The sequence below is a fragment of the Lactobacillus xujianguonis genome (assembly GCF_004009905.1).
GTDB lineage: Bacteria > Bacillota > Bacilli > Lactobacillales > Lactobacillaceae > Lactobacillus > Lactobacillus xujianguonis.
The window spans coordinates 1-57,671 of sequence record NZ_ML136881.1 but is presented as its reverse complement, the minus strand read 5'-3'; the positions used below and the strand labels follow the sequence as shown (position 1 = coordinate 57,671).

Below are 57,671 nucleotides of genomic sequence, written 5' to 3'. Positions count from 1 at the left end.
AAGACATTAGACAAATATGCTCGGTAAGCATAAGTGGCTAAGAAATGGAAAACTTTCAAACTGGTTTGGGAGTTCTTTTTAACTTGATGTAAGCAAATGGCGGAAACAAGTGCAATCACAGCTAAACAATACAAAGTCATCGAAGGCTTGTAATATGGTGTATTGTTAAAGTTAACAGGATGACCGAATTGTTGCAGTTCGTAGTTTGTCCATATAAAGCAAGCCACAAAAGCAATGCCAATCAACCACCATAATTTGCTGACAATTTTATTGTAGTATCCCCGCAATTGCCAAGCTAAGACCCCATAAACACCGTAAATGAAGAAGGAGATAAAGACTCGGTCAAGTAAATACCAGTCATGTTCATGGATACCATGGAAAACATAATAGTCATAGAACCCAAGCCAAGTAAAGTAGAACACGAAGGTAATGACGGCTACCCAAATTCCACGTGTCAGGTTATTACCAACAAAGCGGCTAATGGCCCAGAAAATAGGCATCAAGATGATAAACTGGAGCATCATGGTGTTATACCACAGGTGCGGTGCCGCATTACCATTGATAAAATGCCAACAGAAAGAGCCAAAGTTGTGATATTGATTGACTTGTTGCAGCCAAGGCATACCAAGCAAGTAAATTAGCGTCCACCAGATTGTTGGCACGAACAAATTCGACCAATTAGCACGCATATGCTTTCGATAAGAAAAACTTCCTTGTTCGTCATTGGTGCGAATCGTAGTATACAAAATCCCAAAAATGAAGGCTGGGGCTGTATATTTGACCAGATTATAGAAGACGCCAAAGATATCTTGCACATTTGTCGGTTGCTGGACTCCCATGATCAGTGACATGATGGGCTGCGACATTACCGCGGTACAAGCAAAAACCTTTAAATAGTCTCCAATATCAGCAGTTTGATAGCTTTTAAATTGATATTGTTTCATTGAAACTCAACTCTTTTCTTTTGAATGGTGAGATCCAAAAAGAGTTCAATTTTAATTTAGCTGAATTACGACGAAAACGCAAACATAATTTTCAGCCTTGCACCTTTTCCCGCTCTTCAACAAAGACCTTGGCAATTTCATTACTAAATAAGCGCTGTTCATCGCTCAAGATTTTTTGTGGCGAGTTTAAATAAATCGTCCGCTGAGGCGTTGTCGGCAACAGGTGAGCTGTAACAATATCTTGTGCTTCAAAACTGTGCCAGCTGATTGCAGGAACAAAGCCCATGCCCAGTCCGCTAGTAATTAATTGTCTAACGGTTGCTGGCTCATCAGATTGGTACTGATAATTCAGTTTGGTGTTTTCTTTCAATAAAAACTGATCAATCGTCTGCTGCAATTCTGTATCTTGATCTAAACCAATGAACGGATAATTCTTCAGACTTTTGATTTCGATGAAATCTTGATTAGGCAGAATCCCTTTTTTAGCAGCAATCATAATTTCCTCAGTAATTAAGGGAATACTAGTAAAGTTAGGGATCGGCTTTGTGGAAATAATGAAATCAAATTGTTCTAAGTCCTTGGCAAAAGCATTCTTTTGATGAATGTTCAAACTCACATGGGGCAGCACTTCCTGCATGCGAGTAATGATTTTGGCAATCAAAGGCGAAGCCACCGTAAACAATACATTTAACGGCTTTTGATTAATATTTTTCGATCCTTGGACGGCCTTGATGCCGCGATCGAGCAGGTTAAGACTGTCAGAAACATAAGAATAAAAGAGCTTGCCTTGTTGATTCAACTTGATCGTGCGACCTTCACGGTCAAATAATTGCACCCCAATTTCATCTTCGAGCTGCTTAATCATCTTACTAACCGCGGATTGGCTGACATAGGCTTCTTTAGCAGCCTCAGTAATTGAACCCAGCCCGGCGACCGCGATAAAATATTTGAGGTTAGTCAGATTCATTTAGGTCCTTCTTTCATAACCACATGGTTAAGTATCTTTCTTTTTATCTATTATAAAAAATCATAAGAAGGATTTAAACTAGTTAGTGTGAGATCCAAAGAGGTGATTCAATGCGCAGTTTATGGTTAATGCCTGGTCAAGGTGGGCAAAAAGCGAGGATGCTGGCTGAAGTGGATCCAGAATTAAAAGCCCAAGTTGAAACTTGGACTGGAGTTAAGTTGCTTGATACGGAAGAAGGCTATCAAGATTCGCAACAAATTCAGTTAAGCATCTTGCTTTTACAAGTTGAACAAATTGATCAATTGCAACAGCTAGGTTGGCAGCCTGATCTAGTGGCTGGTCATTCGTTGGGCGTTTTTGGCGCCGCTTATGCGGCTAAAGTCATTGGCAAGGAAGATGTGTTTAAACTGGTGGCGTTAAGGGCAAAGCTGATGCAAGACTCTTGTCCTGCAGGTTATGGCATGGGAGTCATCGTGGGACTCAGTCGACCAGCAGTTAAAAAGTTGGTTGAGCAAGTTCACGCAGATGACAATCCAGTTTATCTTTCAAACCAAAATGCCGAAATGCAAAACACGATTTCTGGCAAGATTACGGCAATTCAGTCCGTCCTTGAGCTAGCTAAAGAAAATGGAGCAGCGAAAGCTAAACTCTTAAAGGTACCCAATCCTTCACACTCGCCCCTCATGGCGGCAGCTGCTAAGAAGTTGCAAGAGTTTTTACAGACTTTAACTTTGCAGGCACCTGAGTGTATTTACTTGACCAATTTTAATGGTCACGCCACCCGCAAGCTGCAAGATGTGGCTTATGATCTAGGCAACAACTTGATTCATCCAGTTTATTGGGAAACGATGATGCAAGTCGCGCTGGAATATGAGCCAACAGTTTCGTGTGAATTTTCACCTGGAACGGCTTTTACTAGGTTGTTGAAAGCTAAAATGGATCAACTGCAGACTGTGACGCTAGAGACCATGTCGATTGATGATGCAGACTTTTTATTTAATAAATGGGAGAAAAAATAATGACAGAAGAAAGAAATTGGCATACGCATCGAGATGCAAAGAATGCCCGTTTAGCAAGTGCCAGTTCATTATTGAATGGTAAATTTGCTAAAACCGAAGACGTTGTTAAAGTTTTGAATACTTTAATCAAACCGGGCGATAAGGTGGTACTAGAAGGAGATAACCAAAAGCAAGCTTCATTCTTATCAGAAGCTTTAACCAAGGTTGATCCAGATCAAGTCCATGACTTACATATGATTATGTCCAGTATTTCTCGTCCTGAACACCTTGATATTTTTGACTTAGGAATTGCTTCTAAGATGGACTTCTCCTTTGCGGGTCCACAAAGTACCCGTGTCTCACAAATGATTGCCGATGGGACAATGACGGTTGGTGATATTCATACTTACCTGGAATTGTTTGGTCGTTTATTCATTGACTTAATTCCAAATGTAGTGTTAGTTGCTGCTGATAAGGTTGACCGCGAAGGTAATCTTTACACCGGCTTTAATACTGAAGAAACACCAACCATTGTGGAAGCTGCGGCATTCCACGATGGAATTGTAATTGTGCAAGCTAACGAAGTGGTCGATAAATTACCACGAGTTGATATTCCTGCGGATTGGGTGGATGTAGTCATTCCAGCTGACAAGCCATATCAACTTGAACCATTATTTACTCGTGACCCACAAGCTATTACTGAATTACAAATCTTGATGGGCATGATGGCTATTAAGGGGATCTATGCTAAACACAAGGTCCAAACTTTGAACCATGGGGTTGGTTTTAATACTTCTGCGATTGAACTTCTTTTGCCAACTTACGGTGAACAGTTAGGACTTAAAGGTAAAATCTGCCGCAACTGGGAATTAAACCCAACGCCAACTTTGATTCCAGCGATTGAAAGCGGCTGGGTAGAATCCATTCACTCCTTTGGTGGGGAAGTCGGGATGGAAAAATACATTGCGGCTCGTCCTGATATTTTCTTCGTCGGTAAAGATGGTACCATGCGTTCTAACCGGGCCTTAGGTCAAGTTGCCGGTCAATATGCCCTTGATATGTTCGTTGGTTCAACGTTGCAAATCGACCAATGGGGTAACTCTTCAACCGTTACTAATGGTCGTTTGTCCGGCTTTGGTGGGGCACCTAACATGGGTTCTAACCCAACTGGTCGCCGCCACTCAACTCCTGCTTGGCAAAGTTTGAAACCAGATGATGATCCATTAGCCAAGGGTCAAAAGTTAGTTGTCCAAATGGTCGAAACCTTTGGTGCTAACAAGAAACCGGTCTTTGTTGATCACTTGGATGCTGAAGAAGTGAGAAAAGAAGCTAAGTTGGCTAATGTGCCAATCATGATTTATTCAGAAGACACCACTCACATTGTCACTGAAGAAGGAATTGCTTACCTTTACAAGACTGACAGTATGGAAGAAAGAAAAGCTGCCATTGAAGCCATTGCCGGTGTAACTCCAGTTGGTTTGCGGTCAGACCCTAAAGAAGTTAAGAAGTTGCGAGAGGCCGGGATCGTTGCTCTGCCAGAAGACCTAGGCGTTCGTCGTGAAGATGCCAAGCGGTCATTACTTGCTGCCCAAACCATGGATGATTTGGTTGAATGGTCACATGGCTTGTACAATCCACCTGCAAAATTCAGATCTTGGTCATAATTTAAGGAGGTCAAAAGAATGGAAAAGTTACATTTTGAATATCAAAATTCAGAACCAGTTGAAAAGTTCGCCCATGTTGGGGCTGTTGCCTCCGGTGACCTTGAAATTTTGGTTTACCCAGCAGATGGAGAAAAGACAACTTTGGATATTACTACTGGTAGTGATGGCTTCGGTAAAGTTTGGCAAAACGTTTTGGACCGTTTCTTTGCCCGCTACCCATTAAACGGCAAGTTTATTGTGCACGACTTTGGTGCAACTCCTGGTGTGGTAAACTTGCGCTTGACTCAAGCAATGGAGGTCCTTAAAGATGAAAAATAGTTTTGTTGAATTAAATGGCCGTCAGCGTGCCTTTGCCTTAGTTGATGAAAATTCTGGTCGTGAATTAGTCGGTCCAGAATATGATATGATTTCACCTCACCTTGAGCCACAAAATATCGTACCTGAAAGTGATGACGGGGTTATTTTAGTTAAAGGTAAGCTTAACGGTAAAGACGTTGTTGTCATTTCTATTGAAGGTAAATTCCAAGGTGGTGGGATCGGTGAAGTATCCGGTGCCAAGATCGTTGCCGCTTTGGAAGAAGCCTTAGATGATAATAAGAACGGTAAGACTATTTATCCCATCATCATTTTGGATACGGGTGGTGTCCGTTTACAAGAAGCAAACTACGGCCTATTATCAATCTCTGAAATTCAAAACGCGGTAATTGCCTTGAAGAAGTATGTGCCGGTCATTGGTTTAGTTCCAGGTCGAGTTGGTAGTTTTGGTGGGATGTCAATTACTAGTGCCGTTTTGTCATACCTGATTACCACGCAAAAGGCCAGAATTGCCTTGAACGGTCCAGAAGTTATCGAACAAGAAGCTGGCGTGCGTGAATTTGATTCTAGTGATAAAGACTTGATCTGGGATACCTTAGGTACGCGTCAAAGAGTGAAGACGGGGATTGCTGACGAATTAGTTGAAGATGATGTGGAAACGATTAGAACTGCAATTTCAGCAGCTATCGATCAAAAGAAGGATGCTCATCGAACTGACCAAGCTGACTTCTACTTGACTTTGCTAGACAAGATCGATTTTTCTAAGCCTTTGACTACTGATGAATATCGTAAGATTTTTAGTGAAACAAAGGCTGAAAAGCATGAAATTCCGGTGACTGTGGCTAGTGATACCCCAGGGGACAAGAGTCGTGGCCGCTTATGGTTTGAAAAATTAACTGGCATTAAGAATGCTAAGTCAGAATATCCAACGGTTTTAGCAGCTGAAGTTGATGGTAAAGAATATATTGCCATCGTGCCTGACAAGCATAACCGTTTCCCACGGGTACGCAATGGTGAAGTTGGTTTGCAAGAAGGCTTTGTCATTTCTAAGATCGTGAACAAGATCGTTGATGAAGACAAGGATAAAGAAGTTAAACGACCAATTATTTTAATCGTTGATGTACCAAGTCAAGCTTACGGCTACAAGGAAGAATTAATTGGAATTCACATCAGTTTGGCTTCGAGTGCTGCTGCCTATGCTAAGGCTCGTCAAGCAGGGCACCCAGTGATTGACTTTATTCCTGGGGATGCTGTTTCAGGTGGTTTCTTAGCTCACGGTTTGCAATCTAACAGAATGATTGCCTTGGCTGATAAATCAATTACTATCCAAGCCATGTCTAAGGCCTCAGCTGCTCGGATTACTCAAAGAACGATTGCGGAACTGGAAGAAGCTACTAAGCATGTACCTGCGATGGCCTATGATATCTTCAATTATGAAAAATTAGGGGCTTTATACAAGTTGGTGCATGATGTTTCATCTTGGGATGCAAACGACGATGCCGTCAAGGAAGTTCATGATTTAATTGATGAGGCAATTGCCAGCACCAAGGATCAACCAACTGACTTGCATTTCCGTTATGAAACGCCAATTGCCATGGCAAGTGGACGTAAAGCTACCATTAAAATGAGAGAAATGGTTGATGATCAATGGGACAAGTAACTAATATTTGGCCACATGACTTGTTAACCTTTGCCAGCAATGATGACCTCATATTAGAAAAGAATCCTTTACCTGAATGGGCAAAGGATTCTTTGTCTAAGGCCAAAATTGTGGTGGTCAGACGTGGCTTGATTAAAGATGATTTAATTCCAGTGGGCTTGCGTGGTTATGAACGCAATCAACGACTGGCAGGATTTTTACCAAAAGCTAAAATCGTGCAGCAGTATCATCCTGATTACTTTATTAAACATCAATCCTGGCAAAAACTGCCAGCTGACCGACAAGCTTTAACGCCGTTTAAAGCTTTGGCTGTATTGTCTGATTCTTTAAAGAATTATCATTGGGGCATTAGCGGCTCGCTTGCTTATGAAATGGCCACCCACGTCAAGATGGTCAAAGAGTTGCCAGAACATGTTAGTGATTTAGATTTGATTATGCCAAATTTACCTAAGATGACGGTGCAAGCGGCCGGCGATTTTTTACATGATTTGAACCAGTTCGGAGTGCACGCGGATATGCAAATCGTGCATGAACAACGCGGCTTTTCTTTAGAAGAATATGCTTTAAATCCTGGTAGAAAGATCTTACTTAAAACGGCAACTGGTCCAATCTTGGTCAAAGATCCTTTTGTAGCAATTAACGAGGAATAAGATGTATTTTTTAACAAGTGATGGTGTAAAGTTAAACTATGAGCTTACCGGCAAAGGCAAGCCGTTGGTTTTTGTGACAGGTTTTGGTGGCTACCAAGAAGTTTGGAGTGCGCAAGTAGAATATTTTGCGCAGATGGGCTATCAAGTGTTGACCTATGATCATCGCAATTTTGGGCGCAGTCAGCGCACGGAAAAAGGCCACAGCTTGCAGCAGTTAACGGATGATCTAATTGAATTGCTTTCTTTTTTAAAGATTAAGCAGGCCGCTTTTGTCGGGCATTCAATGGGTGGCAGTTTGCTGTATGATTTAATTCAAACCAAGCCAGAAGTGGTGGCTTTGGCCGTGATCGTCGATCAGACGCCCTTCATGTTAAATACGAGTGATTGGCCTTACGGCTTTATGAATTACACGGCTGATAATTATGCAGTTGCAGCTGCTAAGCCGCCAGCAGTACATGAAACTTTACACGGATTGGCCCCGGAAGTGGCGCTGGAGCTAAACAATGCCTGGGTGGCGCATCCGTTTAGCCGGTCGGATAATTTTGATTTACTAAAAGAGCATATTGTCCATGATTGGCGACCGGTGGTGAAAAATTGTCCCGTTCCTTTGGGCGTGATCGCTGCCAAGCAAAGTCCTTATTATGATACGGAATTTACTGAGTGGATGAAGCAAGTAAATCCAGCAGTGTTAACTTCAGTGGTCGATAATTGTGGTCATGATGTGATGGCCGAAGTTCCAGACCAGTTTAATCAGATTTTACGCCACTTTTTGCTGAAAAATCGTTATTTGTACAATTAGGAGAAAATAGATGGAAGATGAAAAAATTACCCAAAATGCGTTAAAGGCGCTGCTTTACGAAGTAGTAACCAATCCCAAGCCAGGCCTGGTAGATCCCGCTGATGTAGGGTCTCATCCAGATATGGATGTTTATCTTTTCATTGATAGCAGCTTGAGTATAGAAAATTACTTTAGTCAAGCAGTTAAAATCGGGTCGAGATTCGACGGTGGCGACTTGCGAGAAATGTTTGCGCAATTACGCCAGGCCGGGATTGATGCGGAAAAAGCCATGTTTAAGGCGACTAACAATGTTAATACGCATAAAGGGGCAGTTTTTTCACTTGGTTTGTTTGTCTGTGCGGCAGCTTATTGTCGAGGTCATGAAAATGACGATGAATTTGCGGTGATCCAGCAGATGACCGCTGGCTTAGTTAAACATGATTTAGGGCAGAAGCATGAGACGGCTGGTGAGCAGCAGTTTTTGAAATACGGCAAAGGCGGCGTTCGTGCGGAAGCCGAGGCTGGTTATCCATTGGTGAGGGATGTGGCATTACCATTTTTAGCACAAACCTCTGGTGACTTAAATAGTCGTTTGCTGGATACCTTGATGAAAATTGTCAGTCAAATTGAAGATTCGAATTTGATTAAGCGGGCCGGCAATCTTGAGGTCATTCCATGGGCGCATGAACAAGCGGAAAAGTATTTGTGTCTTGGTGGTTATCAAACTGAGGCAGGCAAAGAGCTTTTATTGGAATTAAATCGAATTTTTAAAGAGAAGAACTACAGCTTAGGTGGTAGCGCTGATCTGTTGATTTTGACGATCTTTATGGGATTTGAACGGGGAATAATTTAATTGTTTAGAATTGCTTAGTTGAAAATGACTAGGCAATTTTTTTGATATGAGATTTAAAAAGGTTTAAAAGGATTTAAAACAAAAATACAGATTTAAAAAGATTTAAAAGTATATAATTTTAGCTAAAAAAGAAGTAGAGCTTAATGAAAAGTTCTACTTCTTTTTTGTATGTATTAGCAAATGTCGTTTAAAAAATTAAAAATCATTTTAAGTAAATCATCGAGCATCATGTATTAATCTGCTGTTTACTAGTCACCGACAAATTTATCGTCTGCCAAAAGTAATAAAGAAAAATCATGAAGCCATTCATTGAAAAGGTTGCACCTGACTAAACAAGCTATACTTGAATTCTTCAGAAACACTAGTCTCAATAAACAAAATGAATTTTAGCTATGATTTTAATTGAGAATTGCAATCAAGCAGATGTCCGATAGATTTACTAATCAGAAGAGGTGTGATTCACAACTGTTCAGCTCATATTGTAGCATACAAACAAAATGATTTGTAGGGTGCAAATGAACTTTTTTGAAAAAATCTGCTGCATTAATCGGTTTTGTTCAATTCACTTCTTTGCTGGTCAACTTTGGTCTGTTGGATGTATTGGTCAGTGGCAGAAATACCGGTATGACCGAGTTGCGTGGCAACGACCATCACATCTTTAGTTTCATCATAAAGTTCAGTCCCTAGCGAGTGGCGCAGTTTGTGCGGGGTAGTGCGGTTGCCGTTAGGAAAGGCTTCTGAGTATTTGCTGACAAAGCGTTCGATCGTGTTTGAGGCAATTCGTCTTGCTTGTCCTGCATAACGAGTTAAAAAGAAGGCCTGCTCGCTCTTTTGTGGTTGGTAACGCCGCTCTCTAATTTCTAAATAAGCGTTAATGTACGGCATTGCCCAATCAGCAATTAGTGGAGCGTCTTTTTTGTTACCTTTACGCACGACTAAGATGCTGCGGTCGCGTTTATTTAAATCTTTTAAGTTAAGACGAGTTAATTCAGACACCCGAATGCCGGAGGCAAGCAGCAAGGCAATAATGGCGATGTCACGTTCTTTATTGAATTTAAAAGAAGAACGAGCGCGGTTGCTCAGAGTGTTTTCATATTGATTTTCCAAAAAATCGATCCAGTCATGCTTCTTTTGACCCATATATAGCATGGGCGAGAACTTGGCATTCCGGTAAGCAATTGATTCTTTGCTGCCTTTAACTAGTGGCACTTTCAACATTACGTTGCGATAGAAGTAGGGCTCACCATCTTTGAGATCAGCGGTGACGGTAAGGTAATGAAAAAGTGAACGCAAAGCATTAATAGTCCGGTTGATCGTCTTTTTGCTATCGCGGGTTGATTGTTTATTTTCGCGAATGCTTAATTCTTTGAGAAAACTTTGGACTTGCGCAGCCTGCAAGTGTTCCAAAGTTGATAGCTCAATCTCACGATTGCTCTTGGCCTGGCTGATAGCACCTTGGTCGGGATGCTCAACATCAGCTGGTGCCTCTCTTAACCAATCGAAAAAGCGGCGAAATTCCGTCAAATATTGATAGACCGTGGTCACGGCTAGATTTGGCTGCTGAGAATAGTAAAAGACGTAACTCGGCATGTTTTGTAATTCTTTATCAATTAAACGTGAATACTGTTTCGCTTCCATAAAATTCATCCCTTACTAGAGTTTTGTATAATACATATTATAGCGAACATTTGATCAGATGTAAAAAGGAAGTTCATTAAAATGTATGTTTTAAGAAAAAAGATAGATAGATTAATCTGTTTTTATATTTATCCGTATAAATAATCAAATTTGTGATTAATTTGTATTGAATTAATTTGAATTCTAAGCTAAGATAAAAAGTGAATGAATGCGACTACATTAAAAGAAAATCTATAGCTTAGAAAGGATAAATTATGAATATTTCGGAGGCTGCAAAGCAAATAAAAAGTGGTCAGACAACGCTTGGTATTGAACTCGGTTCTACTAGAATCAAAGCTGTCTTAATTAATGATCAATACGAAGTTCTTTCTTCTAGTAGTTATACCTGGGAGAACCAATTAAAAGATGGTATTTGGACTTATCCAATTGATCAAGTTTGGGAAGGCATACAAACTGCCTATCGTGAGTTAAGTGCAAATGTAAGTGGTACTTACCACACTTCTTTGACTAAACTTGGTTCGTTAGGAATTAGTGCGATGATGCACGGATACTTGGCTTTTGATAAGAACAACAAGTTATTAGTTCCATTTAGAACTTGGCGGAATAATATTACTGAAGAAGCTGCAGATAAATTAACTGAATTATTTGGTTTTAATATTCCACAACGTTGGACAATTGCTCATATTTATCAATCAATTTTGAATAAAGAAGAACATGTTAATCAACTCGACTTTGTGACAACTTTAGATAGTTATGTGACTTGGAAATTATCAGGTCAAAAGGTTACAGGAATTGGGGATGCTTCTGGGATTTTCCCAATTGATAGTGAGAAACACACCTACCGTCAAGATTTCTTAGAGAAGTTTGCTGCATTGCCAGAAGTGAAGCAATATTCATGGCATATTGAAAAAATTTTGCCAAAGGTTTTAGTTGCCGGTGATCAAGCAGGAACCTTAACTGAAGAGGGAGCCAAACTGCTTGATCCATCTGGTAAATTGCAAGCTGGTAGTATTATCGCTCCACCAGAAGGTGATGCTGGTACTGGTATGGTGGCTACGAATAGTGTTCGTGAAAGAACCGGTAATATTTCTGTCGGTACTTCTGCCTTTTCAATGAATGTTTTGGACAAGCCATTAAAGAAGTTACACAGAGATATTGATATGGTAACCACTCCAAGTGGTGAACCTGTCGCAATGGTGCATATTAATAACTGTTCATCTGACATTAATGCCTGGGTTGGCTTGTTTAAAGAATTTGCTCAAGCAATTGGAGTCAAAATTAGTACTAATGATCTTTACGGTACCTTATTTGATCGAGCAGCCCGTTCAGATCCTGATGCTGGCGGCTTAATTAACTATAGTTATTTGTCTGGTGAAAACATTACTAAGATTAAAGCTGGTCGTCCATTATTTGTTAGAACCCAAAATAGCAAGATGAACTTGGCTAACTTCTTCTTAACGCAACTTTATGCTGCCTTTGCCCCATTAAAGATTGGTATGGATATTTTGCTTAAGGAAGAACATGTCCAAACTGATGTCATGATTGCTCAAGGTGGTTTATTCGGTACTCCCGTTATTGGTCAACAAGTTTTGGCTAACGCTTTGAATATTCCAATTACTATCATGAGTACTGCCAGCGAAGGTGGACCATGGGGAATGGCTGTTTTGGCTAAATATGCTGAAACAAAGGGTCAAAAGAGTTTAGCTGATTTCTTGGATGAAGACGTCTTTAAGAAACCAGAAACCATGACTTTGACGCCTGAACCAGATGGAGTTAAGGGTTACGAAGAATTTATTAAACGCTATAAGGCTGGTCTTCCAGTAGAAGCTTTAGCAGGTGAAGATGTAGAAGAAAGGAACTAATGAATAATGTTAGAAGATCTTAAAAAAGAAGTTTATGAAGCTAATATGCAATTGCCTAAGTTAGGCTTAGTTACTTTTACTTGGGGTAATGTGTCAGGAATTGATCGTGAAAAAGGCTTATTCGTAATTAAGCCTTCTGGTGTACCTTATGAAGAATTAACACCAGATGATATGGTAGTTGTTAACTTAAAAGGTGAAGTAGTTGAAGGAACGAGAAATCCATCCTCAGATACACCTACTCATACTTATCTGTATAATCACTTCCCAAAGATTGGTGGGATTGTTCATACCCACTCACCATGGGCTGTTTCCTTTGCCGCAGCCAAGATGGACATCCCAGCTTTGAATACTACTCACGCTGATACTTTCTACACTGACGTGCCAGCTGCAGATGCTTTAACTAAAGAACAAATTGAAGAAGACTATGAAGGTAACACTGGGGTAACCATTGTTAAGACTTTTAAAGAACGTGGCTTAGATTATGAAGCAACACCAGGTGCATTAGTTTCACAACACGGTCCATTTACTTGGGGTGAAACGCCTGCTAAGGCCGTTTACAATGCCAAGGTGCTTGAAGTAGTTGCAGAAGAAGACTACCACGCTTTACAACTGACTCGTGCAGATAGTCATTTACCACAATACTTATTAGATAAGCACTATTACCGTAAGCATGGTAAAAACGCCTACTATGGTCAAAATAATGCACACTCCAAAGATCATGCGAAGCATGCTTAACTAAATAGATGCTTGAAAGCTTGGGAGCTTTTCCCAGGCTTTTTTCGGTATAGCTTATTGACATATCGGTTGATTTATTTACCAATGCGTATTATATTAGAAAAATATAATAAATGTTATACTTGATTTGTACGCAGATACAACATATTAAGCTATATCACTAAGGACGGATTATTATGTCAGAAATTAAATATGATAGAGTTAAAAAAAAATTAAAGTCTCTGATTGAGAATGGCGAATATGCAGCTGGTGATAAGTTGCCAACTGAATCAGAACTGATGAAAAAGTTCGATGTTAGTCGCTACACTATTCGCCGCGCTGCTGGAGAACTTGAAAATGAGCATTATATCTACCGCATTCAAGGTGGCGGAATGTATGTTGATGAATGGCAAAAACAGCGCAAAGTGGGTAATAATACCAAAATGATCGGTATTATTACTACTCATTTAGCAGATTACATTTTCCCACGAATTATTAGTGGAACTGACCGGATCTTATCAGGGAATGGCTATTCTTTAATATTGAGTAATACACATAATGATCGTGAAAATGAAAATCGTGCTATTCAGCGAATGATTGGCAACCAAGTAGATGGTATTATCATTGAACCAAGTCAAAGTGCGTTGCCTTATCGAAATATGGAATATTATCAAAAAATAAAAGATGCTAATATTCCAGCTTTGTTTATCAATGCGCATTATCCTGAACTTGATTTTCCATATTTGGAAGTTAATGATTTGCAAGCCGAGCAAGAAATGACAGATCATTTAATTGAAATGGGTCATAAACGAATTTTGGGAATGTTTCAGGTAGATGACATGCAAGGTGCAAATCGATTAAGAGGATTCTTAGATGCATACTTAGCTCATCCGGAAATTTCATATATGAGTCAAACAATTATGTATCAATCGACGCAAGACATGAACCCAATTTTTAAACGGGCAGTCAGTGCTTTGCAAAGTAATGAACCGCCAACTGCAGTTATCTGTTATAACGATGAATTGGCGATTCAAATGATGAACGTTATTAAGTCACTTGATTTGAAAATTCCTGATGATGTTTCAATTGTTGGCTTTGACGATTTCATTATGGGACATTATGTGATTCCGAAGTTAACGACGGTTCAACACCCAAAGGAAAAAATGGGTGTTGATGCTGCAAAGATGATTATCGATATGATCAATGGTAAGAAAGTTGAATCTAAGAAATATAAGTTAAACTTGATTTATAATGATTCAATTAAAAAGACTGATGAAGATCGCAAGAAAAAGTAGCAGATTAAAAAAGATCAATAAATCTTAAATAGATTTATTGATCTTTTTTGTTAGTGAAGTTTATTATAACTTTTGAATCTTATTGGAAGTTCGAATATCTAATATATTTATTGTGTCCAATTCTGTAATACAGGTGTTTTCCAATCCTTATTGGAGACCCGTAAGTTAACTTTTTAGTGCCTTTCTTAAAGATGATCTTTTTAACTCTCTTGCCATGATTATTGTAAAGATATGCGTTGTGACTAAGTATACGCTTCTTACCACTAACGTTTCCTACTGCAATGTAATGACCTTTATTATTGGCTAATTGATAAAACTTTCTTCCGTTTATTGTTACAGCAGGTGTTATTACAGTAAAGTGTTTATAAGCCTTAAGTTTAGGAATATTTTTAATTCTTTCTCCTTTTTCATTATAAATAAATGCCGCATGTATCAATTTTATATTTTGTTGTGTTGCCGAAACAACTTTTTTGTCAGGTACTTCGTTAGCAGAGTTGTTAGTGAGATTTGAATCAACTTTAGAAGAAACATTTGAATTTGGAGTTATAGGGGTATTAATACTTTGAGTTGTTTGAGTATTAATACTACTGTCAACTTCATCTGAAGCAAAACCAGTATGAGATGGAATTTCTGAATCTGAACTTGATGTACCGCTTTGTGAATCAGTAGGCTCTTGTGTATCGTTATCTTTATTTTCTGACTTGTGTTGTTCTTGATAAGACTTTACGCCCCACAAAACTTCATTGTTGCCTTCAGCCGCAAAGACAAGAACTGGAACATGTTTTTTAGATTCATCTTGTTGTAATTTAAATTCACCAATATATTCAGAACCATCTTTTGCTTTGAGTGTTAGATAAATATGATTATCTTTAACATTTGTTGACCAAGTACCACTAAAATCACCAGTAATCTGATGGTTGTCCCTTAGGGTTATATTTGCTTTAGGAATAGGTTTTCCGCTAGTATTTCTGCCATTATTAACAAATTCATAGTTACCACTTATTTGTTTTAAAACATTTAATACATTATTAGAATCAATTTTTTGTTCATGTCCGGTATATTCGAATGGAAGTGGTATTGGCCAACCATTATTTGTCATAATCATTGGCTTTACTCTAACCTCGTGATATTCAGTTCCATGATTGAAACGAGTGTGGTTTATTAAGAACCAATTACCATCTTTATCAATATAAGCTGAATTGTGTCCAGGTGACATGTAAGTATAAGGCAAGCATGTAAAATCATAGTTGCCTTCTAGCTTCAGACCATATTTCTGGTTCTCTTGTTTAGTGGAATCGTTCGTCTTCCATTCAGTGTATACGGGATGTTGTCCCAAAGCATCGACATATTTCCCATTGATTTCTTTGGATCTGAAAATCCGCATATTGTAGCCACCTTCACGGGTAAGACCACCATAAGTTGTAAATAGGTAGTAATAACCTGTGTTTTTATCATATTTGATATAAGGAGCTTCACCAGATTCGTGGAAACCACCGATTAAATGTGTTCCAAAATAACGGTCAACTCTTTGACCATATTTATTTGTACTATCCTTTCCGGGATATATCGGTAATCCGGTTTCTTTATTAAGCGGTAAGAGATAAATACCGCCTGACCAAGAACCATATGACATCCAAAGATTATTATCTTTATCAGTTACAATGTTGACATCGATTGCATTTGGGGCATAGTCATTGTTGTAAGTACCGTCTGGACGAACCCACTTACTACTGAAACCATCAACTTTGCCACTATCAATTAAGTTCTTTAGATTAGTATTTGTGTATATGTCGTTCTTTTTACTTGAATCACCGTTGTGTTCCTTGTCCTTTGTAAATCCAGAATAAATTACTGTATCAACAAATTTATACGGTCCATGAACTGTTTTAGAAATTGCAAATCCAATTGCTGAATGTATCCAGCTGTCAGAGGTGGAGAAATAATACATGTATGCACCTTTGCTACCGTCAGCCCATTTGTAATCGGAGTTATAAATTTCATCAGGTGCCCAAATTGCATATCCGTTGGGATTATCACCATCATGGCTTCCAGCCCATTTAAAAATTTGCTTTAAATCTTTGTCATAATTATTGAAAATATATGACGGCTGCTCGTATTCTTTTTTGAATAAAGGCTTCCAACTGTATAGATCATCAGATTCTGCTTCAGCTTGATGAGAACCAAATATGTAATATTTCCCAGTTTTTGGATCCTTAAAGATTGATGGATCATGAACAGAAACCCGTTCTGGTTGCTCAACATTTACAGACTTTTTGCTTGTTTCAACTTTATTGTTAGTAGTTGCTTTTGATAGTTGATTGTTTTTAGTAGGTCTAACATTTGTAGTCAACTTTTCTGTTTTCGTGTTGTTGGTATCTACATTATCCAAATTTTTTTGATTATAAGCACTAACTTTCTCTGAGGTCTTACTTGTTTCGGTTTCTTGACTATCTATTTCATTTGTTTGATTGGAATTGGTAGTGGTTTCAGTTTCAATCTCCGTATTCTCATCCGTTTTATCTATTTGGTTATCAGTATTTTGAATAGATGAGATATTTTCTACACTGGCATCAACAGCATGGTTGCTGAATGAGAGAAAAGTGACTCCCAATAAAACTGATGCTACGCCAACACTTAGTTTTCTAAGTGAGAAACGTTGTTTTTCAGTATTGAAAAACCGAAGATTATGTTTATTTGTCATAATTCGACTCCTGAAGATAAATCTCTTAAACACTTTGTTGATTTTATGAAACCGATTTCAAATCCATATTATAAAATCAAAAAAATAAAAAATCAATATGTTATTTAAATCGTATGCAATTTATAGACTACTCGCTGTAGGCATCTAAAAAGCGTAGAAAGAATTTTCTCAGAAAAGAAAAATATATTGTCTAAGATAGTAATAAAGTTTTATAAATTATTCAAATAAATAATTTATGATTCAGCACTAATAATCAGACAAATTTATGCAATTTGTATTGATTTATCCGTATAAATATTCTAAAATACAATATGAAAGCGATTAAATAGAACGAAATAAAAAAGGAGAAATCAAAAATGCGTAAAATGCCAGATTACAAATTTTGGTTTGTCGTAGGGAGCCAACCTCTTTACGGTGAAGAAACTTTACGAGAAGTAAAAGACGATGCAGAAAAAATTGTTAAGGGCTTAAATGATAGTGGTAACTTGCCTTATCCAGTTGAATTTAAGTTGGTAGCAACCACTGCAGAAAGTATTACTAAGTTTATGAAGGAAGCTAACTATCGTGATGAAGTAGCTGGTGTCATTACTTGGATGCATACTTTCTCACCTGCTAAGAACTGGATCCGTGGTACTCAATTATTGCAAAAGCCATTACTTCACTTGGCTACCCAATTCTTGAACTACATCCCATTCGACACTATTGACATGGATTACATGAACTTGCACCAAAGTGCACACGGTGATCGTGAATATGAATACATCAATCAACGTTTACACGTTCCAGACACCATTGTTTACGGTTTCTGGAAGGATGAAGATGTTCAAAAGCAAATTGCTGATTGGCAACATGTTGCAGTAGCCTACAACGAAAGCTTCCACATCAGAATTGTTCGTTTCGGTGACACGATGCGTGATGTAGCTGTTACTGAAGGTGACAAGGTAGCTGCCCAAATCAAACTTGGTTGGACTGTAGACTACTGGCCAGTATCAGAATTGGTTAAATACGTAAATGCCGTTTCTGAAAGTGATATTGATAAAGAGTACAAGAAACTTGAAGAAAAGTATGACATGGTTGAAGGCGACAATAGTCATGAAGATTATGTTCACGCTGTTCGTTACCAATTACGTGAATACCTTGCTATGAAGAAGTTCATGGACGAACATGATTACAATGTTGTTTGTGATAACTTCCAAGACCTTGAAGGTTTGGAACAATTACCTGGTTTGTCAGCTCAAATGCTTGAAGCTGAAGGTTATGGCTTTGGTCCAGAAGGTGACTTCAAGACTGCTGGTTTAAGTCGTTTGATGAAGATCTTAGCATCTAACAAGAAGACTGGTTTGATGGAAGACTATACTTTAGACTTACGTCATGGTCATGAAACCATCATGGGCTCTCATATGCTTGAAGTTGACCCAACTTTGGCATCAGATAAGCCACGGGTTGAAGTTCACCCATTAGGTATTGGTGGTAAGGCTGACCCAGCTAGATTAGTATTTACTGGTTCAGAAGGCGACGCAATTTGTCTTACCTTGTCATACTTTGAGAATGGCTATAAGATTGTTTCTTACCCAGTTGAAGGTAAGTTACCTGAAAAGCCAATGCCTAAACTTCCAACTGCTAAGCAATTATGGACACCTAAAGCTGGCTTAGCAGAAGGTGCTAAAGGCTGGATGTATGCCGGTGGTGGTCACCACTCAGTTATCTCATTCAACGCAAGTGAAGAACAATTGAGAGAATTGACCCGCTTATTCGGTGTTGATTTTGTTGATGTTGAAAAGTAATTTCGATTAAATTTCATATATCCCTTTTCTAAATAATCAAAATAAAACTATCCCTAATTAAATAAACTAAACAAACTAACAAATCCCTCTTAAATAAATCAATAGTTTTTAAGTCATGAATAAATTGTTCATGGCTTTTCTTGTACTCAAATTAATTTAGGAAGCATAACTAAAAGAGCTGATATATCAACGCTTGTTGCATATCAGCTCTTTTGATTATGTTGTTCAGTTCATTCTAGAAGGTCCTTATTTTAAATCCTTAAAGCACCAGATAGTTTCATTGTTATTACCAATTGCAGAGAAGACAACTTTCCAACCAGCAGGCTTTTCTTCTTTATCGTATTGAGTAGTAGCAACACCTTCGTAGTTAGTCTTGCCTGATTTGATTGATAGGTAATAGCTAGTAGAGTTCTTCTTACTCAATTTCCAAGTTCCCGTCATGCCACCGGTAATCTTGTGGTTAGAAGTAAGGGTAACTTCTTTTCTAGGGACGTTAGCAGCCGATGTCTTGGTTCCTAAGTTATAGAAGGTGTATTTACCAGGAATCTTACTTTCAGCCAAAGCAGACGGCTTTTTAGCGGTGTAAGCAAATGGCAAGTTAACTGGCCAAGCATCTTTGTTCATCATCATTTCATGAACTCGAAGTTGGTAATTGTTGTCGTAAGAAAATCTGGTGTGATATACCAAGAAATACTTGCCGTCATTGTTCTTCATAAATGAGTTGTGACCGCCGGATTTGTATGAAGTATCCATTCCTGGCAATTTATAGTTCCCACTGATTTTAATACCGTATTTAGTGTTGGCCTTATCGTCAGAATTTTCAGTATAACTTGGTGCATCTTGGCCTTTGGCATCAACGTATGGACCTTCAGGAGATTTACTACGCCACATTCTCATGTTGTAACCACCTTGGTAGTCTAAACCACCATAGGTCACAAAGAGATAGTAGTACTTAGTGGCTTTATCATACATAATGTATGGACCTTCACCAGATTGGTGATAACCACCGAGTAACTTAATTCCGAAGTAGCGATCAATAATTCGACCGTCTTTAGTTTTACCATCTTTCTTTGGATAGATAGCCGTACCAGTCTTAGGATTTATCTTTAATAGGAAAATCCCGCCTGACCATGAACCGTAGACCATCCACATTTTGCCGTGTGCATCATTGAAGACACATGGATCAATTGCATTAGGAGCATATAAGTGGTTCCATTCTGTTCCTGTAGCATTATTCCATTTATTACTCCAACCGCTAACTTTACCTTCTTTAATCAGTTTAGGCAGGTTAGTCTTAGTGTATTTAATATTGCGGTCACTACCGTCAGTAGCGTCATTTTTAGTAAAACCTGAGTAAACAATTGGTTTGACGTTAGTGTAAGGACCCTTAATCGATTTAGAGGCAGCAACTGAAGTTACTGATCTGCGCCAAGTTGATGAGTTAGCAAAGTAGTACAAGTAAGCACCTTTGCTACCGTCTGACCATTCATAATCAGGATCATAGTGAACATCTGGGGCCCAAATTGCGTAACCACCAGCTGAATCAGCATCATTGTGTCCAGCCCATTTGAATGGCACTTTCAAATTCTTAGCAAAATTCCCCAAGATAATATTGTTCTTGGGATTGTCATAAGTTGATTTAAAGGGTACGTTCCAATGAACTAGGTCGTCAGACTCGGCTTCAGTAACGTGAGTACCGAAGACATAATAATGCGCTTTGCCATTTTTGCCTTTAACCATTACAACTGAGGGATCATGAATTGCTGGATGATCTTCTTCGGTAGTCTTCCATTTTGAAGGCTTAAATTGAGCTTGTTTACTACATGCGGATAAACCAAAAGTTAATAAAGCAGCTGCTAGGACGCTACCGCCAATTAAAATTTGGTGTTTTCTTTTTTTAGATAGATGCATAGTTTCTATATCCTCCCATCTTAGAAAACGCTATCATTACCTTAACAATATTATATTTATTCGGATAAATCAATCTCAAAAAGGAAAATATATCATACAAATATCATGAATAAGATTTTTTATTATTATTTATATGGTATAATTCATCTTGAAATCGTTTACAATGATGTAGATTGGGGGGAAAGATGGTAGAAAATTTTAAAATTCGACAACTTAAAATTACTTCACCTTTTTGGCAACGATATCAAAAAATGGTCGCCCAGAAGGCAATTCCATTCCAATGGAAAATGATCTCAGATCAAGAAAAACCAGAAGTAACAAGTACGACAGTTGCCGGTGGTGCTTCTGATACAAGTAGTGCAATTAATAATTTGAAGATTGCTGCTGGGAAATTGAAGGGACACCATCATGGAATGATCTTTCAAGATACAGATGTTTATAAGTGGCTAGAAACAGTTGCTTATAGCTTGAAAAATTATCCTGATGAAAAATTAAAGCAACTTGCTGATCAAGTTGTTGACTTAATCGCGGATGCTCAAGCTCCAGATGGCTATTTATCAACTAGATATCAGATAGATACGCCTAACCTAAAATTTCAGCAACTGCAGCAATCTCATGAGCTTTACTCGATGGGACACTATATTGAAGCTGGGGTAGCTTATTACCAAAGTACAGGCAATAAAGCCGCGTTAACAATCGCTGAAAAAATGGCGGATTGTATTGCAAACAATTTTGGTCAAGAGAATGGGAAAATTCATGGCTATGATGGTCACCCAGAAATCGAGATGGCTTTAGCTAAACTTTACGATTGCACGCAAAATAAGAAATATTTAACTTTAGCTGACTATTTTGTCAAAATTCGTGGGACAGAACCTGATTTCTTCAGTCAACAAAATGCTAAAAATGATCTTAAGGACGATCCGTTCCCTGATATGCGACAAGCTAAAGATAATTATTTCTTTGATGACCGTCCATTAAAAGATGAAAAAATGGCGCAGGGACACGCAGTACGAGTTCTTTATTATTTAACTGGTGCAGCTCATGTAGCGCGTTTGACTAATGATAAAGAATTATTAGCTGCTACTAAACGCTTGTGGCAAGATATTACGCAAAGGCAAATGTATGTCACGGGCAATGTAGGTCAAACTGCTGTTGGAGAAGCATTTACATGTGACTATGATTTACCAAATCGAACTGATTATGGTGAAACCTGTGCCTCAGTAGCTATGACAATGTTTGCCAAGCAAATGTTAGCTAGTGATTTGTCTGGACAATATGGGGATGTAATTGAAAGAGAACTTTATAATGGCGCTTTAGCTGGAATTTCATTGGACGGAGAGCATTATTTCTATGCTAATCCACTAGAAATTGATGAAAACTCCCAATTTAATCCAGCTAGTTCGCACTTATCAATGCGGCGTTTGTCATGGTTCTCCTGTGCTTGTTGCCCAGCTAATATCACCCGTTTAATTGCCAGTTTGTCAAAGTATATTTATGATTATAATGATAAAGATAAATATATTTTACTAGATCAATTAATTTCTAACCAAGTTGAATTAGGTAATGGCATCAAAGTTGAGGTAAAAAGCGACTTGCCGTGGCAGGGAACAGTTAAGATCCACTTTTCAATTCCTGCAGGTGAAGAACTTAACTTTAAAGTGCGCATCCCTTCATGGAGTGAGCAAACAAGTTTTAAGTTAAATAACCATGAAATTAAGATGGCGATTACTGACGGGATCGCTTCTTGCACAATTGCAGAAGATGCCGAGTTAGAAATGAATTTGGATTTAAGCGTGCGTCAAATCACTGCTAATCCATTGGTGGTTGCGGATCAAGGCAAAGTTGCCTTCAGTCGTGGACCGATCATTTATTGTGCTGAAGAAGTCGATAATCCAGGTAATTATGCGGCTTACAGTATTTCAAACAACTCTAAGCTAAGTTCAGAATTTGAAAGCAATTTACTTGGTGGAGTTACTACCTTGCAAGTTGATAATGCACAATATTCTGAAATGGATAAGCTGTACAGTAAGCAAGCCGATGTCAAAAAGCAAAAAACAACAATGAAGTTAATACCTTATTATGCTTGGGCTAACCGTGAGAAAGGTTCAATGCATGTTTGGATCAGACAAAGTGAGGATTAAGAAAATGACAAAGATAATTGATATTCAAGATAAAAAGGCAGGTACTAAGTTGTCCAAATACTTACAAGGACAATTTAGTGAACACTTAGGAACTGGAATCTATGGTGGTATTTGGGTAGGCAAAGATAGCGAGATTGAAAATGTCCGCGGCATTCGTAAGGACGTTGTTGATGCCCTTAAAGAAATTAAGGTACCTGTTTTACGCTGGCCAGGTGGTTGGTTCTCAGATATCTATCACTGGAAAGACGGAATTGGTGAAAACCGCCGTCCATTGTTTAATACCAGTTGGGGTGGCTCTTTAGAGAGTAATGAATTTGGTACGAATGAATACTTTGATTTGTGCGAACAAATTGGAGCTGAATCATACTTGAACGTTAATATGTCTAGTGGAACCATTCATGAGATGACTGATTGGCTTGAATATATTACTGCTCCTGTTGGTCCAATGGCTGAATTAAGAGCCAAGAATGGGCATGAAAAGCCATGGAAATTGCGCTTTGTTGGTGTAGGTAACGAAGAGTGGGGTGAAGACGGTCAAATGACGCCGGAATTCTACTCTGACTTGTATCGATTATGGCAATGTTTCGTTCGTCAGTACGATGCTGATCAAAAGCCTTTATTTAAAGTTGGGTGTGGACCAAACATTGATGACTTTAATTGGACTAATGTTGTCATGGAAAAGGCCAGTCAATTTATGGATGGCCTTAGCTTACACCATTATGGTTTAACAGATCTTTGGGACAAGAAGGGCTATGCTACTGGCTTTGAACCAAAAGAATGGGATTCACTTCTTTACAGTATCCGGAAGATGGATTACTTCATCCATGAACACGGCTTAAGAATGGCTCACTGGGATCCTGATCATCGCGTTAAATTAATTGTTGATGAGTGGGGAGACTGGCTTCACAATGATCCAGGTACTAACCCAGCTCACTTACGTCAGCAAAATACGATTAGGGATGCTGTCATGGCAGCTACTACGCTGAATATCTTTGCCAAACATGCTGATTTGGTAGGGATGGCTAATATTGCTCAAACAGTTAATGTTTTGCAATCAATGATCTTAACTGATGGTAAGCATATGATTTTAACACCAACTTACTATGTCTTTGATATGTATAAGTATCACCAAGATGCTGATTTGATTGAGGCTTATAGTGATAATGGCGATCCAATTAACTACACCATCTCAGAAAAAGATGGCAATTATATTGTTTCAGTCTGCAACACTGATAAAGAACAAAGTAACAATGTAACTATTAAGTTTGCTGGCAAGGTTAATAAGCCGAGCTACAGCAAAGTTTTGCATGCAGATGAAATAGATGCCTGCAACACCTTTGATGATCCAGAGCATGTTAAATTGGCTGAATATCAAGATTATCAAATCAAGGACAATTCATTGGAAGCTGCTTTAAAGGATAAGAGCATCGTAACTATGATTATTCCTAAGTAAAGTTAAGAAGAGCAAATAAAAAGGCCCAAGTAAGAACTTATCTCTCACTTGGGCCTTTTTGCTATTGTAAATTATTCAATAATTTAATAGCTTCTTTTGCGTGTTCGCCTTTTGTTGGCAAACACAAGATATCATCATTTGCGTTAATAGTTTTCTTAAAGACTGGTACCAATCTAGCTTTGATGGCAACTGGTTTTTGACCGTTATAAATTAGATCTTTTTTACTATAATGACGGACAAATTTATTAGGTAAGGCGTTAAAGCCTTTCTTTTGCTTATTTAGTTGTTTGAATTGCTTTAGATTAGTTACTAATACATCTACTTGGCCAGCAGACAAAACACTTTGTAATTTCATCTCATCAGCAATCTTTTTAGTTGAACCACTCATTATTTGTACTGATTCGCGCTTATTGAAGTGGTTAACACCTAAGATTTGATTTAACTTGTTCTGAATTGGCTCGTTTGGTCCAGAAGTTATTGTTTTTTCAGTTGTAAAAACAGCAACGTTAAGAACTGGTTTGGTTCTGGAAAGAATTGAACCACCAAAGAAGGCGATACATGCAATACAAAAGATTGTAATGATAATTCCTGCTTTATAGGCGTAGAGTAGGTATTTAATCTTATCAATTAGCTTGGTTCTTTTAGCTAATTCATCATGAACGGCAGTTTTCATAAAAGTCATCCCTTAATTTGTTTAATTGTTATGTTCAGTTTATAACAATTTAGCATGCCTTACAATACGACTTTAGCAAGTAATCAGACAATTTGTGAACAAATTTGAAATAACTTGCCAAAATTTATTGACAAATTTAAAAAGACTGCTAGTATTATAAGTGTAATCACTGAAAGCGCTTTAAATCTTTAAAACGTGTATAAGTTGTAGGAGGATTTAATAATGAATAGTAAATGGAGAAAAGTAGCTCTTGTTGGAGCCTCATTACTTGCAGCCTTTTCTTTAAGTGCTTGTGGTAATAAGAGTAATTCTGAGCCAACTAAGACTAAAGATGGTAAAACTATCGTTACGTATTGGACTTTCACCCAAGTGCACACCAAGTACTGGCAGCAAGCCGCTAAGCTTTGGAACAAGGAACACCCAAAGCAACAAATTAAGTTAAAGACGACTGTATTACCATTCGCACAAGAAAACGAAAAGTTAACTACTGCCTTACAAGGTGGTAGTGGTGCACCAGATATCGTTGATATCGAATTAGGTCAAGCTGCTATTCAATTAAAGAACAAGAAGCCACCTTACTTACCATTAAACAAGGAATTAGCTCCTTATAAGGACAAGTTGATTCAATCAAGATTGGACAACTATAAGAAAGATGGTAAATACTACGGACTTGACTACCACGTAGGTACGGTTGTAACTTACTACAACACTGATTTGCTTAAGAAGGCCGGTGTAAACTACAAGAACATTAAGACCTGGAAGCAATATACTGATGCTGGTAAGCAAGTTAAGGCTAAGACTGGCAAGTACATGACTTGGTATTCACCAAATGCTAACTTCCAATGGTACGCACAAATTTCACAACAACATGCTGATATGTTCAACAAGTCATTCACAAAGCCAAATGTTAACAACCCAGCTGCTGTAAGAGCATTGCAAATGGGTCAAGACTGGATCTACAAGGACAAGATTGCTAGAAAGAGTCCAGGTGGTAACATCGATAACGACCAAGCTTATGCACAATTTAACAAGGGTAATGTTGCTTCAGTAACTATGCCAGCATGGTACATGAGCCGGATGGTAAGCTTCATGCCTAAGTTAAAGGGCAAGATTGCTATTGCTCCAATGCCTGTCTTTGAAAAGGGTAACCGTACTTCAGCCGATGGTGGTGGTACTGCTACTATGGTAACTAACCAAACCCCTAAGGCTTCACAAAGCCTTGTTAAGAAGTTTGTTGTCTTCGGTAAAGCTAACAAGACAATGGCAGGTAAGCAATGGAGTTTGCTTGGATTTGACCCAATCCGTAAGGATGTTTGGACTTCACCAGTTGTTAAGGAAGACAACCAATACACAAGATACTTTGGTAAAGGAATCTTTGATGTCTTAGTTAAATTACAAGATCAAACTGGCCACGTAACTACTACTAATAAGAGATCACCAGCTTTGAACGATTACTTGTTAAGATACACCTTGCCTAACGTAATTGGTAAAGGTAAACCAACTGCTAAAGTTGCCTTGAATCAAGCTCAAAAGGCTTTAACTAAGCAATTTAAGACTCAAAATTAGGTTTAAGGAAGTAATGGAACTCGCTAATCGTTAATAAAGATGGAGTTCCATTATTTTTTAGAAAATAAAAGGAGCGAGAAAAAATGAATGATTCAGTAGCTGGAAGCGTTCCTCGCAAAAAGACTATCAACTGGCAAAAAGTTGCTCCATATTTATTTGTTCTACCATTCATCATTTCGTTCTTACTCTTCTCGGTATACCCATTCTTCTCGGCTATCAAGATGAGTTTTGAACAAGTTAATGGTGTTGCCAATTCAACTTGGATTGGTATGACTAACTATAAGCAATTGTTTGCAATGACAGAATTCAAAGCAGCTTTGTGGAACGTCTTACGTTATACAATTTGGACATTAGTAATTTTGATTCCATTACCAATGTTTGTTGCTTTCATTATTAACCGTAAAGGTACACCTCTGACAGGCTTCTTCAAGTCAGTTTACTTCGCACCAGTTTTAACTTCAACAGTTATCGCTGGTTTGATCTTCAGATATGCTTTCAGTTCAGACAAGACCGGTGTATTTAACCAATGGTTAGCAGCAATTCACCTTGGACCACTTGATTGGTTGGAAGAAGCACATACTGCTATGTTCGCTTTGGTTATCATTTGTGTATGGCGTTGGATTGGTGTTAATGCGATTTACTTCCTTTCAGGTTTGCAAGGCATTTCACCTGACTTGTACGAAGCTGCCGACATGGATGGTGCCAACGGTTGGCAAAAATTCTGGTATATTACCATTCCAATGTTGAAACCAATTACTATTTATGTTTTGACTATTTCAATTCAAGCTGGTTTCTCACTATTCAATGAATCATACGTATACTGGGGTTCCGAATCACCAAACAACATTGGTACTACTTTAGTAACCTTAATTTATAAGACGGCCTTCACTGATGGTAACTTTGGTTTATCATGTGCCGTCGGGGTAATGCTATTTATCATTGTAACTGTGGTAAATGCTATTCAAACTAAGTTAATGGGATTGTACGATAAAGATTAGAGAGGAGAATAATTATGCACAGCATAAAAAAGCAAAACATTATCAATAATACGTTAGCTTTTATTTTCTTAGCAATAATTGCTATCGCAGTCCTAATTCCGTTCTACTTTATGATTATTTCTTCATTTAAGAATGTACAAGATATCTTCTCCAATGGGTTGAACGTAAATCTTGACTTTTCTAAGATGAATCTTAATAACTATAAATCATTATGGACTAACAGAAATGGGATTTACTGGTTATGGTATCGTAACTCATTAGTAATTACGATTGTGCAAACTGTTTTAGTTTTAATTTTCACTTCAATGGTTGGATATGGCTTAGCCATGTATAACTTTAAAGGTCGTAATGTGATCTTCGTCATCGTCTTAGTAATGATGATGTTCCCAGGTGATGTTTTAACTATTCCTATGTATGAATTAATTACTAGATTAGGTTTATTGAACACTTACGCTGGTGTTATCTTACCAGGGATTGTCCCGGCCGGAACGATCTTCTTCTTTAGACAGTTCTGTATGGGACTTGCACCAGACTATGCTGAATCTGCACGACTTGATGGTTGTGGTGAATTCAGAATTTTCTGGCAAATCTATTTACCATTGATGAAACCAGCCTTTGGTGCGATGACAATTTTGACAACGATGGGTGCTTGGAATGCATTCTTATGGCCTTTGATTGTTATGAAGTCAGATACAAACTTCGTTATTCCAGCAGGTTTGATGTCAGCCATGACACCTTACGGTAACAACTACCAATTATTGTTCGCTGGTTCAGTAATGTCTGTTTTACCAATTATGCTTGTCTTCATCTTCAACCAAAAGGCCTTCCAAGACGGCTTCGTTGTTGGTGGTGTGAAGGGATAATCTATTATGAATCAACATCGAAAGAATTTTATCTATACTGGTATCCAAATTGCATGGCGCTTAATTTTAGGAAATATCTTTTTCCTAATTAGTAATTTAGTATTATTAATCTTAAGCTTCAGTGTTAAGTTTACCTTAATGACGACAATCTTCTATTTAGTTGCTTCCATTACGGTATTCCCCTCTCTAGTTGCTTTAGTTAGTTATTTACGTAATGACGAAGTTGAAGACAAAATAGGATTAGGTGCTAAAGTTTATTTCAATAGTTTTAAAGACGCTTTTAAGACAGGTTGGCAAAGTGGACTAATTTATGAAGTTGTAATTATCTTCTTGTTGGTTGATATTGCCTCTGCTAATAAGTTAATGAAGAATGGTCAATTCTTCTTACCATTATTAATGTTGTTAGTTGTTCTAACTCTTATTCATGCGATGTGGAACCTATTAGTTCAAAATTACTTTTATGTTGATTTAAAAGAAGGATTTACCTTTGCAACAAAATTATTAATGAAAAAACCACTTGTTTCATTGATGATGATACTTTTGATTTTTGGGGATTACATTTCTTTTAAGATGTTTCCGCAATACGCAGTTTTATTCATCATTCCTTTGACTGCTTATGTTCTTTGGAAAATGACTTTGAAAGATTTTACATTGCTCAAACAAGAAGTAGTTATTAAAAAGTAAAACGCGAGATTTTTATAACGGTGAAAATTTGAGTAATTCAGGTTTTCGCCGTTTATTTTTAGGAGGATTTTATTAAATGAATACGCCATTAGTAGAAAAAAGAGCGGATCCATGGGTATATTTACACACAGATGGTTACTACTATTTCTGTGGTTCTGTACCAGGTTATCAAGTAATTGAACTTCGTCGGGCTAAGAAGTTAACCGATTTGAAGAACGCAGAAACTGTTAACATTTGGCATGCACATGATGAAGGCCCAATGAGCAAATTAATTTGGGCACCGGAGTTACACTACTGGCAAGGAAAGTGGTGTATCTACTTCGCTGCTTCAGATGATGAAAATGTCAGAGATGCTAAGCATCACCACAACATTTTTGTTTTAGAAGGTGAAGGGGATAACCCATTAACGGCTAAATGGACTGAAAAGGGGCAAGTTAAAACCCACCAAGATAGCTTTTCACTTGATGCGACTGTCTTTGAACATAATGGTGATCTCTATATGTGCTGGGCTCAACTTGAACCAGCAATTCATAATAATTCTAACTTGTTTCTAGCTAAGATGAAGAATCCTTGGACGATTGAAGGAAAGGAATTATTATTATCAATTCCAGAATATCCGTGGGAACAAGTTGGCTTCAAAGTTAATGAAGGTCCTGCAGAAATCACTCATGGGAATAAGGTAATTATTACTTATTCTGCTAGTGCTACTGATGAAAACTATGTAATGGGCATGCTTTGGGCTGATAAAGATGCTGACTTATTGGATGGCTATTCATGGCATAAGTCAACCGAACCAGTCTTTAAGAGTGCTGCCGAAAACAAACTATGGGGACCAGGACATAACAGTTTTACCAAGTTAAATGGTAAAGATGTTTTGATTTATCATGCTCGTCCATATACGCAAATTGATGGTGATCCGCTGGATAATCCAGACCGCCATGCATATGCCAAGTACTTCACTTGGACTGACGAAGGTTTACCAGACTTTGGTAAGCCAGGGGATGAAAATCAAATTCAATAAATAGAGGAAGAAAACAATGAAAGCAAAACTTACTTTAGATAAATATGCACCAATTAGTAAAGTTGATCCACGTGTGTACGGTTCATTCATTGAACATTTAGGTCGTGCAGTTTACGACGGTTTGTATAATCCTGAGGCAAAAACGGCTGACAAAGATGGTTTCAATCAAGAAGTCATCGACTTAGTAAAAAAGTTAAATGTCCCAATTATTCGTTATCCTGGTGGTAACTTTGTTTCAGGTTTTAATTGGGAAGACTCAGTTGGTCCTAAAGAAGACAGACCACGTCGTCTTGACTTAGCTTGGCGCAGTATTGAGACTAATCAATTTGGTTTACACGAATTTGAAAAATGGGCCAAAAAGGTTAACTCAAGTACGATGATGGCTGTTAATATGGGAACCCGTGGAATTGATGCGGCCCGCCATTTAGTTGAATACTGCAATTTTCCTAAAGGTACCGCTTATAGTGATTGGCGGCGCAAAAATGGTGCCGAAGAACCATTCAACATCAAGACTTGGTGCGTGGGTAACGAAATGGATGGTCCATGGCAAATTGGTCACAAGACAGCCACTGAATATGGTCGCGCTGTTAACGAAACTTCTAAGGCCATGAAGCTGGTTGATGATAGTATTGAAACCATTGCTTGTGGTAGTTCAGCTTTGGATATGCCAACTTTTGGTAGTTGGGAAAGTACTGTCCTTGATGAAAGTTATGATAATATTGATTACCTTTCATTACACCGTTACTACGGAAATCAAGAAAATGATACGCCAAATTATTTAGCTAAAGGTTTAGACTTAGATGAATTTATTTCTGGCGTGGTTGCAATTTGTGATTCCATTAAGGCAAGAAAGCATAGTAAGAAGTCAATTAACTTGTCACTGGATGAATGGAATGTTTGGTACCACTCTAATGAACAAGATGCTAATAATAAGCCATGGCAAGTTGCACCACACTTATTGGAAGATATTTATAACTTTGAAGATGCCTTGTTAGTTGGTTCATTATTGATTACCATTTTGAAGCATGCAGACAGAGTGAAGATTGCCTGCTTAGCACAATTGGTTAATGTGATTGCGCCAATTATGACAGATGAAAAAGGTCATGCTTGGGCTCAATCGATTTTCTACCCATTCATGCAAGTTTCTAACTATGGTCGCGGAACTGTTTTAACTCCAATTCAAAGTTCTACGACTTATTCTTCAAAAGACTTTGAAAATGTGCCATATCTTGATAGTATTGCAGTAGTAGATGATTCTGAAAGCGCTATAACTGTCTTTGCTTTAAACCGTTCTTTAGATGAGGGAATGGACTTACATCTTAATGCTGGTGACTATGAATTTGCCGGTTTAAAGGAAGCCACGCAATTTGCTGGTTATGATATGAAGCAAACTAACGAAGATGGTGCTATGAAGATCGTTGCTAATGACAATGTTTCAGTAACAAGTTCCGGTGCAGATGTTAAATTAGCTCCTGCTTCTTGGAACATGATTCGCATTAATTTGAAGTAGAAGAAGGTAAGTAGTAATGAAAACAATGATTCGCAAATATGGCATGATGGGGACCAAAGATCTCTGTGAAATCACTTTAATCAATGATAATGATGTTCATGCTACTATTTTGAATTATGGGGCAACACTAGAAAGATTTGAAATTCCCACCCCAACAGGTCGAGAAAATATCATCATGTCTTTGGAAACGCCTGAAAACTACAGCAAGGAAAGAAACTACTTAGGTGGTACAGTTGGCCGAGTAGCTGGACGAATTCGCCGCGGGCTATGGCATCATGATCACACCTTTACTAAGTTACCAATCAACGAAGGAGAAAACTCACTTCACGGTGGTGGTGATCATGGTTTAGATAATCGACCATGGGATTTTAGAACTGCATGTGATGACCACAGCGCTAAAGCAATTTTTACTTTGTATGATCCTGATGGTTCCAACAATTATCCAGGCAATATGAAAATTATGGTTACCTATGAATTAGATAACGATAATAATTTGCACTATAACATCACTGCCTATACTGATAAAACAACTTTATTCAATCCAACTAATCACACTTACTTCAGATTGGATGGGCCACACGCAAATGTTGAAGATTTAAAGATGCAAATTAATGCTGACTACTATGTACCAGTAGATGACACAACAATGCCAGTTGAAGGAATAAGAAAAGTTGACAATAGTGTCTTTGACTTCAGAAAAGCTAAGCGTTTGGGTGATGTAATTAATGATAAGAAAGAGCATCAAATTGCTGTTCGTGGCGGTTTAGATCATCCATTTATTTTAAATGGTAATGGTCCAGCTGCTGTCATTGAATCAGCTAAATCAAAACGAAAGTTGACTATGACAACCGATGCACCATCAGTTGTTGTCTTTACTGCTAACGGCTTTAATCACCAAGGTGCGATGCGGAATTTGGGTAATCACGATGGTGTTACTCTTGAAGCTCAAGTTGCTCCGGAAATGGGAGCGGATTTAGATGCTTTTGTTTTAGTACCAGGTGAAAAATTCGAGCGTAATGTTAATTGGCATATTGATTATTAATTAGATGGAAAAGGCCCGAGGGAAACCTTGGGCCTTTTTTAAAAGGTGAAATTATGAAATATCGAAATGTGGGAAAATCAGGTTTAAAGATTAGTGAGATTGCTCTTGGGAGTTGGATGACCGATTTAAGTGGTACTGCCCAAGAAGAAACAGCAAAAGAGATTGTTGATTTGGCCTATGAAAATGGCGTAAATTTCTTTGACTGTGCTGATGCTTATAGTGCTGGTGGTGCTGAGAAATTTTTAGGTAAGGTTTTGAAACAATATCCCCGGCGAGAATTGGTCATTTCTAGTAAAGTCTTTTACCCAACAGGTAATGGCATTAATGATCGCGGACTTTCGCGCAAGCATATTTTTGACAGTATCGATCGTAGTTTAACTAATCTTCAGACTGAGTATTTAGATATGTACTTCTGCCATCGTTATGATGAATCTACTCCAATGGAAGAGACGCTCAGAGCAATGAGTGATTTGGTTGATCAAGGCAAAGTGTTGTATTACGGCGTCAGCGAAGAGTGGGGTAGTGCTCGGATTGAAAAGGCTGAACGAATTATTCGTGAGGAGCATTTGCATCCCTTAACCGTGGTGCAACCACAATACAACATGATGGATCGTTATATTGAAAACTCAATTATTGCTACTTGTCGTGATTATGGTATTGGCTTAACGACCTTTTCTCCTTTATCACAAGGTTTGCTAACCGGTAAATATAAAAAAGGACAACCGTTGCCTAAGGGTTCACGGGCTACTCATCAAGCAGATCATCAGATTAATAAAATGTTAACGGATGAGAATTTAGATAAAGTGGCTAAACTAAGTAAAATGGCTGAAGAATTAGGCACCAATATGCCAATTATGGCTATGGCTTGGATTCTGCAACGTCCTGAAATTAGTTGTGTCATTGCCGGTGCTTCCAAGCCAAGTCAATTGCAAAATAACTTAAAGGCATCAGGCTTTGTAATCCCTAAAGATGCCATGAAAGAAATTGATCAAATTTTGGACTTTCATCGCTTTGAACGTCATGTTGGATAAAGAAAATGAAAACTGGAAAATCGTTAACAGTTAATGCGCTGTTAAATGGCTTAAGAAGTATCATTAACCTCTTATTTCCACTAATTACTTTACCGTATGTTCTAAGAGTTTTATCTGTTGATGGGATTGGGATTTATAATTTTTCAAATACCTACGTTAATTATTTTTTGCTGTTAGCAGGACTTGGAGTAGCTACTTATGCTGTCCGTGAAGGGGCCAAATACCGTGATGATCAGGCCAAGATAGGTGAATTTGCCAGTCAGGTTTTTACGATCAATATGATTGCCACTCTTGGTGCATATTTACTCTTAATTTTGAGTTTGCTGATCTTTGGTAATCTTCATAATTACGTTTCTTGTATTTTGATTTTCAGTTTACAGTTGTTCTTTACGACTTTAGGAACTGATATGAGGATTTCTCCTACATCACGGTTAGAAGTATTGCCTTTCAGGTTCTATCGATGATTCTGTTGTTTGTGATTGTGAAGAAACCAAATGACTATTTGCTCTATGCAGGAATTACGTTTTTTGCTAGTGTTGGGGCTAACCTGCTGAATTTTTTGCATGCTAAGAAATATTGTCAGATTAAGTTAGTTAAAAAGACCAACTGGCAGTATCATTTAAAGCCAATTTTGACCATTTTTGCTTCTGCAGTGGCCGTTACTCTGTATGTTTCTTCTGATACGACTATTTTAGGTTTATTAAAAGGTGAACACGCCGTTGGGATTTATAGCGTCTCAGTGCGAATCTATAATCTAGCTGAAGGTTTAATTAGTGGCATCTTGGTTGTCACAATTCCGCGGCTGGCAATGTTATTAGGTAAAAGACGACTGAAAGAATATCACATCGTCCTTAGTAAAGTAATTAATGCTCTCTCTATGTTGGTCTTACCAGTCTCTGTGACTGTCATTATGCTCAGTAAAGAAGTTATCTTGTTAATTGCTGGACCAAAATATTTGGAATCAGTTAATTCTTTAAGGATCATCACGTGGGCAATTATCTTTTCCATTTTTAGTTGGATTTTTAACCAATGTGTGTTGATTCCTGCGAAAAGAGAAAATCTTTCTTTACGAAATACGCTCATTACGGGGATTGTTAATGTGGCTTTGAACTTTATCTTAATTCCTATTTGGTCTTATGATGGGACTTCTTTAAGTACGGTTATTGCAGAATTCATGGTCATGAGTCTTAACATCGGTTCAACATGGGATATCATTAAACCAATTATTTTAGCGAAATCGACAGTCAAAAATATTATTTCTTCAGTGGTAGGCTGCTTAGGTATTGTAGTAGTTTATTTCATCTGTAAACTGCTTTGTCCGCAATTAGTTTTACGGACCATCTTAGTCATTGTCATTTCCATGATTATTTATCTGACAACTTTGTTTTTGTTTAAGAATGAGATTGCCTTTTTGATGTTAGATAAATTGAAGAATAGATTTGGAAGAAAATAGAAAGTGATGATATTGAATGCAAGATTTTAGAAAATATGCTCCTGTGCCGCCTAAAGGCTGGAACAGTTGGGATGTTTATGGGCGTCTGTCAGAGAAGATGAGGTAAAAAGAAATGCGCAATATTTGGCCAAGTATTTGCAAAAATATGGCTATAACTATGTGACAGTTGATATTCAATGGTATGAACCCACAGCGGACTCTGCGGATTATCATAATTTTGCGCCCTTATTGATGGATCAATATGCCAGACTAATCCCAGATCCAATCCGCTTTCCTTCTGCTAAAAATGGCCAAGGCTTTAAGTCATTAGCTGATTATGTACATAGTTTAGGGTTAAAATTTGGCCTTCACATGATGCGCGGAATACCACGACAAGCAGTTTATCAAGATATTCCAATTAAAGGAACTCATAAAACAGCAAGAGAAATTGCTGCTAATAATATCTGTCCCTGGAATAGTGATATGTTTGGCGTAAATGTTGCTTTGCCCGAAGGACAGGCATATTACAATTCGGTCATGGATTTGTATGCCTCATGGGGTGTTGACTTTATCAAATGTGATGACATTGCCTATTCAAGAAATTTACGTGATACACATTTGGCAGAAGTCCATGCCTTAAGAAAAGCGATTGATCAAACAGGGAGAGCAATGGTACTATCTTTGTCTCCTGGTCCAGCTCCACTAAAGCATGCTTCCTTCTTTCAGCAAAACGCCAATATGTGGCGAATTACGGATGATTTTTGGGATCAATGGGAACTACTACTTAAGATGTTTGATCGAGCCAATGAATGGTCACCAATTTCTCGTTTGGGTAATTGGTCGGATTGTGATATGTTGCCATTAGGACATTTGGCGTTACGCTCGGTAGATGGTGAGCGTTACACCCGTTTTACTCGCGCAGAACAACGCACCATGTTGACGTTATGGTCGTTGTTGCAGTCACCATTGATTATTGGTAGTGAGTTACCTGATCTTGATGAGGGCACTTTGGCCTTATTGACACAACCCGACATTCTTGAAATGGATAATGAAGGGCTAGAAAAGGAACAAATTTACCGTGATGCTCAGATGGTTGTCTGGAAAAGTCGGACCAATAAGCATCATTATACTGCTCTTTTCAATTTATCTGAGCAAGAGTTAGAGCTTAATGATTCTATATTGGCTAAATTTAAAATTTCTGATCAAGCTATTGATGTCTGGTCTAAAGAGCCGGTTTCCGGGATGCAATTAGGTAAGCATGATGTATGTTTAGTTAAAAGATAAGATTAGGCTAACCAATGTTTAATAAAATTGCAAAGAGAGTATATCAGAAACGAGAAATCACTTTACTCACAGCAGTGTCCTTTGGCTGTACTGACTTTATGGGTGGTGGTGCCCAAGCAGTAATTAGTGCCTGGTTACTCTATTTTTACGTTAGATATTGTAATTTGTCAGCTACGCAAGCAGCTTTAATTGTGAGTTGTGGTCAGATTGTATCAGCTGTTTCTGGCGTACTAATTGGTGGAATTTCTGATAATTTTGGTCAGACTAAATGGGGTAAAAAATATGGTCGTCGCCACTTTTTTATTTATCTTAGTGCACCGTTAATGTTTACTTTTGCTTTGATGTGGCTAGCCGAGCAGAATTTCTGGTATTATTTATTAATTTATTGTTCCTTTTGTGTCATCTCAACAGTAATGATTCCCTATCAAACTTTGCCAACTGAGATGACCAATCAATATGATGAACGAACTAAACTTTCAACAGCGAGAATGTTTTTCTCTTCTATTGCCGGTAGTTTAGCGACTTTTATTCCAGGTCAATTATTTAAAATTTTAGGTACAAGAACGGCTTTGCCATTCTTTATTAACGGTTTGATTTTTAGTACAATCTTTTGCTTAGCTTTATTGATTACCGCTTGGAATACATGGGAATTGCCAGTTAGTTCGTTAACGATGCCAGTCTCTGATAAACGTAAAAATATTTTGATGCTTATCAAGGACTACTTAAGTTTCTTTAAAGTGAAAAGCTGTCGCCAGCATTTTGGTATTTATTTAGCTTCCTTTACTGGGCGTGACATGGTTAACATGGTCTTTACCTTCTTTTGTCTATATTGCTTGCATTTGACTGCTACTGATGCAGCCAATTTAATGGCTTTGTCAATTGTAGGAATTGTGGTGACCTTAGTTGGTGGGTATTTATTTACTCGCATTAGTCCTAAAAGACTGTATGAATTAGCTTACATGGTGATTCTGCTTGCAATATTAGCTTTTTATTTGATCTATCAATTTAAGTTTAAACAGGTTTTATTATTGATGTATCTTGCGATGTTGGTTTATCAAATTGCTTCGTCATTAGTGGGCTTTGTACCATGGCAAGTGTATGCTTTTTTGCCTGATATCGATGAAATAGTAAGCGGTGAAAATCGGGCTGGCAGTCTTGCATCCCTGATTAATTTGCTTCGTAATTCAACATCTGCGCTGGTAACGGTTTTAGTCGGCATCTTTCTGGATCAAAATGGTTTTGTGAAAGGTGCAAATGTGCAAAGCCTGTCTGCCAAGAATGCAATTTTAGAAGTGATGTTGATGGGGGCTTTGTTAATCATCTTAGCTTGGTTAATTGCAACGAGATTTAATTTAAATAAAACCAGTCATCAGCTGATTACCCGTGAAATCGAGCGCTTAAAAAATGGTGGTCAAAAAGAAGACGTTGATCCTCAAACCAAAGCAGTTGTTGAGGATCTGACGGGAATTAAATATGAAAATACGTATAGAAAGCAAAAAAATGAAGAATGAATTAACTAAGTTTTTGTATGGTGGCGATTATAATCCAGAACAATGGCCAGCAGAAGAGATGAGTGAGGATATCAAGGTTTTTAAAGAAGCTAAAATCAATTCCGCTACCATCAATGTCTTTTCGTGGGCTTTACTTGAGCCAGAAGAAGGCAAATATGATTTTAGTAGATTAGATAAAATTATTGATGAGCTCTCAGAAGCAAATTTTCAGATTGTTTTAGGGACTTCAACAGCAGCAATGCCAGCTTGGATGTTTAAGAAATATCCTGATATAGCACGAGTTGACTATTATGGCCAGCGTCATGTTTTTGCCAAAAGAGAAAATTTTTACCCAAACAGTTCGAATTATCAACGTCTAATGCGTAGTTTAGTGACTGAACTTGCTAAACGTTACAGTAAAAATTCTCATATTGTTCTTTGGCATATTAATAATGAATACAGCGGTAACTATGATGGTAATTGTTACTGTGACAAATGTGCAAAAGAGTTTAGAAGTTGGTTAAAGCAAAAGTATCATACTCTTAAACATTTGAATGAGGCTTGGAGTATGAATGTATGGAGTCATACTCTCACTGATTGGGATCAAATCATGGCTCCTAATAAATTAGGTGATGAGTGGGGTGCAGTTGAAGGCAAAGAGACGATTGTTCCAGGTCTATCAATTGATTACTTTAGATTCCAATCTGAAAGTATGAAAAAGCTGTATATCATGGAGAGAAACATCATCAAAGCATATCATCCTGATGCTCTTGTAACGACTAATTTTCATGGTACACCATTAAAAACCATTGATTATCAAGCATGGGCCAAGGAAGAAGATCTGGTTTCTTTTGATAGTTATCCTACATATAATGAACCAAGTTATAAAGCAGCTTTTGTTTATGATTTGATGAGAAGCTTAAAACAAAAACCCTTTTTGTTAATGGAATCAACCCCGTCTCAGGTTAATTGGCAAAAATTCAGTCCATTGAAACGGCCAGGTCAAATGGCAGCAACGGAATTTCAAGCAATTGCTCATGGTGCTGATTCGGCTCAATTCTTCCAATTAAAACAAGCAAAAGGCGGTTCTGAGAAGTTTCATAGTGCAGTTATTGCTCACTCAAGACGAACAGATACCAGAGTCTTTTGTGAAGTAAAGCAATTAGGTGATATTTTAGCCAAAGTCGGGTCAACTATTAAAGGCTCAACTTCGTCTGCTAAAGTTGCACTTTATTTTGATTGGAACAATTATTGGGCTTTTGAATATATCGATGGCATTATTCCTAAACAAAGTTATGTAGCAGTGATGCTCAAATATTACCGGGTATTTTATGAACGAAATATTGCTGTTGATGTGATTGGAGCAGATGCTGACTTTAGTAAATATGATTTGATTGTCGCTCCCGTGTTGTATATGTTGGATCTTAATTTGGCGGATAAATTCAAATCTTATATTGCGCATGGTGGTAATTTAGTTACTACTTATCTTTCTGGCATGGTTGATTTATCTGATAATGTTTATTTAGGTGGATATCCAGGGCCGTTGAAACATTTAACAGGGATGTGGGTTGAAGAAAGTGATGCGGTTGTGCCGGAGCATCAAGTCAAAGTGAAATTTAAAAACGGTAAGGTATGCAACTTTGATTTAATTTGTGATTTGATTCGGTTAAACGGTGCAAAAGTACTTGCAACTTATGATTCTGAATTTTATCAAGGAATGCCTGCGATTACGAAAAATACTTATCAGAATGGACATGTCTGGTATCTAGGGGGTCAATTAGATCAGGCAGGTATGACTAACTTCTTTGATAAAATTATTGAAGAATTAAAGTTGCCAATTTTAGCTGATTCTATAAATGGAGTAGAAGTTACGAAGAGAGTCACTAAAAGTGGTTACGCATTATTCTTTGTTTTAAATATGACAAATGAAGTTAAACCATTACCACAAAAGTTTTTAACTGGTTATCATGATTTGCTTGGTAAGCACAAAGTTGTAGCTGATTTAAAACCGTGGGCAATAAAAAATTTTGTGAAGAATAACTAATAAGATTTTTCATTTTTAAAAATTCCTTCTATAATTTAGTAAAATTATATCAAGAAAGATAAGCCAAAATAAATAGCAGACTGCATCAATTTAATGCAATCTGCTATTTTAGTTGTTTAGAATTTAGTGGGGAAGATAAATTTAATTATCCAAAGTTATTTGAGATTCTGGATCGAAGAAGTGTGCCTTGTTCATTTCAAAGCCCATCTTAACCTTAGCACCTGGTTTAGTGAAGTCACGAGCATCAACCTTAGATACCAATTCAGTGTTACCAACCTTGCAGTAAAGTTGAGTTTCAGCACCCAAAAGTTCAGAAACAACAACAGTTGCTTCAACAACGTTTTCTGGGAAGCTTTCAAGGAAGACTTGTTCAGTGTGAACGTCTTCTGGACGGATACCGAAGATTAATTCCTTACCTTCGTAACCCTTTTCCTTCAAGATATTAAGTTTACCTTCTGGAACTGGAATTTCGAAGTCATGGTTGTCCTTGTCGATAATCTTGCCGTCTTTCAAAATTACGTGGAAGAAGTTCATCGCAGGTGAACCAATGAATCCAGCAACAAAGACGTTAGCAGGCTTGTTGTAAACTTCCATTGGTGAACCAACTTGTTGTTGAACACCATCTTTAATAATAACGATTCGGTCGGCTAAAGTCATGGCTTCAGTCTGGTCGTGAGTTACGTAGATGGTAGTAGTGTTCAATTGTTGGTGCAACTTAGCAATTTCGGCACGCATTGAAACACGAAGCTTAGCATCCAAGTTTGATAATGGTTCGTCCATTAGGAAGATAGGAGCATCCCGGACGATCGCACGTCCCAAAGCAACACGCTGACGTTGACCACCAGACAAAGCAGCTGGCTTACGGTTTAAGTATTCAGTTAAGCCCAAAATCTTAGCAGCACGATCAACACGCTTCTTAATTTCGTCCTTTGGGTATTTTCTTAATTTCAAACCAAAGCTCATGTTGTCGAAGACACTCATGTGTGGGTACAAAGCGTAGTTCTGGAATACCATGGCGATGTCACGGTTCTTTGGAGCAACATCGTTCATAACCTTACCACCGATCTTCAAGGTACCTTTGGTGATATCTTCCAATCCAGCGATCATTCTCAAAGTAGTTGACTTACCACAACCTGAAGGACCAACGAAAACGATGAATTCCTTGTCGTCAATGTGTAAGTTGAAGTCTGTTACTGAGTATTTGTCATTACCTTTATATTTTTTGTATACGTGATCTAAATCTACTTTAACCATTTTTTTGATGTCCTTTCAAAACCTTATACTTAGATTATATTGAAACCGCTTTCTACAAAATAGCAAAAGTTGCACAAATTATTTGATCATTTTTTGTGCAGTTTGTATTTATATGGAATTTGTTAAAAAGATTAATTTAAAGAATTCTCTAGGTCGTCTTATTTGGTTATTTCTCAAAAAAGATACATACTGAATGTGAAAAAGTTGAGTTTAAACGAAAGGATTGAAATCAAATGGACGATTATGTAATTGATTTTTCTTCATTAAGTTACTTAAAGCCGGAAACTTTAGCGATTATGAAGTTATTGGTTAAGAAATATAACGAGAGCAAAGACGATGATGTTCTTCAAGATGGTGTGGTCGTTGATTTCGATGAATTAGCTAAAGCAGCTAAGATTCCAACAGATAAATTGCCAGATGAGGTCTTCAAAGATTTAGATGCGCAGAAAAATGAATACGATGAAGAAAAGCGCAGTTATGAACCACTGGTAACAAGCGTGTTGGCTGATGAAGAAGATCGCAAGTTTAGAATCATTGTTAACCACCGGTTATTTGAATTCTAATTGTTTCTTATATGTTGAAAGCACAAAAAAGGCAACGTCTAGTAAAATGACGTTGTCTTTTTTAAATGATTGCTAAGTAAGCTAGCAACAAGTCATCCATTTGCTTAAGATCAAGGCCGAGTTGCTGCTTAACCTTATCGATATGATACATCAAGGTATTTCGATGCAAATACAAATCTTTAGCAGTTGAAGAGATATTGCCTTGATTTTTATATAATGCCTTAATGATTTCAGGCAGTTGTTTATCCTTGATGATTTCCTTATGATAGTAGCGAATAATGTTACTTTGTCTGAGGGCTTTTTTGGTAAAGAAGGGTAAGGCGATGTTAGAAAAGGTGATGACAGAAGATGAAGAATTAGTAATTTCTTCTTGGAAAAGGTAGCTTTCTTCGTTGAAGTATTGCACTAATTGCTCAGTGTCTGGCCAAGGATGTCCAATGTAGGCTCTTGAGTCAATGCCAGTATCGTCGGCCACTGTTTGGACAATTCCAATAAAATCGTCAGCGGAATAGCTAGTTTTTTCATTATATTGTTCAACCAAACAGAAATTATCTTCTTTTAAAGCAAATGAAGCCAGAATTTGCGTATTGAACATATTCTTAATTGCTTCTAACCATAGTTGATGATCTTCTTGCTCACCGGTGCAGGCAAAGAAAAGGAAGCGAACTTTTCCAGTAAATTCAGGCTTATTGCCATTTGATTGCAAATACTGTTGCCATGGACCTTGATGTTGATTCAATGGCTTAGCAAGAAGAGCATTGATGATGTCTTTTTCGCGGTCAGAAATCTTAGGAATTACTAACCATTGATTTTGATATGGAAAAGAAAACTCAGTGTCATCTTTTTCAGGTTGTAATTTTGCTGTGGGAAATAGCGCCTTAATTTTGTTAAGTTCCATGCTAAGCCTCTTTCTTTATGAACTATCTGCAATTATTATACTTTACTAAATTAAAAAAGATAGTTGAGTGCAGTTAATTAATGCTAAATATCTTTGTAATTACTTTGCTAAAAGCCTAAAGTGCGATAATATTAAAAGTAACTAAAAAAATGATAAAAGCAAATTAGGAAAAGAGGAATAATTAATGACTGAATTAACAGAACAAGAACTTGAAGCCTTTTCTGCCGATTTCAACAAGAACAAGGACACTCAAATCGCTTCCCGTGCTGCTCGTCGTAGCGGCTTACTTGAAGCTTCTTTTAACGATCGTGTTTCTGAACGCCAAAACCATGTTTTCTCAACTGAATTAGACATTGGTGATGTTACTGATCAAAAGCATTCTGGTCGTTGTTGGGAATTTTCAAGTTTAAACATTTTACGGCACTACTTCGGTAAGAAGTATCACGTTAAGAACTTTACCTTCTCACAAGCTTTTAACTTCTTCTGGGATAAGATTGAACGTGCTAATGCCTTTTACAACAAGATGATTGAACTTGGTGTAAAGCCATTAGATGATCGAGAAGTTGACGAATGGTTAGGCTTTGCTGGTCAAGACGGTGGTTTATGGCAAATGGCTGTTAACTTATTCAAGAAGTATGGTGTCGTTCCTTCATACGCTATGCCAGAAAGTTTTAATTCTAATAACACAACTGCTTTGATTGATTCTTTGGCACGTAAGGAAAGAAAAGACGCCTTGGTTTTGCGTAAATTAGTCCAAGAAGGCAAGTTTGATGAAGCTGAAAAGACCAAGAAACAATTCTTGAACGAAGTTTACCGCATGGTGGCTGTTGCTTTGGGTGAACCACCTAAGAAGTTTGACCTTGAATACCGTGATGATGATAAGAAGTATCACTTGGAAAAGGATTTAACTCCTCGTCAATTTATGCAAAAGTACTTGGGCGACTTCCCATTTGATGACTATGTTGTTTTGCTCAATAGTCCTAACTTTGAATATGGCAAACGTTACCACCAAGGCATTTACGATAACGTCGCTGGTGGTGGTCAAATCGTTGGCTTGAACTTACCAATTGAAGATTTAGCTCAAGCTGCCGTTGCTCAATTGAAGGGCGGCGACCCAGTAATGTTTGGTAACGATGTCTTGAAGCAAATGGAAAGAAAGACTGGTTTTCTTGATACTGAACTTTACAAGACTGATGACTTATTCCACGTTAATACGCAAATGAGTAAGGCTGATCGTTTGGCAACAGGTGAAGGCTCCGCAACTCACGATATGACCTTAGTTGGTGTCGATGAAGATCATGGTGAGATTATTAAGTGGAAAGTAGAAAATTCATGGGGCGACAAGTTCGGTGATAAAGGTTTCTACAGTGCCAGTCATGAATGGTTCAAGGAATATGTTTACGATGTAATTGTGAACAAGAAGTACTTGAGCAAGGATCAATTAGCATTGCTTGATCAACCTGCAATTGATTTGAAACCTTGGCAACATATTGGCTTATAGAGATACCTTAGAGTCTAGGAAAATATTTTCCTAGACTCTTTTGGCATTCTCCATTCCAGAATTATCGTGGTCAGAAACAGAAATAGCCGACTATAGTTACGAACACGAATTAAGCACTACGTGCTTTAATTCGGTTCTACACTATCTCGGCTATTTCTCGAGAAGTTTCTTCCCACTTACTTTTTTCTTCTTAATTTTCGGCAATAAAAGGTCTATACTGGTCCCGTAGGAAAGAGGATTTCAATGATCGATATTTATAATGAAAAATTGGAAAAATATGACGACGGTACCAGACATGTTTTTACCGCCACTTTTTTACAACCGAATGACCGGCAAGCTATATTTACTGATTTAAAGGTTGATAGTATGGATGAAGTAGTAGTGAACAAGATTGCGATGCACTACACGAAAGCATTTAAGGATTTAGATTTAAATCCTGGCGATGTCATTCAATTCGAAGGTTTAGTTAAGAAAGATAATCAAGGTGGCTTCTCTGTTGAGCGGCCAACTCAAGCAGAAAAGATTCAAGCTGCACCAGCTCCAGATTCAAATGTTCATGTGATGGGCAATGACTGGAACTGGTTTGAAAACTAGCATTTACCGGCGCTAATTCTAAAAAACGGATAGCGTCTTTTTTTGTTAAAAAATTTAGTCTCAAATTATTTATTAAAAAAGTCAATTTTCTTGACTTAAATCAATTATCTGAGATAACATATCTTATATACTTAATGTACAAAGTTAAGAACAGAAAGGAACTTTAAATATTATGAAGAAATTAGACTCAAACAAACTTACTCAAGAACAACAAGACTTTTTCGCAAACCACCTTGCATTCTTATCAACTGTAGATGCTAACGGTGAACCACAAGTTGGTCCTAAGCAATCAATGAAGGTGCTTGATGAAGGTCACTTGACTTACCTTGAAAAGACTAAGGCACATGCATATGACAACATTAAGAACGGCTCAAAAGTAGCTGTTGTAGTTGCTGACAAGCCAAGTCACACTAACGTAAGAGTTAAGGGTACTGCTCATGTGCACGAAAATGACGAATACGCACAAAAGGTTAACGGCAGTGATGATGCTAAGAACCCATACGTTGTAGTCATCGATATTGAAGAAATTGATGCTTAATTATAAAAGATATAGATATAGAAAAGCTTCGATCACAGTTGATCGAAGCTTTTTTCGTATATTTGTTATCTCAATGATTTTCGATATACAGCAGCGCGGGCAGCAGCTTCAGATTTGAAGTAAACTGCATTGGCTGAACTCATATGATAATTTTGACCATTAGCAACATGGTAAATCTTGGAACGCTTATTACCAATTATCCGGTAGTTAGCAGTACTGATTCTACCAGCTTGATGATGGATTACTCGCTTTTTGGCTTTACGAGCATGACGCACTTTTTTGTGCGTCTTTTTTATTTTCGCAACAGCCTGTTGTCCGCTCTTTTTAACCTTACTGGTCCCAGTCTTATAATTAAGGACCATTCCAGGTTGTTCGTTAAAGATGAAAACATTGAAGTGAATACTATTATCACCAATGGATTGTGCTTCCATCTCCACACCGTTGGCCAACAAATTATTACTTTGATAAATTGGCGTTACGCGGTAACGAACATAGTGCTTACCAGATCTGCGAATGTAGTCGGCAACTTTGTCTTCATACTTGAGCATATCCGGATCATTTAGTTCACGGGTTCCCGTAATCAAATTCCGGGGATTGTTGTTTTGTCCAGTTAATTGATAACCGATCAGGTGACAGCGATTGTAAAGCCAGCCACCCTTAATTCTCTTATTATGCCAACCAGTTGGATCCCAAGTTAAGGCTTGTCTTTGACTATGTGGCATTAACTTCTTATTGAGCAAGGCATTAGCGGTGTGAGCACGATTTAAATAATCGAGTTCACTGAAATGTTGCCAAGGACCATGCTTTTTTGATTTCGTTTTCTTAGAAAACTGCGGCTTATTATGATCAACGGTCACAATCTCTTGTTTATGGAATTTCAAATGAGAAAGTGACTTATCACTATAACTTTGAGCTGCAACAGGAGCTTGATTTGGCTTAGCTAAAAAGTTAGCTGAAGACAAACCCAGAGCAGCGATTAACGAGACGGCAAATCGTAGAAATTTTTTATGTTTCATTTTTCTTTTCCTCTGAGTATTACACGATAACAACTTAATTATAGTCCATTACTCAGAGAAAAAATCCTAAATTCTATTTGTTTTCTTGGTGGTCAATCTGCTTTAATAGATAGGTGGTTTTTTAAAGGAATGAATAGTTTTATGTCGAGAAAACAGAGTTTTGTTTTAATTATCATGATTATTGGAACTTTCTTCGGAGTCATGTGTTCAACGATGACTAATTTGGCCTTACCGGTCTTAATGAAAGTTTTCCATATTAGTTCAAGTCGGGTGCAATGGGTAAGTAATGGCTACCTCTTAGTGAATGCGATTATGATTCCCGTTAGTGCGCATTTGATTAAGAAGTATTCCTATAAGTGGTTGTTTGTCTTCTTCACTGCCTTATTTGGCGTTGGAACTATCTTAGGAGCTGTTGCCAATAGTTTTCCCATGTTAGTTCTTGGGCGGATGATTCAAGCGATGGGAACCGGGATCATGATGCCGCTAGTTAACGTGATGGCGATGAATTATGCTGCTAAAGGTAAGCAGGGGCAAGTGATGGGTTTAGTTGGATTAGCCTTTAACTTTTCACCAATTATTGGGCCATCAATTTCAGGGATTATTTTGGACAATCTTAGTTGGCGGTACTTGTTCATTTTAATTTTGCCATTCACGATTTTGACTTTGATCTTTTCAATCTGGTTAATGCCGAATATTGCCAAGAGTCAACAAGGAAAATTCAATTATTGGGGCATGGTATCTTGTTCACTTGGACTGTGGTTCTTGCTGGATAGTTTTTCCAACTTCGGCACCTTGCCAATTATGAGTTTTCAAGTGCTCGGTTCATTTATCATTGGGGTAATCTTTTTGATTATTTTTGTAGTTACTCAATGGCCAAGCAAGACCCCATTTGTTAACTTGCATGTTTTTGAAAATAAGCAATTCCGGATTGCGACAATCATTAACTGTCTTTTGGTTGCTACCATGTATGGCAATACTATCTTGTTACCGTTGCTAATTCAGGACGTCATGCACGACAGTGCTTTTGTCACTGGTTTGGTTATTTTGCCAGGGGCAATTTCAACAGGGATTCTTTCACCGATTTCAGGAAAATTGTTTGATAAGTATCCAGTCCGTTGGATGGTTACTTACGGCTTAATCGTTGACTTGTTTGGGACTGCGATGCAGGCCTTCTTCGGTGTTCACAGTGGCGCCGTTTTCGCAGCTTTTTGGCAATGGGTGCGCCAATTTGGAATTGTCATGTTACTGATTCCTTTGCAGACGCAGGCTTTAGCCATTACTAAGAAAGAATTATTGCCTGATGCCGTGGCGATGTATAATACCACGCGCATGATTGCTGCTAGTTTTGGCATGGCCTTCGTAGTAGCGATGGTCAATGTTGCAGATGCCCATTTTCACATTGGAATTTCACAAGTCGGGATTCAAGTTGGTTTTATGACTTGTTTCGTCATTTTACTGATTGCCTTAGTGTTTGCTCAATTTTTGCGGACTGATCGTAAGGAATTTGCTTAAGTTAGGTGTTAGTTTAGTAGAACTAGTCTATAATTGAGTTTATAAAGTAAAAAATGATAACTAAAATTACATATTGATTTGGAAGGGATGAATGTAGGGCAAACTATGTTCATCTCTTTTTTGGAAATTGAGGTGATTTCCTGATGAAAATTTATGTTAATCAACAAGTTCAATTTAATGGGGATGGAACTAAACAGCATCCCTTCAAGCTGATACAATCGGCAGCTAATATCGCACAAGCAGGTGATACGGTTTTAGTTTATCCTGGTGTTTATCACGAAAATGTTAATCCCAAATATGCGGGTACCGCTGATCAACGTATTACCTATCAATCGGTTATTCCTAAAAAAGCGGTAATTACAGGAGCTGAGCGCATTACTAATTGGCAGAAAATTAATGATCAAGTTTGGCAGGTAATAATTCCCAACTCCTTCTTTACTGAGCGTAACCCTTATACAACTAGAATTTTTGGCGACTGGTTTAATAATGATTCCTTAGCTCATACCGGTGAAGTTTACTTGAATGACCAAGCTTTGTATGAAGTGGATAGTTTAGCAAAAGTTGAAAACCCAGAGAAGAATAATGCTTCATGGCATCCCGAAGACACTATTTACACTTGGTTTACTCAGCAAGATAAAGCAGAAGATGCGACGATTATTTGGGCTAACTTTCAAGGCAAGAATCCTAATCTTGAACAGGTTGAAATCAATGTCAGAAAGAGTTGCTTTTATCCGCAAGAAGAGGGCATTAGCTATCTAACTTTGAATGGTTTTACCATTACGAAAGCTGCGACTCAATGGGCACCACCAACTGCTTATCAAGAAGGTATGGTTGGTCCTCACTGGTCAAAAGGCTGGATCATTGAAAACTGTGATCTATCACACTCAAAATGTGCTGGTATTTCCTTAGGCAAGTATTTCCAAGCCAACAATGACAATAAGTGGTCCAAATGGAAATATAAAGATGGAACCCAGACTGAGCGGGATGCAATTTGCCAAGCCTCTTATGAAGGTTGGGACAAAGAACATGTTGGCTCACATTTAATTAGTCATAATGTGATCCATGACTGTGGTCAGACGGGAATTGTTGGCCATTTAGGCGCTGTTTTCTCTACCATCGCAGATAATGAAATTTACAATATCAATATTCGACGTAATTTAAGTGGTGCTGAAATTGCGGGAATCAAACTACATGCCGCAATTGACGTGATCATTCGCCATAATTATATTCATGATTGTACTCGTGGCCTTTGGCTTGATTGGCAAGCACAAGGTACACGTATTACGCAAAATATTTTTGACTGCAATAGCTTACCGTTTAGCTTTAAAGTAACTAAGCAGAATGCGAGTCAATATCTTGATGGCCTAGGTGAGGATATTTGGATTGAACTCTCTCATGGTCCAACCTTGCTCGATAATAATATCTTCTTGTCTGACCGCTCGATTCGTTTTGCGACAGAAGGGGTTGCTTGCGTGCATAACTTATTTGCTGGAGTAATTACGGCAGTAGGTAAAGGAACCAATAATAATGCGCAGACTTTGCCATCTAATCGATATTCGCCATATCATCAGGCTCATGATACTCAAGTGGCAGGTTTCATGACCATCTTACATGGGGATGACAAGTTTTATAATAATGTGTTTGTGCAAGCAAAAACTCGACCCGAAATGAAAGAGCTGGCGCGAATTTCTCAGAGTGGGCCGAATGATTGGGATGATAATAACTTAATTGCGGGAACTAGTGAATTTGATGCTTTTCCGACTTTTGAAAAATGGCAAAAACAATTTACTGAACCCAATCCTGATCCAGACCGCTATTATAAGCATTTACCAGTGTGGATTAAGGAAAATGTTTATCTTAATGGTGCGAAGTCTTACCAACATGAAGTCGAGCCACTGTTTTTGCCTGAAAAAGTTTTTGTGAAGCTTGAAAGAAATGAACATGGCTTATTCCTGCGGACCAATTTGGATAAAGTTTTGCAACGAGCAACCTGTGATCCAGTTTCAACCCAATCTATTCCGATGGCTTTTGAATCAGAAGAGAAATATGAGAATCCTGATGGTTCGCCAATTACATTTAATACTGATGTCTTTGGTAATTTGCGTTCAGGGACAGAGGTAATGGCGGGGCCATTTATTAGCAGTTTTGATCAGACAAAGTCATTATTTAATTAATGGAGGAATCGCATGCAAAGAATTACAACTGATAAAATTCAAGATTTTGAAATTAAGCATGAAGAAATTGTCAGAAAAGGTGCACCTGAAAGCATGGTGCTCCTCAAAAATGAAGGAGTTTTACCATTAAAAGACTGTCATCGAGTAGCTTTATACGGTAGTGGTGCCCGAAATACGATTAAAGGTGGTACTGGCTCAGGAGATGTCAATGTGCGCCACTTTGTCACCGTTGAAGAAGGCTTTAATGAAAAACGCCCGAAAATCCCCGTATTTTAATGCGGGGATTTTCGGGCGTTTTTCATTAAAACAATTTATAATAGAAGAAATAAGATTATTGATAAATACACAAGGTGAACAATATGAAAAAACAAATATTGGCTACTGCAGTGATCAGTGCCGCATTGCTAGGCTTTTCAGCTAATCAAGCACAAGCTGCAACAATTTCTGTGTCAAGTCACGGAACTAGTTACCTTAGAAAGGGCAACACTTATAAACTTCATTTGAAAGAAGCAGGTAGAGTCAGAATTACGACCAAAGCTAAATACAAGTTGGGTAATTCAATTGACTGGAACTGCATCCCTTATAAGACTAGCAGAAAGAATACCAAAGAGTTTTACTTGCGCGCAGGTAATTATAAGTTGACGACTAGTAGTAAATCTGCGAAAAGTTTCAAGACTAGTTTTACCAAGTTAACAAAAATCAGAAAGCAAATTGATGATTACCCAATTTATAAGAAAGATTGGCCAATTCATAATCCTGCTAAGATTAAATTAGGCCAAGAGGTAAAAGGCTTCACCGATTTGTTCAAGAGTTACCGCAATGGCGGGGTGCATTACTACCAATTTACTTTAACTAAACCGCAAAAGGTGACATTGACCATGTCAGGGATGCCGCTTTATACCGGCAAGGCTAGTAGCAATGTTAGTGATACTAATGTCAGCCTTGATCCGCAAATGAGATATACTTTTGACCCAAGTAATTTCAAGGTTAAGGGTGAAGCGTACAATCAAAAGCATGTCTGGTACCTTGATGAAGGAACTTACCGCATGAGCGTCAGTGTTCGAGGCCGGTTTGACTTTAAGTTAGCTGGCGAAGACACTGATCAATTGCCTTGTCAAGGTAAGATTACAGCTGCCAAATCTACCAAAGATGGTCTACAAGTAGATTATGATCAAGCTGAAGGTGCAGAGAACTACAGCCTTTACCTTTACAACAATCCTTTCAAGAATAAATTATCAGATCAAACCTCACCAATTTATCGTAATTGGTTAATTCAAAACAATGATTTGAGTCAAACGATTAAAACTAACTACTTAGTTAATGGGGTTACTTACCAGTTAGCTGTCCGTGGAGAAAAAGAAGTTGCTGGTTCAGGGAAAGTTTATGGTCCAGTTTCTGAACCATACAGTTTTACTTACTACGCTCCTTTAGGTAAGAATCATCAAGTTCCGGCTATGCCAAATCTGAAGGTAAGTTACTATGATGATCACGGTAGTGACGAGCCATATATTGATCTTGACTGGCAAAAGCAAGTCGACATTGATAGTTACGAAGTTGCTTTCCGCGTAAAGGGTCAAAAAGAATGGACCACTTTCTTTAGCAAGCAACAGGGCGGCGAACAAATTGATAACTCAGAAGATAAGGATAATATTTGCTACTTCACTAAGGGCAAAACTTATGAAGTCAAAGTTCGCGCTTTACGGAGTAATTTAAAGAGTCCTTGGTCTGCAGTTAAAACGGCAACAGTTACGGTAACTCCAGCGGGAAAGATGGTGACAGTGATAATGATCTGACTGTAGCTGGTGTTGCAGGAGTTGAGAAAGTGGCACCTTATCTTAATGAGGCGCAGTTTGATATAGTTTTTGCTAGTACCTTGCAACGTGCGTATAAAACTGCAAAAATTTTGACCAAAGGGAAGAAGAAAATTATTAAAGATTCAAGATTACTTGAGCTGCGCATGGGTACTTGGAAGAAAGATGTGGAGTATGCTGATTGTTTCAACCAGCTTGGGGATGTTCAAAGCAACTATGTGAAATTTGCCGATGGCGCCGAAAGCTTTGCTGAAATTAAAGCACGGTGTCAGAGTTTCTTAGCTGATTTGAAGCAAAATCATGCTGGTCAAACCGTGTTAGTCGCTGTGCATGGCATTCTTTTGCGAGCAATGATGTCGGTGATCTTTGATCAAGAAATGAATGATATTACCAATTTAAAGAATGTTGGATTTATCGAAGTTTATTTTGATGAGAAGTACGAATTTAAGCCATTTTTGCGCAACTATAATTCGACCTTGCCACAGTACTATGGGAGGAAGAGAATTTAATGGTCTATTTCTTTTCCGGCATTAGACTTATTTTCTAGTCTAGAAGTAAACCTTTTTTGAACGCAATATGATTTTTCGCTGGTAAATAATTTTAGAAGGTGCTTTAAAGCTTTCTTTTTCATAATTCGATCTCCTTATATTTAGTAAACTAGAAAGATTATAAATCTTTATTTAAAAAAGTGATTTCTTAAAATCCTAGACAAGCGCTTACATTGAAATAATGTTATCATGAATGTGAGAAATCAATTGAAAGGAAATAGTTATGACAGATAAAGAAATTCTTAAAGAGATTGAAACTAAAATTAAGGCTTCAGATAATTGGAGTGTTTATCACCACTTGACTGATAATTTGGGTTCTCCAGCAATCATGTTACGAGAGACCAATACAAGTGCAAACGACTTGGGCGTCAACATTGATATTTTTAAGGGCAACGTTTATCTATTCCTTGATAACGGAACGCCAGCTGAGCCAGGCAAGCCACTTTCAGTTCAAACAAGTGACGGTGTTGAAGCTTTACAAGAATTGCTTGATATCGTAGGTCCATATATTAAGAGAGATTAATCTATTCCGTGCATTAATTTGCACGGCTTTTTATTTAGAAAATTTTGCAAAGTCATGTAATTTATAGTTTAATCTAAAATGAAATGGCTTAAGACTGGGATCTTTTTAGTATTCTCCACGTATGTGGAGGTAATTAATAATTTAGAGAAGTGCAGTAGTATCAACGTTTAGCGATGCTAATGCGCTTTTATTTTGCAAATTTACGTAAAGTCTACGTAAAAGTGACCGTTAAAAGTCTAAATTATTGATTGATCCTTTAATATCTTTCTTTTGTTTTTCTGTTACGTGCGTGTAAATTTCCATAGCCGTTTTTGAAGTTCTGTGACCTAGAATGAATTGGACATCTTTAGGTGTAATATTTTCCTTACCATCATAAAGCAGTGTGGCAAGTGTGTGTCTTAATCCGTGAGGAGTTATTCTGCGTAATGGTTTTTTAGGATCATCTGGGTGTTCAGCATTCCATTTTTGACATCTTTTTTCATCAAAATTATATAGGGATCTAATCCATATTCCTGGTGCCGGTGCCCAGTTATAGCTACCTAAACTATTAGGGAATACCCATTCATAGTTAATGCCCTTATTCTCACAATCTTGCTTGTAATCTATCAACACTTGATATAAGTTATCAGACATTGGCACAAGGTGATGAACGCCATTTTTTACATCATCGATTGTCTTATGCCCATTTTCATCTTTAGCAACCGTTCTTTGGATCATAACTGCTTTGCGTTCAAAGTCAATATCAGACCATTTAAGGGCTAAAGCTTCACCACGTCTGCAACCAAGTGAAGCTACGGTTAAAAAGTAAGTATATTTTTTTATACTGTAGGCTTTTGCTACTTCTAAAAATTGCTTTAACTCGTCAAGTTCATAAAAATTGTTAGAGGTATCTCTTCCAACCTTTGCTGATTTTTTAGGAATTAAAACATAGTCAAACGGATTTTCATCACACCAATGCCTAAATTTAGCATAGGAGATTAGGCGCTGTAATTGATTAATTATTCGTTTATAACTAATGTATTCTGCAGCCAAATCGTTAACATACTTCTGTATGTGATCTGGCAAAATATTATCAATGAAGTTATTACCAAATTCTGGTTCAGTGTGATTTTTCCATATATCTTGATGGTTATTAATAGTGGATCCCCGAACCTCTAACTTCATGTTTTCTAGCCAAACAGCATACACTTCAGCAACAGTTTTACGTCCTTTCTTAATTTCAAGCTTGTTAGAAATTGCTGCTGGTCCTTGTGCCTTTAGCTGGTTACGGAGCAGTTCAGCTTCTTTTCTGGATTTAAGCTTACTTCTAGTAACTTTAACTGGCTTGCCTGTTTCTGGGTTTGTCCCAACGTAAGTCTTTAGCCGGAAGTATGTTTGACCATTCTTTAAAGTATATTGAGTGATTTCTGGGTCTTTTCTTCTAGGCATAGTTTTCACCTCCTTTCCATTAAAACGAATGTTCTTTGAATCTGTATAAATAAAGCCTACTAGCCAGTTCTGACAGCAGGCTTTTTATGTGCTATGATGAATTTACTTTTAATTAGGATGGGTGATTTAAATGAAATTAAGTGAAGAATATGAACTAGATTATTCAGGCATAGTTTTTAATGACAAATATAGGCATGTAAGTCATGTAGTACTAGATTCACAACAGACATGGGCTATTTTATCCTTGCTTAAAAAATGCACGGAAGTAGGTTCGCCCCAAAAGCTGTTGGAACAATTACAGAAGGAACTTTCAAATGAAAGATGATATTGAAGATATAAAGATATATGTAAAAATTATTTTTTATGAATTTCAAGTTGCAATTGGACTTTGGATAAGCCATCTTTTAATTGACTTCTTATTTCATTAATTCCAGTGTAAAAAGTGGGTAAATCCTGCGATAGCTAAGCCAACTACTACAGGAATTACAATTGCAACAACTGTTTTTCAAAAAATCTTTTTAATTTTATTGCCTAATTTTTTTGAAGTGTGGTCTTTAATGTATTGTTGCCCTTTATCGGTAATATAGTAACCAGTAATTGTTGGACTACCATTAACAAATGCTTCATTTATATCAACGAGGCCTTGTTGATGGAGCTTCATAATCATCATAACTTCGTCGTTGTTACCATCAAAAACAGCGAAAGCGTCTTTATTCTTTAACTGATGAATTTTCCCATCATTAATTGATTGCAAGAACTCTAAAATCTGATTCATTTTATATCCTTTCCGCCGCCTCCGGGCGGTTTTTTTATTTGAGCTTATACCATGAACTATCATTCAAGCGCTTATCTACTGTATAAGTTACTTTGCTGTGACGACGTGGCTTTAAATACCAACCAAAATCTGTACCGGTTCTCCAAATATAAACGGTTGTGCCTTTTGCTACATAGTAATTATCTGAAATCGTGCTTTTGTATCTAGGAATACGCAAGTGAATTTTTGCGACATTAATGCGTTTAGTGATTTTAACTTTACGATAGCCTCTAGCATAACTAACGGCGGCAAGTTTGCTAATGGCTTGCACCGGTTGAGCAGGTGTGGCAACAGCACCAACGCCACCAGCTAACATTACAGAAGCTAAAGCAGTAATTAAAATTCGATGTTTCATTGCTGTAGCCTTTCTTTTAAAGATCTAATAATTGTTTCTTCTTAGCTTCAAATTCTTCCTGAGTAATAGTTCCTTCATCAGCTAGTTTCTTTAATTTAGCGATTTCATCGGCAGGGTTAGTAGTGTTAATTTGTTGAGCAGGCTGTGGTTTGTGTGCTTCATCAATTTTATTTTGAATGAAGTCTTTTAATTCAGCCATTTCTTTATTCTTACCGTTTCTAAATGGTACGGCTGTTGCACTACCGTAAGCGGTAAAGGCAGTTGTTGGATCTAATCCGCCAAGACCACCGTTGTGTTGTGGACCACTTACAGTATTTAATTCAAGTTTGCCGCCAAACACTGTTGATTTTCTGTAAGAAATAGAGGCAATAGCCCAATAGGGAATTTTAGTTGCTCCAAGTTTTCCACGATTTGCCAAGTTTCTTAAACCTTTTCTAGTAATTGTTACACCAGTGTCATCAGCATCAATAATTGTATGTTCTGGTATTTTGATTTCTACTTTCATATTGCTTATATCCTCCAAAATAGATATTACCGTAGGTTTATAGTCGCTGGCGTCGTGGACTAGTTACTATGCAACATTGTTTAATAGGTAGTAGCATTCTTGCGGAATGCCGAAGCATCTAGCAAACTGGTAAATGTTGCTGAAATTAAATTCGTTTTCATCGCAGTATTTTTGCAGCAGCTTAATTGCAAAGATATTCTCACGTGCTTCACCACTGTATCTGGTTTTGTCATTTAAATTGAAATAAGCCTCATATTCATGCAGAACATGTCCTATTTCATGAGCTAAAAGAAAAGGCGTTTGAGTAGGAAAAGGCCAATTGGCATTCATGATGATTAATTTTCCAGGCTCGTTATAACTAACGGAAGGGGCATATGCTGGAAGCTTATTAGTAAATTCAACACCAATATGACAATCAAATATCGCATAGTTCATTAGGTATCGCATTAATTGATCGTAGTTTTGGCGCGTTTCCAGTGACATATCTTCTATAGATGTAATAATCATAATTATCTACTCGTTCTTATTAAGCATTTCAGGATGACGCTTGAAGTAGCCCTTTGCTATATCTGCATAAGTGCTTTTTAATTCGTCAGGTAATTTGCCACCGTAGGGCATCGGCATGTCCAGATCTGACCATGTAAGAGCTGTATCAGAATTTGGAGCTTGACCATTGACACCTGCTAAATAATCAAAACTAACGTTAAGCTTTTGAGCTAAGGTTTTTAGTGTCTCGATTGATGGCTCATTTCTCCCTAATTCCCAGCCGGATACAGTTGTTGATTTAACATTTAGCAGTTCTGCTAATTCTTTTTGAGTATAGTGTTTATTAGTTCGTGCGTTTTTAATACGCTCAGCTAGATTCATAGGATTACCTCCTTACGCGTATCAACTAGGTTTCTATGCTTTGAGTATAGAGCATTTACACAAAAAAACTAGAAAAGTAGTTAAAAAGTGTTGCATAAATACGAATCGTGTACTATACTTTATGTGTAATCGGAAGGAGGCAAAGATATGAAATTCACAGTTAAGCAAGCACGTGAGTATCGAAATTTAACTCAACGTGAAGCGGCTAAGCAACTGGGAATAGCCCTAGCAACCTATCAAGGTTACGAATGGGGCGATGTGGAAATGAGAATCGGTATGGCAAAACGATTCGCTAAAATGGTCGAAATACCATTAGATCAACTTATTTTTTACTCTAAGACTAGTTGATACGTGTAGTTAAAAAGAAAGGATGCAGCTTTGTGAGTAAGAAATTAGATAAAAGTATCAATCAATTAGATGACTTACAAAGTCTAATCTCAGATGCATTAATCCAAACAATGGACTTAAAAAAGACATTACAAAAGATTAATGACTTTGAGTTCACTAAGTAAGAAAGAGGGAAAGCAAATGGATAAAAAATTAATTTTAAAAGAGTTTAATCAATTAATCCAAAACCTGTCAGCTGTAGTTTCAGCAGAAGATGACAAAACATATAAGTCATATTCCAAACCGTTAATTGGAGTAATTAATGCAAAAAATGAGTTCTTATTCTGCAATCAAATTAATGACGAATACAAAAAAACAGACACAAGTCAGAGTAAATAGCTTGTATCTGTTTCATCAAATAATTAGTTGAATAACTCGTTAATCTTATCAACTAATTTGTCATCGAATGTGCTTGTA

The 57,671-nt window shown here is 37.6% G+C and carries 54 protein-coding genes (1 of these 54 running past the window's edge); 38 read left to right on the top strand and 16 right to left on the bottom strand.

Annotation, left to right across the window (positions count from 1 at the left end; all coding sequences use genetic code 11):
• Both EJK17_RS05905 and EJK17_RS05900 read right to left on the bottom strand, forming a co-directional pair.
• Positions 1-944, bottom strand: partial view of an acyltransferase family protein gene (locus EJK17_RS05905; protein ID WP_103661585.1) — the 5' portion only. 175 nt of this gene lie to the left of the window's left edge; 944 of the gene's 1,119 nt are visible here — the first part of the coding sequence; the start codon lies at positions 942-944; its stop codon lies off the left edge, out of view.
• A 91-nt stretch (positions 945-1,035) separates the two neighbouring features.
• A complete protein-coding gene (locus EJK17_RS05900; RefSeq protein ID WP_103661584.1) occupies positions 1,036-1,911 on the bottom strand; it encodes a LysR family transcriptional regulator in 876 nt (291 codons plus the stop codon).
• Between the two features lie 110 nt (positions 1,912-2,021).
• Between EJK17_RS05900 and EJK17_RS05895 the strand changes: the two genes are divergently transcribed.
• The 7 genes from EJK17_RS05895 to EJK17_RS05865 all read left to right on the top strand — a co-directional run bounded on the left by EJK17_RS05895 (position 2,022) and on the right by EJK17_RS05865 (position 8,829).
• Positions 2,022-2,930: an ACP S-malonyltransferase gene (locus tag EJK17_RS05895; RefSeq protein WP_103661583.1), complete on the top strand. Its 909-nt coding sequence runs from the start codon at positions 2,022-2,024 to the stop codon at positions 2,928-2,930.
• Positions 2,930-4,573 (top strand): malonate decarboxylase subunit alpha, encoded by a 1,644-nt coding sequence (mdcA, locus tag EJK17_RS05890; RefSeq protein ID WP_103661582.1) that lies wholly within the window; start codon positions 2,930-2,932, stop codon positions 4,571-4,573. Before EJK17_RS05895 ends, mdcA begins: the two co-directional genes overlap by 1 nt.
• Positions 4,574-4,591: 18 nt before the next feature.
• Positions 4,592-4,891 carry a malonate decarboxylase subunit delta gene (locus EJK17_RS05885; protein ID WP_103661581.1) on the top strand — a complete coding sequence of 100 codons (300 nt, stop codon included), beginning with the start codon at positions 4,592-4,594 and terminating at the stop codon, positions 4,889-4,891.
• A complete protein-coding gene (gene mdcD / locus EJK17_RS05880; protein ID WP_103661580.1) occupies positions 4,881-6,548 on the top strand; it encodes a biotin-independent malonate decarboxylase subunit beta in 1,668 nt (555 codons plus the stop codon). The genes EJK17_RS05885 and mdcD overlap by 11 nt, the downstream gene beginning before the upstream one ends.
• Complete coding sequence (locus EJK17_RS05875) at positions 6,536-7,198, top strand: malonate decarboxylase holo-ACP synthase (protein ID WP_103661579.1); 663 nt, start codon at positions 6,536-6,538, stop codon at positions 7,196-7,198. The genes mdcD and EJK17_RS05875 overlap by 13 nt, the downstream gene beginning before the upstream one ends.
• Before the next feature lie 64 nt (positions 7,199-7,262).
• Complete coding sequence (locus EJK17_RS05870; RefSeq protein WP_255409173.1) at positions 7,263-7,997, top strand: alpha/beta fold hydrolase; 735 nt, start codon at positions 7,263-7,265, stop codon at positions 7,995-7,997.
• A gap of 10 nt (positions 7,998-8,007) precedes the next feature.
• Positions 8,008-8,829 carry a triphosphoribosyl-dephospho-CoA synthase gene (locus EJK17_RS05865; RefSeq protein WP_103661577.1) on the top strand — a complete coding sequence of 274 codons (822 nt, stop codon included), beginning with the start codon at positions 8,008-8,010 and terminating at the stop codon, positions 8,827-8,829.
• A 543-nt stretch (positions 8,830-9,372) separates the two neighbouring features.
• On the opposite strand, the gene xerS is transcribed toward EJK17_RS05865, so the two are convergent.
• Complete coding sequence (gene xerS / locus EJK17_RS05860) at positions 9,373-10,467, bottom strand: tyrosine recombinase XerS (RefSeq protein WP_103661576.1); 1,095 nt, start codon at positions 10,465-10,467, stop codon at positions 9,373-9,375.
• Between the two features lie 254 nt (positions 10,468-10,721).
• Here xerS and EJK17_RS05855 point away from each other — a divergent pair, with 254 nt between their 5' ends.
• The 3 genes from EJK17_RS05855 to EJK17_RS05845 all read left to right on the top strand — a co-directional run bounded on the left by EJK17_RS05855 (position 10,722) and on the right by EJK17_RS05845 (position 14,338).
• Positions 10,722-12,329 carry a xylulokinase gene (locus EJK17_RS05855; protein ID WP_103661575.1) on the top strand — a complete coding sequence of 536 codons (1,608 nt, stop codon included), beginning with the start codon at positions 10,722-10,724 and terminating at the stop codon, positions 12,327-12,329.
• A 6-nt stretch (positions 12,330-12,335) separates the two neighbouring features.
• Positions 12,336-13,064, top strand: coding sequence for an L-ribulose-5-phosphate 4-epimerase (locus tag EJK17_RS05850; protein WP_103661574.1), 729 nt, complete (start codon positions 12,336-12,338; stop codon positions 13,062-13,064).
• Positions 13,065-13,240: 176 nt separating this feature from the next.
• On the top strand, positions 13,241-14,338 hold the full coding sequence (locus EJK17_RS05845; protein ID WP_103661573.1) for a GntR family transcriptional regulator: 1,098 nt from the start codon (positions 13,241-13,243) through the stop codon (positions 14,336-14,338).
• A 79-nt stretch (positions 14,339-14,417) separates the two neighbouring features.
• Here the strand turns inward: EJK17_RS05845 and EJK17_RS05840 are convergent, their stop codons facing one another.
• A complete protein-coding gene (locus EJK17_RS05840; protein WP_103661572.1) occupies positions 14,418-17,039 on the bottom strand; it encodes an SLAP domain-containing protein in 2,622 nt (873 codons plus the stop codon).
• Between the two features lie 356 nt (positions 17,040-17,395).
• On the opposite strand from EJK17_RS05840, the gene araA reads away from it, so the two are divergent.
• Positions 17,396-18,823, top strand: a complete 1,428-nt coding sequence (araA, locus tag EJK17_RS05835) for an L-arabinose isomerase (RefSeq protein WP_103661571.1) — start codon at positions 17,396-17,398, stop codon at positions 18,821-18,823.
• A 246-nt stretch (positions 18,824-19,069) separates the two neighbouring features.
• Here araA and EJK17_RS05830 read toward each other — a convergent pair whose 3' ends face one another.
• Complete coding sequence (locus EJK17_RS05830; protein ID WP_127796278.1) at positions 19,070-20,734, bottom strand: glycoside hydrolase family 43 protein; 1,665 nt, start codon at positions 20,732-20,734, stop codon at positions 19,070-19,072.
• 185 nt (positions 20,735-20,919) lie between these two features.
• Between EJK17_RS05830 and EJK17_RS05825 the strand changes: the two genes are divergently transcribed.
• Together EJK17_RS05825 and EJK17_RS05820 are read left to right on the top strand one after the other, a co-directional pair.
• The gene (locus EJK17_RS05825) at positions 20,920-22,875 is read left to right on the top strand and encodes a glycoside hydrolase family 127 protein (protein ID WP_127796277.1); all 1,956 of its coding nucleotides are present in this window, start codon (positions 20,920-20,922) and stop codon (positions 22,873-22,875) included.
• Between the two features lie 4 nt (positions 22,876-22,879).
• On the top strand, positions 22,880-24,328 hold the full coding sequence (locus tag EJK17_RS05820) for an alpha-N-arabinofuranosidase (protein ID WP_103661604.1): 1,449 nt from the start codon (positions 22,880-22,882) through the stop codon (positions 24,326-24,328).
• Between the two features lie 61 nt (positions 24,329-24,389).
• Here EJK17_RS05820 and EJK17_RS05815 read toward each other — a convergent pair whose 3' ends face one another.
• Positions 24,390-25,001, bottom strand: a complete 612-nt coding sequence (locus EJK17_RS05815; RefSeq protein ID WP_103661566.1) for a hypothetical protein — start codon at positions 24,999-25,001, stop codon at positions 24,390-24,392.
• A gap of 222 nt (positions 25,002-25,223) precedes the next feature.
• On the opposite strand from EJK17_RS05815, the gene EJK17_RS05810 reads away from it, so the two are divergent.
• The 13 genes from EJK17_RS05810 (at position 25,224) to EJK17_RS05755 (ending at position 39,966) form a co-directional block, all read left to right on the top strand.
• Positions 25,224-26,567 carry an ABC transporter substrate-binding protein gene (locus tag EJK17_RS05810; protein WP_103661565.1) on the top strand — a complete coding sequence of 448 codons (1,344 nt, stop codon included), beginning with the start codon at positions 25,224-25,226 and terminating at the stop codon, positions 26,565-26,567.
• A gap of 83 nt (positions 26,568-26,650) precedes the next feature.
• Positions 26,651-27,565: a carbohydrate ABC transporter permease gene (locus EJK17_RS05805; RefSeq protein ID WP_127796276.1), complete on the top strand. Its 915-nt coding sequence runs from the start codon at positions 26,651-26,653 to the stop codon at positions 27,563-27,565.
• A gap of 14 nt (positions 27,566-27,579) precedes the next feature.
• Positions 27,580-28,428, top strand: a complete 849-nt coding sequence (locus EJK17_RS05800) for a carbohydrate ABC transporter permease (RefSeq protein WP_103661563.1) — start codon at positions 27,580-27,582, stop codon at positions 28,426-28,428.
• Positions 28,429-28,434: 6 nt separating this feature from the next.
• Positions 28,435-29,112, top strand: coding sequence for a YesL family protein (locus tag EJK17_RS05795; protein WP_103661562.1), 678 nt, complete (start codon positions 28,435-28,437; stop codon positions 29,110-29,112).
• A gap of 76 nt (positions 29,113-29,188) precedes the next feature.
• Entirely contained in the window at positions 29,189-30,133 is a 945-nt protein-coding gene (locus EJK17_RS05790) for a glycoside hydrolase family 43 protein (RefSeq protein ID WP_103661561.1), read from the top strand.
• 16 nt (positions 30,134-30,149) lie between these two features.
• Positions 30,150-31,643 (top strand): arabinosylfuranosidase ArfA, encoded by a 1,494-nt coding sequence (gene arfA / locus EJK17_RS05785; RefSeq protein ID WP_103661560.1) that lies wholly within the window; start codon positions 30,150-30,152, stop codon positions 31,641-31,643.
• A gap of 16 nt (positions 31,644-31,659) precedes the next feature.
• Positions 31,660-32,685: an aldose epimerase family protein gene (locus EJK17_RS05780; RefSeq protein WP_103661559.1), complete on the top strand. Its 1,026-nt coding sequence runs from the start codon at positions 31,660-31,662 to the stop codon at positions 32,683-32,685.
• A 53-nt stretch (positions 32,686-32,738) separates the two neighbouring features.
• Positions 32,739-33,716 carry an aldo/keto reductase family protein gene (locus EJK17_RS05775; protein WP_127796275.1) on the top strand — a complete coding sequence of 326 codons (978 nt, stop codon included), beginning with the start codon at positions 32,739-32,741 and terminating at the stop codon, positions 33,714-33,716.
• 5 nt (positions 33,717-33,721) lie between these two features.
• The gene (locus EJK17_RS12090; protein WP_342769169.1) at positions 33,722-34,180 is read left to right on the top strand and encodes an oligosaccharide flippase family protein; all 459 of its coding nucleotides are present in this window, start codon (positions 33,722-33,724) and stop codon (positions 34,178-34,180) included.
• The gene (locus EJK17_RS05770; protein ID WP_342769168.1) at positions 34,177-35,169 is read left to right on the top strand and encodes an oligosaccharide flippase family protein; all 993 of its coding nucleotides are present in this window, start codon (positions 34,177-34,179) and stop codon (positions 35,167-35,169) included. The genes EJK17_RS12090 and EJK17_RS05770 overlap by 4 nt, the downstream gene beginning before the upstream one ends.
• Before the next feature lie 66 nt (positions 35,170-35,235).
• On the top strand, positions 35,236-36,432 hold the full coding sequence (locus tag EJK17_RS05765; protein ID WP_246011973.1) for a glycoside hydrolase family 27 protein: 1,197 nt from the start codon (positions 35,236-35,238) through the stop codon (positions 36,430-36,432).
• 14 nt (positions 36,433-36,446) lie between these two features.
• Entirely contained in the window at positions 36,447-37,943 is a 1,497-nt protein-coding gene (locus EJK17_RS05760) for an MFS transporter (protein WP_103661555.1), read from the top strand.
• The gene (locus EJK17_RS05755) at positions 37,933-39,966 is read left to right on the top strand and encodes a beta-galactosidase (protein WP_127796274.1); all 2,034 of its coding nucleotides are present in this window, start codon (positions 37,933-37,935) and stop codon (positions 39,964-39,966) included. The genes EJK17_RS05760 and EJK17_RS05755 overlap by 11 nt, the downstream gene beginning before the upstream one ends.
• Before the next feature lie 141 nt (positions 39,967-40,107).
• Here the strand turns inward: EJK17_RS05755 and EJK17_RS05750 are convergent, their stop codons facing one another.
• Entirely contained in the window at positions 40,108-41,220 is a 1,113-nt protein-coding gene (locus EJK17_RS05750; RefSeq protein WP_103661553.1) for an ABC transporter ATP-binding protein, read from the bottom strand.
• Between the two features lie 233 nt (positions 41,221-41,453).
• On the opposite strand from EJK17_RS05750, the gene EJK17_RS05745 reads away from it, so the two are divergent.
• Complete coding sequence (locus EJK17_RS05745; protein WP_103661552.1) at positions 41,454-41,783, top strand: hypothetical protein; 330 nt, start codon at positions 41,454-41,456, stop codon at positions 41,781-41,783.
• Between the two features lie 61 nt (positions 41,784-41,844).
• On the opposite strand, the gene EJK17_RS05740 is transcribed toward EJK17_RS05745, so the two are convergent.
• Complete coding sequence (locus EJK17_RS05740; RefSeq protein WP_103661551.1) at positions 41,845-42,681, bottom strand: PucR family transcriptional regulator; 837 nt, start codon at positions 42,679-42,681, stop codon at positions 41,845-41,847.
• Between the two features lie 184 nt (positions 42,682-42,865).
• Here EJK17_RS05740 and EJK17_RS05735 point away from each other — a divergent pair, with 184 nt between their 5' ends.
• The 3 genes from EJK17_RS05735 (at position 42,866) to EJK17_RS05725 (ending at position 45,314) form a co-directional block, all read left to right on the top strand.
• Complete coding sequence (locus tag EJK17_RS05735; protein ID WP_103661550.1) at positions 42,866-44,182, top strand: C1 family peptidase; 1,317 nt, start codon at positions 42,866-42,868, stop codon at positions 44,180-44,182.
• A 243-nt stretch (positions 44,183-44,425) separates the two neighbouring features.
• Positions 44,426-44,776, top strand: a complete 351-nt coding sequence (locus EJK17_RS05730) for a hypothetical protein (protein WP_103661549.1) — start codon at positions 44,426-44,428, stop codon at positions 44,774-44,776.
• Positions 44,777-44,948: 172 nt separating this feature from the next.
• Complete coding sequence (locus tag EJK17_RS05725) at positions 44,949-45,314, top strand: pyridoxamine 5'-phosphate oxidase family protein (RefSeq protein ID WP_103661548.1); 366 nt, start codon at positions 44,949-44,951, stop codon at positions 45,312-45,314.
• 65 nt (positions 45,315-45,379) lie between these two features.
• Here EJK17_RS05725 and EJK17_RS05720 read toward each other — a convergent pair whose 3' ends face one another.
• Complete coding sequence (locus EJK17_RS05720; RefSeq protein ID WP_103661547.1) at positions 45,380-46,330, bottom strand: DNA/RNA non-specific endonuclease; 951 nt, start codon at positions 46,328-46,330, stop codon at positions 45,380-45,382.
• 141 nt (positions 46,331-46,471) lie between these two features.
• On the opposite strand from EJK17_RS05720, the gene EJK17_RS05715 reads away from it, so the two are divergent.
• The 5 genes from EJK17_RS05715 to EJK17_RS05695 all read left to right on the top strand — a co-directional run bounded on the left by EJK17_RS05715 (position 46,472) and on the right by EJK17_RS05695 (position 52,336).
• Complete coding sequence (locus tag EJK17_RS05715) at positions 46,472-47,842, top strand: DHA2 family efflux MFS transporter permease subunit (RefSeq protein WP_127796273.1); 1,371 nt, start codon at positions 46,472-46,474, stop codon at positions 47,840-47,842.
• Positions 47,843-47,985: 143 nt separating this feature from the next.
• A complete protein-coding gene (locus tag EJK17_RS05710; protein WP_127796272.1) occupies positions 47,986-50,016 on the top strand; it encodes a right-handed parallel beta-helix repeat-containing protein in 2,031 nt (676 codons plus the stop codon).
• A 12-nt stretch (positions 50,017-50,028) separates the two neighbouring features.
• Positions 50,029-50,292 carry a glycoside hydrolase family 3 C-terminal domain-containing protein gene (locus EJK17_RS05705; protein WP_103661544.1) on the top strand — a complete coding sequence of 88 codons (264 nt, stop codon included), beginning with the start codon at positions 50,029-50,031 and terminating at the stop codon, positions 50,290-50,292.
• An 83-nt stretch (positions 50,293-50,375) separates the two neighbouring features.
• On the top strand, positions 50,376-51,809 hold the full coding sequence (locus tag EJK17_RS05700) for a hypothetical protein (protein ID WP_127796271.1): 1,434 nt from the start codon (positions 50,376-50,378) through the stop codon (positions 51,807-51,809).
• A gap of 29 nt (positions 51,810-51,838) precedes the next feature.
• A complete protein-coding gene (locus EJK17_RS05695) occupies positions 51,839-52,336 on the top strand; it encodes a histidine phosphatase family protein (protein WP_246011972.1) in 498 nt (165 codons plus the stop codon).
• Here the strand turns inward: EJK17_RS05695 and EJK17_RS12010 are convergent.
• Positions 52,333-52,458 carry a hypothetical protein gene (locus EJK17_RS12010; RefSeq protein WP_255409206.1) on the bottom strand — a complete coding sequence of 42 codons (126 nt, stop codon included), beginning with the start codon at positions 52,456-52,458 and terminating at the stop codon, positions 52,333-52,335. The two genes, EJK17_RS05695 and EJK17_RS12010, sit on opposite strands and share 4 nt — an antisense overlap.
• A 140-nt stretch (positions 52,459-52,598) precedes the next feature.
• Between EJK17_RS12010 and EJK17_RS05690 the strand changes: the two genes are divergently transcribed.
• On the top strand, positions 52,599-52,898 hold the full coding sequence (locus tag EJK17_RS05690) for a hypothetical protein (RefSeq protein ID WP_103662639.1): 300 nt from the start codon (positions 52,599-52,601) through the stop codon (positions 52,896-52,898).
• Between the two features lie 228 nt (positions 52,899-53,126).
• On the opposite strand, the gene EJK17_RS05685 is transcribed toward EJK17_RS05690, so the two are convergent.
• The 6 genes from EJK17_RS05685 to EJK17_RS05655 all read right to left on the bottom strand — a co-directional run bounded on the left by EJK17_RS05685 (position 53,127) and on the right by EJK17_RS05655 (position 56,867).
• A complete protein-coding gene (locus tag EJK17_RS05685) occupies positions 53,127-54,326 on the bottom strand; it encodes a tyrosine-type recombinase/integrase (RefSeq protein WP_103662638.1) in 1,200 nt (399 codons plus the stop codon).
• Between the two features lie 505 nt (positions 54,327-54,831).
• Positions 54,832-55,101, bottom strand: coding sequence for a hypothetical protein (locus EJK17_RS05675; protein ID WP_103662636.1), 270 nt, complete (start codon positions 55,099-55,101; stop codon positions 54,832-54,834).
• Positions 55,102-55,135: 34 nt separating this feature from the next.
• Positions 55,136-55,495, bottom strand: coding sequence for a hypothetical protein (locus EJK17_RS05670; protein WP_103662635.1), 360 nt, complete (start codon positions 55,493-55,495; stop codon positions 55,136-55,138).
• Positions 55,496-55,511: 16 nt separating this feature from the next.
• Complete coding sequence (locus EJK17_RS05665) at positions 55,512-56,000, bottom strand: SHOCT domain-containing protein (protein ID WP_201738283.1); 489 nt, start codon at positions 55,998-56,000, stop codon at positions 55,512-55,514.
• A 66-nt stretch (positions 56,001-56,066) separates the two neighbouring features.
• Entirely contained in the window at positions 56,067-56,483 is a 417-nt protein-coding gene (locus tag EJK17_RS05660; protein WP_201738282.1) for an ImmA/IrrE family metallo-endopeptidase, read from the bottom strand.
• Positions 56,484-56,513: 30 nt separating this feature from the next.
• Positions 56,514-56,867: a helix-turn-helix domain-containing protein gene (locus tag EJK17_RS05655; RefSeq protein WP_103662634.1), complete on the bottom strand. Its 354-nt coding sequence runs from the start codon at positions 56,865-56,867 to the stop codon at positions 56,514-56,516.
• A 147-nt stretch (positions 56,868-57,014) separates the two neighbouring features.
• Between EJK17_RS05655 and EJK17_RS05650 the strand changes: the two genes are divergently transcribed.
• Together EJK17_RS05650 and EJK17_RS05645 are read left to right on the top strand one after the other, a co-directional pair.
• Positions 57,015-57,215: a helix-turn-helix transcriptional regulator gene (locus tag EJK17_RS05650; protein WP_103662633.1), complete on the top strand. Its 201-nt coding sequence runs from the start codon at positions 57,015-57,017 to the stop codon at positions 57,213-57,215.
• Between the two features lie 180 nt (positions 57,216-57,395).
• Positions 57,396-57,593: a hypothetical protein gene (locus EJK17_RS05645; RefSeq protein WP_127796269.1), complete on the top strand. Its 198-nt coding sequence runs from the start codon at positions 57,396-57,398 to the stop codon at positions 57,591-57,593.
• The last annotated feature ends 78 nt before the right edge of the window (positions 57,594-57,671 follow it).

Bases quoted from the DNA above. Each gene is read 5' to 3' on its own strand.
- EJK17_RS05900 (WP_103661584.1), bottom strand. From the start codon at position 1,911: ATGAATCTGACTAACCTCAAATATTTTATCGCGGTCGCCGGGCTGGGT.
- EJK17_RS05895 (WP_103661583.1), top strand. From the start codon at position 2,022: ATGCGCAGTTTATGGTTAATGCCTGGTCAAGGTGGGCAAAAAGCGAGG.
- mdcA (WP_103661582.1), top strand. From the start codon at position 2,930: ATGACAGAAGAAAGAAATTGGCATACGCATCGAGATGCAAAGAATGCC.
- EJK17_RS05885 (WP_103661581.1), top strand. From the start codon at position 4,592: ATGGAAAAGTTACATTTTGAATATCAAAATTCAGAACCAGTTGAAAAG.
- mdcD (WP_103661580.1), top strand. From the start codon at position 4,881: ATGAAAAATAGTTTTGTTGAATTAAATGGCCGTCAGCGTGCCTTTGCC.
- EJK17_RS05875 (WP_103661579.1), top strand. From the start codon at position 6,536: ATGGGACAAGTAACTAATATTTGGCCACATGACTTGTTAACCTTTGCC.
- EJK17_RS05865 (WP_103661577.1), top strand. From the start codon at position 8,008: ATGGAAGATGAAAAAATTACCCAAAATGCGTTAAAGGCGCTGCTTTAC.
- xerS (WP_103661576.1), bottom strand. From the start codon at position 10,467: ATGGAAGCGAAACAGTATTCACGTTTAATTGATAAAGAATTACAAAAC.
- EJK17_RS05855 (WP_103661575.1), top strand. From the start codon at position 10,722: ATGAATATTTCGGAGGCTGCAAAGCAAATAAAAAGTGGTCAGACAACG.
- EJK17_RS05850 (WP_103661574.1), top strand. From the start codon at position 12,336: ATGTTAGAAGATCTTAAAAAAGAAGTTTATGAAGCTAATATGCAATTG.
- EJK17_RS05845 (WP_103661573.1), top strand. From the start codon at position 13,241: ATGTCAGAAATTAAATATGATAGAGTTAAAAAAAAATTAAAGTCTCTG.
- EJK17_RS05840 (WP_103661572.1), bottom strand. From the start codon at position 17,039: ATGACAAATAAACATAATCTTCGGTTTTTCAATACTGAAAAACAACGT.
- araA (WP_103661571.1), top strand. From the start codon at position 17,396: ATGCGTAAAATGCCAGATTACAAATTTTGGTTTGTCGTAGGGAGCCAA.
- EJK17_RS05830 (WP_127796278.1), bottom strand. From the start codon at position 20,734: ATGCATCTATCTAAAAAAAGAAAACACCAAATTTTAATTGGCGGTAGC.
- EJK17_RS05825 (WP_127796277.1), top strand. From the start codon at position 20,920: ATGGTAGAAAATTTTAAAATTCGACAACTTAAAATTACTTCACCTTTT.
- EJK17_RS05820 (WP_103661604.1), top strand. From the start codon at position 22,880: ATGACAAAGATAATTGATATTCAAGATAAAAAGGCAGGTACTAAGTTG.
- EJK17_RS05815 (WP_103661566.1), bottom strand. From the start codon at position 25,001: ATGAAAACTGCCGTTCATGATGAATTAGCTAAAAGAACCAAGCTAATT.
- EJK17_RS05810 (WP_103661565.1), top strand. From the start codon at position 25,224: ATGAATAGTAAATGGAGAAAAGTAGCTCTTGTTGGAGCCTCATTACTT.
- EJK17_RS05805 (WP_127796276.1), top strand. From the start codon at position 26,651: ATGAATGATTCAGTAGCTGGAAGCGTTCCTCGCAAAAAGACTATCAAC.
- EJK17_RS05800 (WP_103661563.1), top strand. From the start codon at position 27,580: ATGCACAGCATAAAAAAGCAAAACATTATCAATAATACGTTAGCTTTT.
- EJK17_RS05795 (WP_103661562.1), top strand. From the start codon at position 28,435: ATGAATCAACATCGAAAGAATTTTATCTATACTGGTATCCAAATTGCA.
- EJK17_RS05790 (WP_103661561.1), top strand. From the start codon at position 29,189: ATGAATACGCCATTAGTAGAAAAAAGAGCGGATCCATGGGTATATTTA.
- arfA (WP_103661560.1), top strand. From the start codon at position 30,150: ATGAAAGCAAAACTTACTTTAGATAAATATGCACCAATTAGTAAAGTT.
- EJK17_RS05780 (WP_103661559.1), top strand. From the start codon at position 31,660: ATGAAAACAATGATTCGCAAATATGGCATGATGGGGACCAAAGATCTC.
- EJK17_RS05775 (WP_127796275.1), top strand. From the start codon at position 32,739: ATGAAATATCGAAATGTGGGAAAATCAGGTTTAAAGATTAGTGAGATT.
- EJK17_RS12090 (WP_342769169.1), top strand. From the start codon at position 33,722: ATGAAAACTGGAAAATCGTTAACAGTTAATGCGCTGTTAAATGGCTTA.
- EJK17_RS05770 (WP_342769168.1), top strand. From the start codon at position 34,177: ATGATTCTGTTGTTTGTGATTGTGAAGAAACCAAATGACTATTTGCTC.
- EJK17_RS05760 (WP_103661555.1), top strand. From the start codon at position 36,447: ATGTTTAATAAAATTGCAAAGAGAGTATATCAGAAACGAGAAATCACT.
- EJK17_RS05755 (WP_127796274.1), top strand. From the start codon at position 37,933: ATGAAGAATGAATTAACTAAGTTTTTGTATGGTGGCGATTATAATCCA.
- EJK17_RS05750 (WP_103661553.1), bottom strand. From the start codon at position 41,220: ATGGTTAAAGTAGATTTAGATCACGTATACAAAAAATATAAAGGTAAT.
- EJK17_RS05745 (WP_103661552.1), top strand. From the start codon at position 41,454: ATGGACGATTATGTAATTGATTTTTCTTCATTAAGTTACTTAAAGCCG.
- EJK17_RS05740 (WP_103661551.1), bottom strand. From the start codon at position 42,681: ATGGAACTTAACAAAATTAAGGCGCTATTTCCCACAGCAAAATTACAA.
- EJK17_RS05735 (WP_103661550.1), top strand. From the start codon at position 42,866: ATGACTGAATTAACAGAACAAGAACTTGAAGCCTTTTCTGCCGATTTC.
- EJK17_RS05730 (WP_103661549.1), top strand. From the start codon at position 44,426: ATGATCGATATTTATAATGAAAAATTGGAAAAATATGACGACGGTACC.
- EJK17_RS05725 (WP_103661548.1), top strand. From the start codon at position 44,949: ATGAAGAAATTAGACTCAAACAAACTTACTCAAGAACAACAAGACTTT.
- EJK17_RS05720 (WP_103661547.1), bottom strand. From the start codon at position 46,330: ATGAAACATAAAAAATTTCTACGATTTGCCGTCTCGTTAATCGCTGCT.
- EJK17_RS05715 (WP_127796273.1), top strand. From the start codon at position 46,472: ATGTCGAGAAAACAGAGTTTTGTTTTAATTATCATGATTATTGGAACT.
- EJK17_RS05710 (WP_127796272.1), top strand. From the start codon at position 47,986: ATGAAAATTTATGTTAATCAACAAGTTCAATTTAATGGGGATGGAACT.
- EJK17_RS05705 (WP_103661544.1), top strand. From the start codon at position 50,029: ATGCAAAGAATTACAACTGATAAAATTCAAGATTTTGAAATTAAGCAT.
- EJK17_RS05700 (WP_127796271.1), top strand. From the start codon at position 50,376: ATGAAAAAACAAATATTGGCTACTGCAGTGATCAGTGCCGCATTGCTA.
- EJK17_RS12010 (WP_255409206.1), bottom strand. From the start codon at position 52,458: ATGAAAAAGAAAGCTTTAAAGCACCTTCTAAAATTATTTACCAGCGAA.
- EJK17_RS05690 (WP_103662639.1), top strand. From the start codon at position 52,599: ATGACAGATAAAGAAATTCTTAAAGAGATTGAAACTAAAATTAAGGCT.
- EJK17_RS05685 (WP_103662638.1), bottom strand. From the start codon at position 54,326: ATGCCTAGAAGAAAAGACCCAGAAATCACTCAATATACTTTAAAGAAT.
- EJK17_RS05675 (WP_103662636.1), bottom strand. From the start codon at position 55,101: ATGAATCAGATTTTAGAGTTCTTGCAATCAATTAATGATGGGAAAATT.
- EJK17_RS05670 (WP_103662635.1), bottom strand. From the start codon at position 55,495: ATGAAACATCGAATTTTAATTACTGCTTTAGCTTCTGTAATGTTAGCT.
- EJK17_RS05665 (WP_201738283.1), bottom strand. From the start codon at position 56,000: ATGAAAGTAGAAATCAAAATACCAGAACATACAATTATTGATGCTGAT.
- EJK17_RS05660 (WP_201738282.1), bottom strand. From the start codon at position 56,483: ATGTCACTGGAAACGCGCCAAAACTACGATCAATTAATGCGATACCTA.
- EJK17_RS05655 (WP_103662634.1), bottom strand. From the start codon at position 56,867: ATGAATCTAGCTGAGCGTATTAAAAACGCACGAACTAATAAACACTAT.
- EJK17_RS05650 (WP_103662633.1), top strand. From the start codon at position 57,015: ATGAAATTCACAGTTAAGCAAGCACGTGAGTATCGAAATTTAACTCAA.
- EJK17_RS05645 (WP_127796269.1), top strand. From the start codon at position 57,396: ATGGATAAAAAATTAATTTTAAAAGAGTTTAATCAATTAATCCAAAAC.